Origin of the sequence: Polaribacter sp. MED152 (genome assembly GCF_000152945.2) — a bacterium.
Taxonomy (GTDB): Bacteria; Bacteroidota; Bacteroidia; order Flavobacteriales; family Flavobacteriaceae; genus Polaribacter.
In genome coordinates, this window is the sequence record NC_020830.1 from 2,292,303 (window position 1) to 2,349,973 (window position 57,671).

50 protein-coding genes and 1 tRNA gene (2 of these 51 cut by a window edge) are annotated in these 57,671 nt (G+C 31.1%); 40 read left to right on the forward strand and 11 right to left on the reverse strand.

Going from position 1 to position 57,671, the window contains the following annotated elements; all coding sequences use genetic code 11:
• From MED152_RS10150 to MED152_RS10220, 15 genes are all read left to right on the forward strand, one after another.
• A protein-coding gene (locus MED152_RS10150) for a c-type cytochrome (RefSeq protein WP_015481789.1) crosses the window boundary here: on the forward strand, positions 1-1,283 show its 3' portion. It extends 25 nt beyond the left edge of the window; 1,283 of the gene's 1,308 nt are visible here — the last part of the coding sequence; its start codon lies beyond the left edge, outside the window; the stop codon is at positions 1,281-1,283.
• Between the two features lie 72 nt (positions 1,284-1,355).
• Complete coding sequence (locus MED152_RS10155) at positions 1,356-4,418, forward strand: TAT-variant-translocated molybdopterin oxidoreductase (RefSeq protein WP_015481790.1); 3,063 nt, start codon at positions 1,356-1,358, stop codon at positions 4,416-4,418.
• A gap of 20 nt (positions 4,419-4,438) precedes the next feature.
• A complete protein-coding gene (nrfD, locus tag MED152_RS10160) occupies positions 4,439-5,902 on the forward strand; it encodes an NrfD/PsrC family molybdoenzyme membrane anchor subunit (RefSeq protein ID WP_015481791.1) in 1,464 nt (487 codons plus the stop codon).
• A 2-nt stretch (positions 5,903-5,904) separates the two neighbouring features.
• Positions 5,905-6,432: a DUF3341 domain-containing protein gene (locus MED152_RS10165; RefSeq protein WP_015481792.1), complete on the forward strand. Its 528-nt coding sequence runs from the start codon at positions 5,905-5,907 to the stop codon at positions 6,430-6,432.
• 10 nt (positions 6,433-6,442) lie between these two features.
• A complete protein-coding gene (locus MED152_RS10170) occupies positions 6,443-6,991 on the forward strand; it encodes a cytochrome c (protein ID WP_015481793.1) in 549 nt (182 codons plus the stop codon).
• A gap of 26 nt (positions 6,992-7,017) precedes the next feature.
• Complete coding sequence (locus MED152_RS10175; protein WP_015481794.1) at positions 7,018-8,508, forward strand: quinol:cytochrome C oxidoreductase; 1,491 nt, start codon at positions 7,018-7,020, stop codon at positions 8,506-8,508.
• Positions 8,509-8,542: 34 nt separating this feature from the next.
• Entirely contained in the window at positions 8,543-9,547 is a 1,005-nt protein-coding gene (locus MED152_RS10180; protein ID WP_015481795.1) for a cytochrome c oxidase subunit II, read from the forward strand.
• A gap of 32 nt (positions 9,548-9,579) precedes the next feature.
• Positions 9,580-11,361, forward strand: coding sequence for a cbb3-type cytochrome c oxidase subunit I (locus tag MED152_RS10185; protein WP_015481796.1), 1,782 nt, complete (start codon positions 9,580-9,582; stop codon positions 11,359-11,361).
• Positions 11,362-11,464: 103 nt separating this feature from the next.
• Positions 11,465-12,487, forward strand: coding sequence for a Holliday junction branch migration DNA helicase RuvB (ruvB, locus tag MED152_RS10190; protein ID WP_015481797.1), 1,023 nt, complete (start codon positions 11,465-11,467; stop codon positions 12,485-12,487).
• A 26-nt stretch (positions 12,488-12,513) separates the two neighbouring features.
• The gene (locus tag MED152_RS10195; protein WP_015481798.1) at positions 12,514-14,241 is read left to right on the forward strand and encodes a SulP family inorganic anion transporter; all 1,728 of its coding nucleotides are present in this window, start codon (positions 12,514-12,516) and stop codon (positions 14,239-14,241) included.
• Positions 14,242-14,298: 57 nt separating this feature from the next.
• Entirely contained in the window at positions 14,299-15,705 is a 1,407-nt protein-coding gene (locus MED152_RS10200) for a rhodanese-like domain-containing protein (protein WP_015481799.1), read from the forward strand.
• Between the two features lies 1 nt (position 15,706).
• Positions 15,707-16,075: a rhodanese-like domain-containing protein gene (locus MED152_RS10205; RefSeq protein WP_015481800.1), complete on the forward strand. Its 369-nt coding sequence runs from the start codon at positions 15,707-15,709 to the stop codon at positions 16,073-16,075.
• 119 nt (positions 16,076-16,194) lie between these two features.
• Entirely contained in the window at positions 16,195-19,485 is a 3,291-nt protein-coding gene (locus MED152_RS10210) for a toxin-antitoxin system YwqK family antitoxin (RefSeq protein ID WP_015481801.1), read from the forward strand.
• Positions 19,454-21,391: a DUF3857 domain-containing protein gene (locus tag MED152_RS10215; protein WP_015481802.1), complete on the forward strand. Its 1,938-nt coding sequence runs from the start codon at positions 19,454-19,456 to the stop codon at positions 21,389-21,391. Before MED152_RS10210 ends, MED152_RS10215 begins: the two co-directional genes overlap by 32 nt.
• A gap of 137 nt (positions 21,392-21,528) precedes the next feature.
• Entirely contained in the window at positions 21,529-23,358 is a 1,830-nt protein-coding gene (locus MED152_RS10220; protein WP_015481803.1) for a DUF3857 domain-containing protein, read from the forward strand.
• Positions 23,359-23,425: 67 nt separating this feature from the next.
• On the opposite strand, the gene tsf is transcribed toward MED152_RS10220, so the two are convergent.
• From tsf to rplM, 4 genes are all read right to left on the reverse strand, one after another.
• Positions 23,426-24,397, reverse strand: coding sequence for a translation elongation factor Ts (gene tsf, locus MED152_RS10225; protein WP_015481804.1), 972 nt, complete (start codon positions 24,395-24,397; stop codon positions 23,426-23,428).
• A 26-nt stretch (positions 24,398-24,423) separates the two neighbouring features.
• The gene (rpsB, locus tag MED152_RS10230; protein WP_015481805.1) at positions 24,424-25,284 is read right to left on the reverse strand and encodes a 30S ribosomal protein S2; all 861 of its coding nucleotides are present in this window, start codon (positions 25,282-25,284) and stop codon (positions 24,424-24,426) included.
• Positions 25,285-25,437: 153 nt separating this feature from the next.
• Positions 25,438-25,824: a 30S ribosomal protein S9 gene (gene rpsI, locus MED152_RS10235; protein WP_015481806.1), complete on the reverse strand. Its 387-nt coding sequence runs from the start codon at positions 25,822-25,824 to the stop codon at positions 25,438-25,440.
• Positions 25,824-26,279 carry a 50S ribosomal protein L13 gene (gene rplM, locus MED152_RS10240; protein ID WP_015481807.1) on the reverse strand — a complete coding sequence of 152 codons (456 nt, stop codon included), beginning with the start codon at positions 26,277-26,279 and terminating at the stop codon, positions 25,824-25,826. The genes rpsI and rplM overlap by 1 nt, the downstream gene beginning before the upstream one ends.
• A gap of 238 nt (positions 26,280-26,517) precedes the next feature.
• Between rplM and MED152_RS10245 the strand changes: the two genes are divergently transcribed.
• Positions 26,518-29,142 (forward strand): DUF5916 domain-containing protein, encoded by a 2,625-nt coding sequence (locus MED152_RS10245; RefSeq protein WP_015481808.1) that lies wholly within the window; start codon positions 26,518-26,520, stop codon positions 29,140-29,142.
• A gap of 3 nt (positions 29,143-29,145) precedes the next feature.
• Here MED152_RS10245 and MED152_RS10250 read toward each other — a convergent pair whose 3' ends face one another.
• Both MED152_RS10250 and MED152_RS10255 read right to left on the reverse strand, forming a co-directional pair.
• Entirely contained in the window at positions 29,146-29,451 is a 306-nt protein-coding gene (locus tag MED152_RS10250) for a DUF6370 family protein (RefSeq protein ID WP_015481809.1), read from the reverse strand.
• 22 nt (positions 29,452-29,473) lie between these two features.
• On the reverse strand, positions 29,474-31,159 hold the full coding sequence (locus tag MED152_RS10255) for a glutamine--tRNA ligase/YqeY domain fusion protein (RefSeq protein WP_015481810.1): 1,686 nt from the start codon (positions 31,157-31,159) through the stop codon (positions 29,474-29,476).
• 113 nt (positions 31,160-31,272) lie between these two features.
• Here MED152_RS10255 and MED152_RS13640 point away from each other — a divergent pair, with 113 nt between their 5' ends.
• From MED152_RS13640 to MED152_RS10300, 10 genes are all read left to right on the forward strand, one after another.
• Complete coding sequence (locus MED152_RS13640; RefSeq protein WP_015481811.1) at positions 31,273-31,488, forward strand: zinc ribbon domain-containing protein; 216 nt, start codon at positions 31,273-31,275, stop codon at positions 31,486-31,488.
• A gap of 58 nt (positions 31,489-31,546) precedes the next feature.
• Entirely contained in the window at positions 31,547-31,930 is a 384-nt protein-coding gene (locus MED152_RS10260; protein WP_015481812.1) for a VOC family protein, read from the forward strand.
• Between the two features lie 19 nt (positions 31,931-31,949).
• Positions 31,950-32,375 carry a DUF2452 domain-containing protein gene (locus MED152_RS10265; protein WP_015481813.1) on the forward strand — a complete coding sequence of 142 codons (426 nt, stop codon included), beginning with the start codon at positions 31,950-31,952 and terminating at the stop codon, positions 32,373-32,375.
• On the forward strand, positions 32,376-32,732 hold the full coding sequence (gene folB / locus MED152_RS10270) for a dihydroneopterin aldolase (RefSeq protein ID WP_015481814.1): 357 nt from the start codon (positions 32,376-32,378) through the stop codon (positions 32,730-32,732).
• A gap of 5 nt (positions 32,733-32,737) precedes the next feature.
• Complete coding sequence (locus tag MED152_RS10275; protein WP_015481815.1) at positions 32,738-33,118, forward strand: VOC family protein; 381 nt, start codon at positions 32,738-32,740, stop codon at positions 33,116-33,118.
• Positions 33,119-33,172: 54 nt separating this feature from the next.
• Positions 33,173-33,243, forward strand: a tRNA-Cys gene (locus MED152_RS10280).
• Positions 33,244-33,429: 186 nt separating this feature from the next.
• Positions 33,430-34,836, forward strand: coding sequence for a CotH kinase family protein (locus tag MED152_RS10285; RefSeq protein ID WP_238559139.1), 1,407 nt, complete (start codon positions 33,430-33,432; stop codon positions 34,834-34,836).
• A 99-nt stretch (positions 34,837-34,935) separates the two neighbouring features.
• The gene (locus MED152_RS10290) at positions 34,936-35,778 is read left to right on the forward strand and encodes an MBL fold metallo-hydrolase (protein WP_015481817.1); all 843 of its coding nucleotides are present in this window, start codon (positions 34,936-34,938) and stop codon (positions 35,776-35,778) included.
• Between the two features lie 13 nt (positions 35,779-35,791).
• A complete protein-coding gene (locus tag MED152_RS10295) occupies positions 35,792-37,504 on the forward strand; it encodes a S8 family serine peptidase (protein ID WP_015481818.1) in 1,713 nt (570 codons plus the stop codon).
• A 67-nt stretch (positions 37,505-37,571) separates the two neighbouring features.
• Positions 37,572-39,425 (forward strand): M1 family metallopeptidase, encoded by a 1,854-nt coding sequence (locus MED152_RS10300; protein ID WP_015481819.1) that lies wholly within the window; start codon positions 37,572-37,574, stop codon positions 39,423-39,425.
• Between the two features lie 75 nt (positions 39,426-39,500).
• Here MED152_RS10300 and MED152_RS10305 read toward each other — a convergent pair whose 3' ends face one another.
• The 3 genes from MED152_RS10305 to MED152_RS10315 are packed head-to-tail and all read right to left on the reverse strand — an operon-like array spanning position 39,501 to position 42,234.
• Positions 39,501-40,169, reverse strand: coding sequence for a LysE family translocator (locus tag MED152_RS10305; RefSeq protein ID WP_015481820.1), 669 nt, complete (start codon positions 40,167-40,169; stop codon positions 39,501-39,503).
• A gap of 20 nt (positions 40,170-40,189) precedes the next feature.
• Positions 40,190-41,236, reverse strand: a complete 1,047-nt coding sequence (locus tag MED152_RS10310) for a ferredoxin--NADP reductase (protein ID WP_015481821.1) — start codon at positions 41,234-41,236, stop codon at positions 40,190-40,192.
• A gap of 8 nt (positions 41,237-41,244) precedes the next feature.
• The gene (locus tag MED152_RS10315) at positions 41,245-42,234 is read right to left on the reverse strand and encodes an aspartate-semialdehyde dehydrogenase (RefSeq protein ID WP_015481822.1); all 990 of its coding nucleotides are present in this window, start codon (positions 42,232-42,234) and stop codon (positions 41,245-41,247) included.
• 351 nt (positions 42,235-42,585) lie between these two features.
• Here MED152_RS10315 and MED152_RS10320 point away from each other — a divergent pair, with 351 nt between their 5' ends.
• The 11 genes from MED152_RS10320 (at position 42,586) to MED152_RS10370 (ending at position 53,467) form a co-directional block, all read left to right on the forward strand.
• Complete coding sequence (locus tag MED152_RS10320; RefSeq protein ID WP_015481823.1) at positions 42,586-43,617, forward strand: rhodanese-related sulfurtransferase; 1,032 nt, start codon at positions 42,586-42,588, stop codon at positions 43,615-43,617.
• Positions 43,618-43,974: 357 nt separating this feature from the next.
• Complete coding sequence (locus MED152_RS10325; protein ID WP_015481824.1) at positions 43,975-45,318, forward strand: regulatory iron-sulfur-containing complex subunit RicT; 1,344 nt, start codon at positions 43,975-43,977, stop codon at positions 45,316-45,318.
• A complete protein-coding gene (locus MED152_RS10330) occupies positions 45,290-45,790 on the forward strand; it encodes a gliding motility lipoprotein GldH (RefSeq protein WP_015481825.1) in 501 nt (166 codons plus the stop codon). The genes MED152_RS10325 and MED152_RS10330 overlap by 29 nt, the downstream gene beginning before the upstream one ends.
• Position 45,791: 1 nt before the next feature.
• Positions 45,792-48,059 (forward strand): transglycosylase domain-containing protein, encoded by a 2,268-nt coding sequence (locus MED152_RS10335; RefSeq protein WP_015481826.1) that lies wholly within the window; start codon positions 45,792-45,794, stop codon positions 48,057-48,059.
• A gap of 36 nt (positions 48,060-48,095) precedes the next feature.
• Positions 48,096-48,797, forward strand: a complete 702-nt coding sequence (locus tag MED152_RS10340; RefSeq protein WP_015481827.1) for a CoA transferase subunit A — start codon at positions 48,096-48,098, stop codon at positions 48,795-48,797.
• A 2-nt stretch (positions 48,798-48,799) separates the two neighbouring features.
• A complete protein-coding gene (locus MED152_RS10345) occupies positions 48,800-49,456 on the forward strand; it encodes a CoA transferase subunit B (RefSeq protein WP_015481828.1) in 657 nt (218 codons plus the stop codon).
• Positions 49,457-49,687: a hypothetical protein gene (locus MED152_RS10350; RefSeq protein ID WP_015481829.1), complete on the forward strand. Its 231-nt coding sequence runs from the start codon at positions 49,457-49,459 to the stop codon at positions 49,685-49,687.
• A 34-nt stretch (positions 49,688-49,721) separates the two neighbouring features.
• On the forward strand, positions 49,722-50,483 hold the full coding sequence (locus MED152_RS10355) for an exodeoxyribonuclease III (RefSeq protein WP_015481830.1): 762 nt from the start codon (positions 49,722-49,724) through the stop codon (positions 50,481-50,483).
• Positions 50,484-50,487: 4 nt separating this feature from the next.
• Positions 50,488-51,798, forward strand: a complete 1,311-nt coding sequence (locus MED152_RS10360) for a lytic transglycosylase domain-containing protein (protein ID WP_015481831.1) — start codon at positions 50,488-50,490, stop codon at positions 51,796-51,798.
• 71 nt (positions 51,799-51,869) lie between these two features.
• The gene (locus MED152_RS10365; RefSeq protein ID WP_015481832.1) at positions 51,870-52,850 is read left to right on the forward strand and encodes a DUF4837 family protein; all 981 of its coding nucleotides are present in this window, start codon (positions 51,870-51,872) and stop codon (positions 52,848-52,850) included.
• 119 nt (positions 52,851-52,969) lie between these two features.
• Positions 52,970-53,467, forward strand: a complete 498-nt coding sequence (locus tag MED152_RS10370) for a DUF1761 domain-containing protein (RefSeq protein ID WP_015481833.1) — start codon at positions 52,970-52,972, stop codon at positions 53,465-53,467.
• 70 nt (positions 53,468-53,537) lie between these two features.
• Here the strand turns inward: MED152_RS10370 and trpS are convergent, their stop codons facing one another.
• A complete protein-coding gene (gene trpS / locus MED152_RS10375; protein ID WP_015481834.1) occupies positions 53,538-54,506 on the reverse strand; it encodes a tryptophan--tRNA ligase in 969 nt (322 codons plus the stop codon).
• A 135-nt stretch (positions 54,507-54,641) separates the two neighbouring features.
• On the opposite strand from trpS, the gene MED152_RS10380 reads away from it, so the two are divergent.
• Both MED152_RS10380 and MED152_RS10385 read left to right on the forward strand, forming a co-directional pair.
• Positions 54,642-55,433: a 1-acyl-sn-glycerol-3-phosphate acyltransferase gene (locus tag MED152_RS10380; RefSeq protein ID WP_041383595.1), complete on the forward strand. Its 792-nt coding sequence runs from the start codon at positions 54,642-54,644 to the stop codon at positions 55,431-55,433.
• Positions 55,405-56,043, forward strand: a complete 639-nt coding sequence (locus tag MED152_RS10385; RefSeq protein WP_015481836.1) for a hemolysin III family protein — start codon at positions 55,405-55,407, stop codon at positions 56,041-56,043. Before MED152_RS10380 ends, MED152_RS10385 begins: the two co-directional genes overlap by 29 nt.
• On the opposite strand, the gene MED152_RS10390 is transcribed toward MED152_RS10385, so the two are convergent.
• A complete protein-coding gene (locus MED152_RS10390; protein WP_015481837.1) occupies positions 56,038-56,514 on the reverse strand; it encodes a CYTH domain-containing protein in 477 nt (158 codons plus the stop codon). The two genes, MED152_RS10385 and MED152_RS10390, sit on opposite strands and share 6 nt — an antisense overlap.
• Positions 56,515-56,766: 252 nt before the next feature.
• On the opposite strand from MED152_RS10390, the gene MED152_RS10395 reads away from it, so the two are divergent.
• A protein-coding gene (locus tag MED152_RS10395; RefSeq protein WP_015481838.1) for a hypothetical protein crosses the window boundary here: on the forward strand, positions 56,767-57,671 show its 5' portion. The gene runs 1,426 nt beyond the window's last position; the window shows 905 of its 2,331 coding nt (coding positions 1-905); it begins with the start codon at positions 56,767-56,769; the stop codon falls past the right edge of the window.

Genomic DNA, 57,671 nt, shown 5'->3' on the forward strand with positions numbered 1-57,671 from the left:
AAATAATCAAAGTACTTCTTAAGAGTTTTACAATCATTCTGCTTTTTTCAATTAGCTTATCTTCTTATTCTCAAGAAGTTGATGCTGCTCGTCAAGCAGAGGGTAGAAAACTTTTTAAATCCCTTTGTGCTTCATGTCACAAGTTAGATAGAAAACTTGTTGGGCCAGCTTTAGGTGGTGTAGAAGAGCGTAGAGAGAATGAGTGGTTATTAGCTTGGATTAAGAATAATGCAGAGCTAAGAGCGTCTGGAGATAGACAGGCTATTGCAATTTACGAGGAATATAATGGGTCTCCAATGACGGCTTTTCCTCAGTTGAGTGATGATCAAATCAATAACATTTTGTATTACACTACTGTAGGTGATCCTGTAAAGGCGGATGTTGCAGGTACTGCTGTTGTAGACGCAACTGCAGGTGGAGGTTCAGGTAGTGCTCCTGATTGGATTATTTATTTGTTAGCTGGTGCAATAATTGTTGCTTTCTTAATGATTGCAAGTTTATTAAAGCAGGTTAATGAATTAAAAGGTAACAAGTCTGCGAATAAATCAAACTTAAAAAGAGACTTGTATGAATTGTGGGAAGGTATTAAAGGAAATACATTCTTACATGTTTTAACTACAATCTTTGTTTTGTTGATTGGTGCTTACATTGTTTTTGGTACTTTATTCAAAGTTGGGGTAAACGAAGGTTATATGCCTTTGCAGCCAATTGCATTTTCTCATAAAATTCACTCTGGTGAAAATAAAATAGAATGTCAATACTGTCACTCTTCTGCAAAACATAGTAAACATTCAGGTATTCCTTCTGTAAACGTTTGTATGAATTGTCATAAAAATATTGCTGAAGTGTCTGAAGGAACTGTAGTTGAGTGGGATGGAATGACTTATGGTAAGGCTGAGCTAGATAAGGAAATCGCTAAGATTTACGATGCTGCAGGTTGGGATCCAGATGAGTTAGAATATACAGGAAATACAAAGCCTATTAAATGGGTTAGAATTCATAATTTGCCAGACTTTGCTTACTTTAACCATTCACAACACGTAACTGTAGGTGGTATAGAGTGTCAAAAATGTCATGGGCCTGTTGAGACTTACGATGAAATGCGTCAGTTCTCACCTTTAACTATGGGTTGGTGTATCAATTGTCATAGAGAGACTAATGTAGACTTAAAGGGTACAGAGTATTATGATAATATCCACAAAGAATTAGCAAAAAAGTACAATGTAGATAAGGTTACTATTGCTCAGTTAGGTGGATTAGAATGTGGTAAGTGCCACTATTAATTAAAAAAGAAGAATAGTTTTTGTAATTGGCCTTTAAGCCAAACAAAATCTAAAACTAATAACTATAAGTAAATGGCTTCAAACAAAAAATACTGGAAAAGTGTTGAGGAACTAAAAGGTAGTTCTATTGTTGAAACGTTAAGTAAAAATGAGTTTGTAGATGAAATTGCTACAGATCAGTTTTTAGGTGATAAAGAAACATTAGAGAATAGTTCTACTTCACGTAGAGATTTTTTAAAGTACGTTGGTTTTACAACAGCTGCAGCTTCTTTAGCAGCTTGTGAAGGGCCAGTTAGAAAGTCTATTCCTTATGTAGTTAAACCTAATGATATTATTGCAGGTGTTGCAGACTGGTATGCAACTTCTATGGCTGATGGTTATGACTTTGCAAATGTTTTAGTAAAAACAAGAGAGGGTCGTCCAATTCAAATTATGCCTAATAAAGATGCAAATGGTACAACTACTGCTAGAGTACAGGCAGCTATTTTATCTTTGTATGATGAGAAGTTACGTTTAAAAGAACCAACCAAAGCAGGAGAAGTAATTTCGTGGGCAGATGCAGATAAGGAAATTGGTTTAAAATTACTTAGCTTAAAAAATGAAAATAAACCAGTTGTTTTACTAACTGGTACAATGGCTAGCCCATCAACAGATAAAATTATTTCTGAATTTACAACAGCATATCCAAATATTAAACACGTTGTTTATGATGCAGTTTCAGAAGCGGGTGCTACAGAAGCTATGCTTGCAATGTATGGCAAAAGAGCATTACCAAACTATCATTTAGAAAAGGCAAAAACAATAGTTTCTATTGGTGCAGATTTCTTGAGTGATTTCCATGGAGGTTTCGAAAAAGGATATGTAAATGGTAGAAAGCCAGAATCTGGTCAAATGTCTTACCATGTTCAGTTTGAAAGTAACATGTCTTTAACTGGAGCTAATGCAGATAAAAGAGTGGTGTTAAAGCCATCAGATCAAGTATTCGCTTTATTAAATCTTTATAAAGAAGTAACTGGTAATAATGTTTCTTCTAAAGCAACTCCTGTAGATGCTGAGATTAAGAAAATGGCTCGTGAGTTAAGAATGAATGGTTCTAGATCTGTTGTAATGACAGGTTTAAATGATAAAAATGCACAGCTTATTGCTTTTGCAATAAACGAAGCTTTAAGCAGTGAAATCTTTGATACTAAGAATACATTAAATATTCGTCAAGGAAATGATGCAGAGGTTGCTCAGTTAATTTCAGATATGAAAGCTGGTAGAGTTGCAGGTTTGTTGACGCATAATGTAGATCCTATTTACTCATTAGCAAGCTCTGCTGATTTTGTTGAAGGATTAGCAAAATTAGAGTTGTCTGTAGCTTTATCTACAGAAAATAGTGCAACTGCTGATGCTTCTAATTATGCATTACCTACTCCACACTTTTTAGAGTCTTGGGGAGATACACAATTTGATAGTGTAACTTATGGGTTAATGCAACCAACGATTCAGCCATTATTTAATACACGTCAATTACAAGATACTTTATTAAAATGGTCTGGTAATTCAACAAAATATTACGATTATTTAAAAGCCTTTGCTGCAGATTCTGTATTGAATGGTAGTTCTTGGAATACAGCTTTACATAATGGTTTCTTTAAAAGAGAAGCTTTAGTTGAAGAAGTTGAATTTACAAGCACAGTGTCTGTTGCTAATGCAGCAGCTACATTATCATCTTCAGCGAAAAAAGCAAGTGGTTTTGAATTAAACTTATATACTAAAACTGGTTTAGGTGATGGTAAACAAGCTAACAATCCTTGGTTACAAGAATTCCCTGATCCAATTACTAGAGCTTCTTGGGATAATTATTTAACAATGTCTATTGCTGATGCAAAAGAGTTAGGTTTCTCAAATCCTGTAAAGGATAATGGGGCAATTAATGGTGACTATGCTAAGATTTCTGTAAACGGAAAAGAAGCTGTAGTTCCAGTAATGATTCAGCCAGGTCAAGCTAAAGGATCTATAGGTTTAGCCTTAGGTTTTGGTAAAACGTTTGGTTTAAAAGAAGAAATGCAAGTTGGTGTTAATGCATATCCATTTTATGCAAATAGCAACAATATCCAATATGGAGTAACTATAGAAAAGGTTGGAGGCTATCATGAGTTTGCTTGTACACAAGTACAAAAAACTATTGCAGGTCGTCATGACATATTAAAAGTTGCTTCTTTAAAGGAATATAAAAATGTAGATCCTAAAGATCATCATCATGGATGGAATAAGCCTGCTTATGTTTCTTATGATCATCAAGAAGTAGAGGCGAATACCATTGATTTATGGGATGAGCACAATAGAGATTTAGGTCATCACTTTAACTTATCTATAGATTTAACATCTTGTACAGGTTGTGGTGCATGTGTGGTAGCATGTCATGCAGAAAACAATGTGCCAGTTGTTGGTAAGAGAGAGGTAAGAGTTGGTAGAGATATGCACTGGTTGCGTATTGATAGATATTATTCTTCTACAGTAGAAACTAGAGAAGATGCAAAAGAATTAGGATTAAGTAGAGGAGAAATGTATGAAGCTTTAGAAACTGAAGCTGAAAATCCTGAGGTTACTTTCCAACCAATGATGTGTCAGCATTGTAATCATGCACCTTGTGAAACAGTTTGTCCTGTTGCAGCAACAACTCATGGTCGTCAAGGACAAAATCAAATGACTTATAACAGGTGTGTAGGTACTAGATACTGTGCAAATAACTGTCCTTATAGAGTTCGTAGATTTAACTGGTTTGAATACGCAAACAATAATCAGTTCGATTTTAATATGAACAATGAGTATGGTAAAATGGTATTAAATCCTGATGTTGTAGTTAGAGGTAGGGGAGTTATGGAGAAGTGTTCTATGTGTATTCAAATGACACAAGCAACAATCCTTAAAGCTAAAAAAGAAGGTAGAGCAGTAAATACAGATGAATTTGAAACAGCTTGTTCATCAGCATGTACAACTGGTTCATTAGTTTTTGGTGATGTAAATAATAAAGAAGACAAAGTAGCTGCTTTAGCAAAAGACAAAAGAGCTTACAATGTTTTAGATTACTTACAAACTAAACCTAATGTAATCTATCAAGTGAAAATAAAAAATACAAACGAAGCGTAATTAAATTTAAGATATAGAATATGTCTCATTACGAAGCACCCATAAGGGAACCTTTAGTATTAGGTGATAAGAGTTATCACGATATTACCGAAGACATTGCTAAACCTATAGAAGGTAAAGCAAATAAGAATTGGTACATGGCATTTTATATTTCTTTAGCAGCAATGCTTTGGGGATTTGGATGTATCTTCTATACAGTAGGAACTGGTATTGGAGTTTGGGGATTAAGCAAGAACATTGGATGGGCTTGGGATATTACCAACTTTGTATGGTGGGTAGGTATTGGTCATGCAGGAACGTTAATTTCTGCAGTACTTTTATTATTCCGTCAGAAATGGAGAATGGCGATAAACCGTTCTGCAGAAGCAATGACAATTTTTGCCGTTTTTCAAGCAGGATTATTTCCTATTATTCACATGGGTAGACCATGGAATGCATATTGGGTTTTACCATTACCAAATCAATTTGGATCTTTATGGGTAAACTTTAACTCACCATTATTGTGGGATGTATTCGCAATCTCTACTTATTTATCTGTATCATTAGTTTTCTGGTGGACAGGTTTATTACCTGATTTTGCAATGATTCGTGATAGAGCTGTAAAACCATTCCAAAAGAAAATTTACGCATTATTAAGTTTTGGTTGGTCTGGTAGAGCAAAAGACTGGCAACGTTTTGAAGAAGTGTCATTGGTACTTGCAGGTTTAGCAACACCATTAGTACTTTCTGTACATACAATTGTATCTATGGACTTTGCTACATCTATCAACCCAGGTTGGCACTCTACAATTTTCCCTCCATACTTCGTAGCTGGAGCAATCTTTTCAGGATTTGCAATGGTACAGACTTTACTAGGGATTATGAGAAAGGTAACTAATATGGAAGAATATATTACACGTTTGCACGTAGAGTATATGAACATAGTAATTATCTTAACAGGTGGTATTGTGGCTGTAGCTTATGCTACTGAGTTCTTTATTGCATGGTACACAGGGTCACCTTATGAAAATTATACATATTTATCTGTAGGAGCTGCAACAGGTCCTTATTGGTGGGCATTTTGGTCATTATTAATATTCAATATTTTTATTCCACAGTTATTATGGTTTAAGAAAATAAGAAGAAGTTTTATATGGTCATTCATTATTTCAATTGCCATTAATATTGGTATGTGGTTTGAGCGTTTTGATATTATTGCAATTGTATTAAGTAAAGGTCATTTACCTTCTACTTGGTGGAGATTTGAGCCTACGTTTGTAGATGTAGGTATCTTTATCGGAACTATTGGTTTCTTCTTTGTATTATTCTTATTATATGCAAGAACTTTCCCAGTAATTGCGCAGGCAGAGGTAAAAACAATATTAAAATCTTCTGGTGAGTTTTACAAGAAGAGAAGAGCACAAGGTATTCCAACAAAACCAACTGTTGTTATAGTTGATAAAGAAATTAAGGAAGTTAACCCTGATAACAATAAAACAGAATAATTATGGAATCATCAAAAGTTATTCACGCATTTTACAATGATGATGAAGTTTTGTTAGACGCTGTAAAAGCGGTTAAGTCAGAACACCATCATATAGAAGAAGTATTTTGTCCTTTTCCAGTTCATGGTTTAGACAAAGCAATGGGATTAGCTCCTACAAAGTTGGCTATTACAGCTTTCTTTTATGGAATTACAGGTTTAGCATTCGCTATTTGGATGACAAACTACATGATGATTGAAGATTGGCCACAAGATATTGGTGGAAAGCCAAGTTTTTCTTGGTTCGAAAACATGCCAGCTTTTGTGCCAATTATGTTTGAATTAACTGTATTTTTTGCGGCCCACTTAATGGTAATTACTTTTTACATGAGAAGTAGAATTTGGCCGTTTAAAAAAGCAGAAAATCCAGATCCTAGAACTACAGATGACCATTTTTTGATGGAGATTCCAGTTCATAATAATGAAAGTGAGTTAACGGCATTATTAACAAAAACAGGAGCTGTAGAAATTAATATAGTAGATAAGCACTAATAAAGAAATAATGAAAAGTTTAAAATTATTTATTGCTTTAGTTGTATTTGCAAGTATTATATCTTGTAATGACAAAAGAAAACCTCAGTTAGAGTATATGCCAGACATGTATGTCTCTATACCTTATGATACAGATGATGCAGATGGTTTAAATGGAGAGCCTGTGAATAGTAAACCAGTTGCTGGTACTATTCCAAGAGGTGGTCATCCAGCTTATGATATTCCTGATACAGCAGAAGGTTATGAAAAGGCAAAAACTGAATTGAAGAATCCATTAGAAGCCTCTGAAGCTAACCTAGAAAAAGGTAAAGAATTATATAATATTTACTGTATTTCTTGTCATGGTAAAAAAGGGGATGGAAATGGGTATTTATCACAAGCTGAAAAGTTTGAAGGTATACCAAGTTACAAGGATAGAGATATTACTGCAGGTTCAATTTATCATGTTATTATTCATGGTAAGAACTTAATGGGTTCTCATTCTGGACAGTTAACTTATAACGAACGTTGGCAGATAATTCACTACGTAGAACAATTGCGTGCTGATTTATTAAAATAATTACAAAAAGAAAGAATACGAAAGATATGTATCAATTCTCAGGTAAATTAAAAACACTCTCTATTATTCTAACAGTTGTTGGTTTATTAGGTATTGGATGGAGTTTCTTTACAGCACCAAGTACAATTGAAGATGCAAAAGAAATTATAGCACAACAATCAGGACATGATGATGGTCATGGAATTGCTCATGCAGATGAGCATTCTAATGATCATGCAAATGGTGCACATGGAGATGATCATCATGATAAGGAATTAACAGATAACGATCATAATGCTACTTCAGGAAGTCATACTGGAGAATCTAACATAGATAAAAAAATGAGTGCTCATGGTGCTCATAATGATGATACGCATGCTGAGCATGTTTTACATCAATTACAGAATAAGCCTTGGTCTGCACTTTATGTGTCATTATTCTTTTTCTTAGGGATATCATTATTAGTGTTAGCTTTTTATGCTGCACAAAGAGTTGCACAATCAGGTTGGTCTATTGTTCTTTTTAGAGTGATGGAAGCTGTTACAGCGAATCTAGTGCCAACATCTATTATTATGCTATTGGTTATTTTAGCAGCATCTGTTTTACATGTAAACCATATGTTTCCATGGATGGCAGAAGGTACCTTTGATCCTGCAAGTCCTAACTACGATGCAATTGTAGATGGTAAATCTTGGTGGATGAATGTTCCTGGTTGGACAATTAGAGGTATTGTTTATTTAGCTATTTGGAATGCTTACAGATTTTTTATTAGAAAAAATTCAATTGCAGAAGATACAGCAGATGATAATAACAAGATTTATAAGAAAAACTATAATGCGTCAGTTATCTTTTTATTCTTATTCATGATTACTGAGTCTATGATGTCTTGGGATTGGATTATGGGATTAGATCCTCACTGGTTCTCAACATTGTTTGGCTGGTATGTATTAGCAAGTTTATTAGTAAGTGCTTTAACAGTAGTTGCATTTGTTACAATATATTTAAGGTCTAAAAATGCTATTCCAGGAATCAATGATAGTCATATTCATGATTTAGCTAAATTCATGTTTGGTTTCTCTGTATTCTGGACGTACTTATGGTTTGCACAATTTATGCTTATTTGGTATGCTGATATTCCTGAGGAAACAACTTACTTCGTAGCAAGATTTAATGAATATAAATTGCCATTTTTAGCAATGGTAGTAATGAACTTTGTATTTCCAGTTTTATTATTAATAAATAGTGATTACAAGAGTATTCCTTGGTTCGTAGTTATTGGAGGTATTGTAATTCTAGGAGGACATTACATTGATATTTTTGTAATGATTATGCCAGCTACAGTTGGTCCTTTCTGGTCATTTGGAATTGCTGAATTAAGTGCTGTTTTATTCTTCTTAGGGATATTCATTTATACAGTATTCAGTGCATTTGCGAAAGCAAATCCTATTCCAAAAGGAAATCCTTTCTTAAAAGAGAGTGAGCATTTCCACTATTATAATATTGAACATAGAGGAGAAGGATCAGGAGATCATCATTAATAAATTAAGAATTAAATAAATAAGAAAGATATATATGCTAGCTCTATTTTATATTTTTATAGGTGTTGCAGTAGGTGTAAGTGTTTGGCAAATAACTAGAATTTTAGATTTTAGAGGTGTTATTGCTAACGATGAAGACAATGCTAAACAAGGTAAGAACGCACTTTATTTTATGGTGTTTCTATATGCTATGATGATTTATTGTTTAATTGCAATGAATGTTATTATGTTACCTGAATCTGCTTCTATTGAAGGTGAACATGATGATCGATTATTCAATATCACTTTTTGGTTAATTGGTATAGTACAATTTATAATGCAATTTTTAATTTTCTTCTTTACGTTCAAGTATAGAGGTAATAAAAATAATAAGGCAAAGTTTTATGCTGATAGTCATAAATTAGAGATGATTTGGACAATTATTCCAGCTGTTGTCTTAGTGGTACTAATTGGTTATGGTTTATGGCAATGGAACAATGTTATGGACATTGATGATGATGAAGCAGTTGTTATTGAAGTTTATGCTTATCAGTGGGGTTGGCATGCACGTTATGCAGGGGATGACAATACTTTAGGTACTGGAAATGTAAACTACATTAAAGGTATCAACACAATTGGTGTAGATATGTCTGATATAAACTCTCAAGATGACAAGCAAGTTACAGAATTGTATTTACCAAAAGGTAAAAAGGTGCATTTCAAGTTCCGTTCACAAGACGTACTGCATTCAGCTTATATGCCTCACTTTAGAGCTCAGATGAACTGTGTTCCAGGTATGGTAACTGAGTTTGGCTTTACTCCTAAATATACTACAGAAGAAATGAGAATGCAATCTGAAGTTAGGGAAAAAGTAAAAGGAATTAATAAAATTAGAGCTGCTAAAGGAGAAGATTTATACGAATTTGATTACTTATTACTATGTAATAAAATTTGTGGAACCTCTCACTACAGCATGCAAATGAAAATTACGGTTGTAGAGCAAGAAGAATATGATGCTTGGATTTCAGAGCAACCAACGTTAGCAACAGTTATTAAATAATTAATAAAAAAGATACTACAAATTATATTATTATGTCAGATCACCATCATAAAGAAACATTTGTAACAAAATATATTTTTAGTCAAGATCATAAAATGATTTCTAAGCAATTCCTTGTTACAGGAATGTTTATGGGAATTATTGCAGTATTAATGTCAATGCTATTTCGTTTGCAATTAGCTTGGCCTGATACATCATTTTCCATTATTGAAGCTTTCTTAGGAAGACATCAAACAGATGGAATAATGAGTCCAGATATTTACTTAGCTTTAGTAACAATTCATGGTACTATTATGGTATTCTTTGTACTAACAGCAGGTTTAAGTGGTACATTTTCTAACTTACTAATTCCATTGCAAATTGGAGCTAGAGATATGGCATCAGGATTTTTAAACATGGTGTCTTATTGGTTATTCTTCTTATCTAGTGTTATTATGGTAATTTCACTATTTGTAGAGGCAGGACCAGCTTCAGCAGGATGGACAATTTATCCACCATTAAGTGCATTACCTCAAGCTATTCCTGGTTCAGGAGCTGGTATGACTTTATGGTTGGTGTCTATGGCTATCTTTATTGCTTCTTCTTTAATTGGTGCACTAAACTACATAGTTACTGTACTTAACTTAAGAACAAAAGGAATGAAAATGACAAGATTGCCTTTGACAATTTGGGCTTTCTTTATTACAGCTATTATTGGTGTAGTTTCTTTCCCAGTTTTATTATCAGCAGCTTTATTATTAGTTTTTGATAGAAGCTTTGGAACATCATTCTACTTATCAGACATATTTATATCTGGAGAGGTTTTACACTATCAAGGTGGATCACCAGTATTATTTGAGCACTTATTTTGGTTCTTAGGTCACCCAGAGGTTTATATTGTTTTATTACCAGCATTGGGTATCACATCAGAAATTATATCAACGAACTCTAGAAAACCAATTTTTGGATATAGAGCAATGGTTATGTCAATCATGGCAATTGCATTCTTATCTACAATTGTTTGGGGTCACCATATGTTTATCTCAGGTATGAATCCTTTCTTAGGATCTGTATTTACATTTACAACATTATTAATTGCTATACCATCTGCAGTAAAGGCGTTCAATTACGTTACTACATTATGGAAAGGTAATTTGCAGTTAAATCCTGCAATGCTGTTCTCTATTGGTTTGGTTTCAACATTCGTAACAGGAGGTTTAACAGGATTAGTTTTAGGAGATTCAGCTTTAGATATTAACATTCACGATACTTACTTTGTTGTAGCTCACTTCCATTTAGTAATGGGTGTTTCTGCAATATTTGGTATGTATGCAGGTATTTATCATTGGTTCCCTAAAATGTATGGAAGAATGATGAATAAAACTATGGGCTATTGGCACTTCTGGATTACCATTATTTGTTCTTATGGTGTTTTCTGGCCAATGCACTTTATTGGTTTAGCAGGTTTACCAAGAAGATATTATTCAAACACGGCGTTTCCAATGTTTAACGATTTAGCAGATATCAATGTAGTTATTACAATATTTGCCTTAGTAGGTGGAGCAGCGCAAATTATATTCTTAGCAAATTATTTCATCTCTATTTATAGAGGAGAAAAGGCTACTCAAAACCCTTGGAAATCTAATACATTAGAATGGACAACTCCAGTAGAACATATTCATGGTAACTGGCCAGGTAAATTACCTGAGGTTCATAGATGGGCTTATGACTACAGTAAGAGAGTAGATGCCAATGATGATGATAGTGATTATTTACATGGCCAAGATTATGTGCCACAAACAACACCTTTGTTAGAGGGTGAAGAGCCATCATAATATATATACAATTTTATAAAAAGCCTTTCCAATTTTGGAAAGGCTTTTTTGCTTTGTAACAAAACTTACAAACTGATTTTTTTATTTGCATTATCTTTGTTTTATGAACGAAAACTTGAATCCTGAAAACAGTCATTATTCTAATGAAGAATTAGATGTAGAAAAAAAATTACGTCCACTTTCATTTGATGATTTTACAGGACAAGATCAAGCATTAGAAAATTTAAAAATATTTGTTGAGGCTGCAAACCAAAGAGGAGAAGCATTAGATCATGCTTTGTTTCACGGTCCTCCAGGTTTAGGTAAAACAACGTTAGCACACATTTTAGCTAATGAATTACAAGTTGGTATTAAGGTAACTTCTGGCCCAGTTTTAGACAAGCCAGGAGACTTGGCAGGATTGTTAACCAACTTAGATGAAAGAGATGTGTTGTTTATTGATGAAATCCATAGATTAAGTCCAATTGTAGAGGAATATTTATACTCTGCAATGGAAGATTATAAGATTGATATCATGATCGAATCTGGACCTAATGCAAGAACCGTTCAAATCAATTTAGAACCATTTACTTTAATTGGTGCTACAACTCGTTCAGGATTGCTTACAGCACCAATGAGAGCACGTTTTGGAATTAGTAGTAGACTACATTATTATTCCACAGAACTATTAACTACAATTATTCAAAGAAGTGCATCAATTTTGCAAGTGCCAATATCTATGGAAGCTGCAGTTGAAATTGCAGGTAGAAGTAGAGGAACACCAAGAATTGCAAATGCATTGTTAAGAAGAGTTAGAGATTTTGCTCAGATTAAAGGTGATGGAAAAATCACTATAGAAATTGCAAAATATGCCTTGAAAGCACTGCATGTAGATGCTCATGGATTGGATGAAATGGATAATAAAATATTAGCTACCATCATAGATAAATTTAAAGGTGGTCCTGTAGGTATTAGTACAATTGCGACTGCTGTTTCTGAAAATACAGAAACCATAGAAGAAGTGTATGAACCCTTTTTAATTCAGCAGGGTTTTATAATGAGAACTCCAAGAGGAAGAGAAGTTACAGAATTAGCCTATAAACATTTGGGAAGAACAAAAGGCAGAAATCAAGGAGAATTATTTTAAATAATTGCTATAAGTAGTTTACAATAATGAATATTAAAAAGATAATACCAATTTTAGAATGGTTACCTAACTACAATACATCGCTTTTTAAAGGTGATTTAGTAGCAGGTATTACTGTAGGTATTATACTTATTCCTCAAGGAATTGCATACGCTTTAATTGCTGGTTTACCACCAATTTATGGTTTGTATTGTGCACTTGTTCCTCAAGTTATGTATGCTATTTTTGGTTCATCTAGGCAAGTGGCAATTGGGCCAGTTGCTATGGATTCTTTAATTGTTGCAACAGGTGTTTCTACTTTGGCTTTAGCAGGTTCTGAAAGTTACATTTCAATAGCAATTTTGCTGGCATTAATGGTAGGTACTATTCAATTTATCTTAGGTATTTTTAGCCTAGGCTTTATAGTTAATTTCCTGTCAAAGCCTGTAATAACAGGTTTTACATCAGCAGTTGCTTTAATCATTGGTTTGAATCAGTTTAGAAATTTATTTGGAGTAGACTTTTTTCAAAGTGATCAAATTCAATATATAATAATTGATATTTGGGAGCAGTTTTCAACCTATAATGCACACACTACTATTATTGGTTTATTATCTGTAATAACTATCATCATTTTTAGAAGAATTAATAAGAAAATTCCGAATGCATTAATAGTGGTAGTACTTGGAATTTTAACCATGAAATTCTTTGGGCAATCATTTAATGATGTTGCAATTGTAAAAGAAATCCCATCAGGTTTGCCATTTTTTGGAGTGCCAGAATTTGAAATAGATCAAATTAAAGAACTTTTACCAATAGCGTTAACATTGGTTATGGTTGGCTTCTTAGAAACAATTTCTATAGGTAAGTCATTAGAGGCAAAGCAAGATGAGTATAGAATAAGACCAAATCAAGAATTAATTGCATTAGGTTTAAGTAATATAGCAGGTTCATTTTTTAAAGCATATCCATCAACATCTAGTTTTTCGAGATCTGCAATTAATCAAGAAAGTGGTGCAAAAACAGGAATGGCAGCTTTAATTTCTGTGGTAATGGTAGTTATTACTTTGCTGTTTTTAACACCTTTATTTTACTTTTTGCCAAAAACAGTTTTGGCTGCAATCATTATAGTAGCAGTATTTAACTTAATCAATTTTAAAGAAGCATCTTATTTATGGAATGCTAACAAATTAGATTTTTGGTTAATGATGTCTACCTTTTTAGCAACGCTATTATTAGGTATTGAATATGGTATTGTAGTTGGTGTAGGTTTGTCACTTATCATTCTAATTTATAGAACCTCAAAGCCTTATGTAACTGAATTAGGAAAAGTACCAAATTCAAATTTCTACAGAAATAAAAACAGGTTTGAAGAAGTAATTATTGAAGATGATATTTTAATTTTCAGATTTGATGCCCAATTGTTCTATGCCAATTCAAGCTATTTTAGAGACAATTTAGATGATATGGCTGCCATGAAAGGCGATGCCTTAAAACTAATTGTGTTGGATGCAGAAAGTATAAATAGAGTAGACAGCACAGGTGTAGAAATGCTAAAAGAACGAATTCGTTTTTATCAGAAAAAGGATGTGAAATTCTATTTTGCAGGAGTGAAAGGACCTGTAAGAGATGACTTATTCAAATGCGGAATATTAAATATTATAGACATCAATCACTTTTTTATGCGTGCGAATCAAGCTGTAAAATTTTACAAAACTGGCGATCGTAAACATCAAGAGAAATTTGCTAAATACATACATCAATCATACAAATAAAAATAAAGGATGAACCTTAATATCATCCAAAGAGTAATAACTAAATAATCGTAAAAGATGAAAATAGAACAAATTTATACAGGATGCCTTGCACAAGGTGCGTATTATATAGAAAGTAATGGTGAAGTAGCTATTATAGATCCATTAAGAGAAGTTCAAAACTATATAGATAAAGCACAATCAGACAACGCTAAAATTAAATATATTTTTGAAACTCATTTCCATGCAGATTTCGTAAGTGGCCATGTAACTTTAGCAGAAAAAACAGGAGCAAAAATTGTCTATGGGCCAACTGCAAAAACAAACTTTGATGCTATAATTGCAGAAGACAATCAAGTTTTTCAGTTAGGTGATATTACAATCACAGCTTTACATACTCCAGGTCATACTATGGAGAGTACTTGTTATCTTTTAAAAGATAAAGAGGGTAAAGATCATGCAATATTTAGTGGTGACACTTTATTTTTAGGTGATGTTGGTAGGCCAGATTTAGCACAAAAAGGCGATATTACAGAAGCAGATTTAGCAGGATTTTTATATGATAGTTTAAGAACTAAAGTAATGACTTTGGCAGATGATGTAATTGTGTATCCTGCACATGGAGCTGGTTCTGCTTGTGGTAAAAACCTAAGTAAAGAAACTGTAGGTACAATTGGTAATCAAAAAGAAACCAATTATGCTCTAAGAGCAGATATGACCAAAGAAGAGTTTATTAAAGAAGTTACAGATGGTTTATTACCTCCTCCAGCTTATTTTCCATTAAACGTAAAACTAAATAAAGAAGGTTACAAAGATATAGATGATGTTATAGAAACATCTACAAAGCCTTTATCTGCTAAAGAATTTGAATTTATTGCAAACGAAACTGGAGCAATTATTTTAGATGTTCGTCATCAAACTGAGTTTATAAAAGGTTTTATTCCACAATCTATCTTTATTGGTATTGATGGTGGATTTGCGCCTTGGGTTGGAGCATTAATTAAAGATATAAATCAGCCTATATTATTAGTTTCTCCAGAAGGTAGAGAAGAAGAAGTAATAACAAGATTATCTAGAGTTGGTTTTGATAATGTTCTTGGTTATTTAGATGGTAGTTTCGAAACTTGGCAAAAAGCAGGTAACGAAATTGATACTTTAGAATCAATTTCTGCAGAGACCTTATCTGGTAAAATTGAAAATAATGAACCTGTTTTTGATGTTAGAAAACCTGGTGAATATACAAGTGAACATATAAAAGTTGCAGAAAGTACACCTTTGGATTTTTTAAACGATCATATTACAGAATTTCCTAAAAAAGACAAATTTTACATTCATTGTGCAGGTGGTTACAGATCTGTAATTGCAGCTTCAATTTTGAAAGCAAGAGGTTTTCATAATGTTGTTGATGTTGCAGGTGGTTATGGGGCTATTAAAAAAACAGATATTGACAGAACTGCTGCAGTTTGCCCATCAACATTAAAATAAAATGAAAGCTATAATTAGGTTTTTATTATGTGGTTTACTATTTATAAGTTGTAGTAGTCAAGAAGCAACATCGTCAATTTCTACAAAGGAATTAAAGGTGTTGTTAGCGAAAGATTCTATTCAGCTTTTAGATGTTAGAACTCCAGAAGAAATAAAGCAAGGAGCTATAAAAACTGCCAAATTTGCTAATTATTTTGATGATGATTTTGCAGCGCAAGTTACAAACAAATTTGATTCTCAAAGACCAATTTATCTGTATTGCAGATCTGGGAATAGAAGTCTTAAAGCATCAAAACTTTTAAAAGCGAAAGGTTTTACCGTTGTTAATGTCTTAGGAGGTTACAATAGTTGGAAATTAGAAAATGAGTAGAATATTGTACTAATTGATAATTAGTGAGTTATCTTCTTAAGGATTGCAAAAAGTAAAATTAAAGAGAATAAATATGGCATTAAAGGCTGTTTTTATTCTCTTTTTTTTATTTTAGAAAAATGAAAAGAATACTCCTCCTATTAGTTGTTATAACTAGTTTCAGTTATGCACAAGAAAAAATTGCCTTCGTAGATTATGATCAAATTAAAGAAGAAATATCTCAAAGTTCTTCTGAAGGAAATTATGAAAAAACACTAGAGTTAATCAATAGAATTAATGAAAACGACTCTATTTATTACACCTTATTAACTTCGAAATCTTATTATCTATTACAGTTAAAAAAGAATAAAGAAGCAATTGAAGTAACAAATAAAGGTATTAATGATAATCATAATCATTCAAAAGTCTTTTTTTATGTAAACAAGGGTGTAGCCTTAACAAACTTAGAAAAGTATGATGAAGCTATTAATGCATACAATGAAGGTTTAAAGATGTATCCTAATAATTTCCTTTTAAATTTTAATAAAGGAGTTGTTTTAGAAACTCAAGGTAACTTAAATGATGCTGTGGAATCTTACAAGAAAAGTATCATCATAAATCCTTTAAATAGAAAACCACATCTACAGATAGGAAATATATATTACAAACAAGAAAGATTAACACAAGCTTTAATGTGTTTTAATATGTATTTACTGCTAGAGCCAGATGCAAATGGTGCCTTTGGTGTTTTAAAATCTTTGAACAATGTAGTGGTTTCAGAGAATTCAAATGTTAGAGATGAAGATATAGAATTAAGTGATTCAGATGATTCATATGATGAAATTGATTTGGTGCTTTCTAGCAAAATAGCAATGAATGATAAATATGAAACTGGAAATCCAATTAATATTGCCTTAACCAAACAAAATCATGCTTTGTTAGAAAAGTTAAAAGATTTTGAGGGGGAGGATAATTTTTGGACAGAGAAGTATGTGCCAATGTACAATTGGGTTTCTAAAAACAATTACTTTAATGAATTTATTTACACTTTGGTATATTCTATAGAGAATGAAGAATACAAGAAAATAGTTGAAAAAAATATTAAGAAAATTAAAGAGTTTTTGCCTGCTTTTCAAACTAAGTGGATAGATTTAGTAGCTAAAAACACCATAAAATTTAATGGTAAGGATAAAGAAGTGTATTATGAATATAGTAACAATACAGTTAACGCTATTGGTGAAAAAATTAATGGTGTTTCTGTAGGTAGTTGGCAGTTTTTTAATGAATCTGGTAAAACTATTGCTAAAGGGCAGTTTAACAATGAAGAGAAAAAACAGGGAGATTGGGTTTGGTTCAATTATAAAAATAATGTAAAGGAAACAGCTTCATATGTTAATGGGAATTTAGAAGGTGAAAACTTTATGTATTATGAAAATGGAAGAAAATATATAAACGCCAATTTTAAGAATAATGCATTAGAGGGTGAATACGAATATTTTAATGATAAAGGTGCTTTAATTCAAAGAAAGTATTTTAAAAATGGTGAGTTAGAAGGTGTTTATAAATCTTACTTTCCTGTTGGAGAAGAAATTTTAGAATTTATAGTTCCTTATAAGAATGGCTTAATTGAAGGCGAGGTTCAAGAATTTTATGCCAACAAAGATTTGTATGAGATTTCTAATTATTTAAATGGAGAACTAAATGGTGTTGTAAAACGCTATTATTATGATAATAAAATTTCATCAGAAATTTCTTATTCAAATGGGCAATTAAGTGGCCCTTATAAATCTTATTATACAAATGGGCAAATAAGTGAAGTTGGTCAAAGTGTAGAAGGTTTTTATGATGGAGATTGGAAAACCTATTATTTCGATGGTCAGTTGCAGAGTGAATTTAAATATAATAAGGGTGAATTAGATGATATTTATAAATTCTATGATACAGATGGTAAATTACATTACACATATCAATATAGAAGAGGAGAATTAATTGCCTATTCATTTTTTGATAAAGAAGGTAGTCTTATAAAACAAGGAAGAAAGAAAGGTGGAGAGTTTTATTATGAAGGCTATTCAGCAACTGGCAATAAAATATCAGAAGGTTTATATGACATCTCAGGAGGTAAAATGGGTGAATGGAAATTCTATGATAATAATGGAGTTTTAAATGGTAAAGGAACATTTAAAGAAAATAAAACAAATGGGACTTATTTTACTTATTATAAAAGCGGAATTATTGAATCTGAGAGTACTTATAAAGAAGACCTTTTAGAGGGGTATTATGTGGATTATTATTTAAATAATAAAATGAGATCTCAAGGATGGTACAAAAATAATTTGGCTCATGGTGAGTGGAGGTATTATTATAAAAATGGTACACTAGAATCAATAAACTTTTTTCATAAGGGTCAAATTCATGGCAATCAAGATAATTTTGATGTTGCAGGTAATCTTATTTCAAGAACCACCTATAACTTTGGTGACATAGTTTCTGATATTATTTACGATTCAAAGGGTAAAGTAACTCAAACTATAAATTATCAACCAGAAGAAAATACTTTTCAAGTTCAGTTAATGCATTATAATGGAAAAGTAAAAACGGAAGTAGACTATTTAAATGGGTTAAAACATGGTAAATATGCTTACTACTATTTTAATGGTAATAAAAGAACTTCTGGTGGTTATATTAATGGCAAACAACATGGTCTTTGGACCTGGTATTATGATGATGGTACTATAGAAAGTACCTCTCATTTTCTATTGGGTGAGGTCGATAATAAAACTGCCAGATATTATAAAACTGGTAAATTAGAAGCTATCTATAATTACGAAAATGGTCTAGAGGTAGGTACAGATATGAACTATTATAAAGATGGTAAACTAGAAGTTTCTACAGACTATGTTAATGGTAAAAAACATGGAAAGAAAATTTTATATGATGAGTTTGGAGAACTACAATTAATACGATTTTATAATCATGGTGCATTGGTTGGTTATAGCTATTTAGATAAAAATGGTAAAGAAAAGCCTTTAATTAAAATTAAAAATGAAACTGCTAAAATTAAAGCGTTCTATAAATCTGGTAAGCCTTCAATAATAATGGAATATGTGAATGGTGAAACAGTAAATGAATATAAATCCTATCATTCAAATGGTAAAGTTGAGAGTGAATTGTTTTATAAAAACGATTTAAAAAATGGTGAGGCTAAATACTATTACTCAAATGGAAACAAAAGGTTGAGTATTAATTATTTATTAGATCAGAAAAACGGTAGATTTTTAAGTTATTTTGAGAGTGGAAAATTAAAAAAAGAGCTTAACTATATCAATGATGAATTACATGGTCTTGGAAAATATTTTGATGAAAAGGGAAAATTAACAGCACAAAAAGAATTTTTGAATGGAGAGGTTTTTAAGGTTAAAGAGTTATAATGTATTCTTTTTATTAGTTATATCAACGCTAAATCTTAACGCCCAATATTCAGAAGAATTTGTAAAGTATAGCGACGTTTATCCAGAAGCTAATAGAGTTAGATTACAGCAAAATATAGAAATAAGAATAGAGGAAAATGATGGAAAAATCTCCATTAAACAAAACATTCTAGAAGAAGATTTATTTTTAAATGAATCTGCAACCTATAACTCTAAAAACAGGTTGAGCTTCTCATCTTTTTTCGAGTTAGAGAATATAGAAGCTTCTTCTTTTAACTATAATAATGGTAAATATTCAGAAATCGAGGTTACTAATTTCATAGAGAAAGATGAATTAGATGATTCGTTTTATGATGATTCTAAAACATTAAATTTTATATATCCTAATTTAAAAAAAGGGTCTAAAACAAAACTAACGTATACTCAAATAGTAAAAAACCCACGTTTCTTAAGTACATTTTACCTAGCTGATTATTTTCCTATCATTAATAATAAAATTAAAATTATTGTAGATAATAATATAGGTTTAGACTTTAAGAAGTTTTACACAGACAAGGTTGATTTAACTTATTCAACTAAGAAAAGACGAAAAACTACAGAGCATCTTTGGGAAATAAGAAATACCAAAGATTACGATTTTGAAAATGATGCTCCTAGTTTTAAAAACTTTTTACCACATATTGTTCCACTGATTACTACAGTAGAGTTAGAAGATAAAACTATTTCTATTTTAGGCGATGTAAAAGATTTATATGGCTGGTATTATTCGTTAGTTAAAGATATTAATAAAGATGATTCAAGCCCTGAATTAATTGCTTTAGTAAAAGAGCTTACAAAAGACAAGAAGACAGATTTAGAGAAGGTGAAAGCCATTTATTATTGGACCCAGAAAAACATAAAATATATCGCTTTTGAATATGCTTTGGGAGGTTTTATACCAAGAGAATCTAATGATGTTTTTAGAAAAAAATATGGTGATTGTAAAGATAACTCTAGTATTCTTTATAAAATGCTAGAAATTGCAGGTTTAGATGGTAATTTAACTTGGATTGGTACAAGAAGCATTCCATATACTTATGAGCAAGTGCCAACTCCTGTTGTAGATAATCATATGATTTTAACCTACAATTTTGAAGGTAAAAATTACTTTTTAGATGCTACAGGTAGATATATTAAAATGGGTTTACCCACTTCATTTATTCAAGGTAAGGAAGCTTTAGTATCTTATAAAAATGATTTTAAGATTGTTAACGTACCAATTATAGAAGCAAAGGAGAATATTATTTCAGATGATACTAAACTACAGTTAATAAATGGTCAATTAATAGGTGAAAGCACAACAACACTAAGAGGTTATCCTAAAATAGATATTTACAATAAGTTGGAAAATTTGAACACCAATGCTAAAACTAAAGAGTTTTACAATTTAAATCTTAAAAAAGGTAATAATAAATTTCTTATTACAGATTACAAAGAGATCAATAAATATGACTATGATGAAGCGTTTAGTATTACCTATGATTTTAAAATTGAAAATTATGCAAAAAAATTAGGAGACGAAATTTACATCAACCTTAACTTAAATCAATATGCTTCAGATTATAAGGTTAAGAAAAACAGAAAGCGCCCTTTAGAATATGATTATAAAAGGTTCTATCAAGCTAAAACTACCTTAGAAATTCCCAAAGGTTATGCAGTGGACTATATACCAGAATCAAAAACCTTTAAAAATGATTTGTTAGTGTGTGAAATAAATTACGAAATAATAAATAACACAGTAGTTTATCAGCAAAAATTCACACAAGATTACTTAGTACTAAAATTAGAAGATCAGAAAACCGTTAACGATCTAATTAAAAAAATAGAAAAATTCTACAAAGAAATAATTGTTTTAAAAAAGAAATAAGTACCAAGAAAAGAAAATTATTACTAACCCTATTTATAGTTATTGCACAATTTAGTATCGGTCAAAATGAACCCTTTTATAAAAGTTATGATTGGGAAAAAAGTCCGAATTATAAAGTAGATGAGTCAGAGGAAAATATGGTTTCTTTAAAAGAGAAATTAGTAACAGAATTTTTTTATGATGGAGATAATTTTGTGGAATATTTTTTAGAACATAAAGTACTTTGGTTAAATTCAGATGATGTTATAGAAGACTATAATAAAATTTATTTGCCATTTTCGTCAGATTCAGAACTTCAAATAAACAAAGCTAGAGTTATAGATGTAAAAGGTAAAATAATAGATTTAGATGAATCTAAGATACTTACTGCAGAAGATGAAGAGTCAGGTAGAACATATAAATACTTCGCATTTGAAGGTATCACAAAAGGTAGTTTTATTGAGTTTTTATATGTGGTTAAAAGAAGCCCATTATATATGGGTAAAAGAATTACTGTACAAGCATCATATCCAAAAAGTAATGTTCAATTTGATTTATTTTCACCTAACAATTTAATTTTTGACATAAAAACGTATAATGGGGTACCTAGTATTACTGAAGACACAACAAATGTCAATAAGAATCATTACAAGCTAAGAATTCCTAAAATTGATAAACTAGAAAACGAATATATGTCTGCATATAATGCTTCTAGAGGTTCCTTAATCTATAAATTAGATAAAAACACCGCTAATAATAGCAGTAATATTGTTTCTTATGATAAGGTTTCGCAAAATCTGTACGACTATTATTACAAAGATTATTCTAAAAACACAGTACAGGCAATTAACTCGTTTTTGAAAGAATTAAACATTTCTAGCACTACAGAAGAAGAACAAAAAATAAGGGTTATTGATAATTTTATAAAATCGAATGTTTACTCATCAGACATTTATAGTGAGGATTTAGAAAATTTAGATGAAGTATTAAATAAAAAAGTAGCCAATGAAACAGGAGTGCTAAAGTTGTATTTGGCTTTATTAAGAAGTTTAAATATAAAACACGAACTTGTTTTAACAAGTAATCGAAAAGAGTTAAAGTTTGATAGAAAGTTTGAAGCTAATAATTTTCTAACCGAGTTTTTAATCTACTTTCCAAAACACAAAAAGTACCTTTCTCCAAATGCCAACAATACTAGATATGGCTTTCCAGCTCCTTTTTATACAGATAACTATGGGTTGTTTATTAAAGAGGTTACTGTAGGTGATTTTAAATTTGCCCTTGGTAAAATCAAATATATTAAGCCTGTAAAAGCAGCCATGAATTTGGATACTATGGTTGTGGATGTTAGTTTCGATGATGAAGATTTAACAACTAACAGTATTCATTTTGAAAGGGCTTTTAATGGTTATTATGCTATGAACATACAGCCATTTACTAATTTAATTATAGGTGAAAAAAGGCAAGAATTAATTGACGGAATTTTTGAAAATATCAGTGAGAACATAGAAATCTCAAAAAGTGAAATGATAAATGACTCGCCTAATTTATTTGGTGTAAAACCTATAACTTTTATATCAGATTTTTCAAGTAATGATTTTGTAGAAAAAGCAGGAAGAAAATATCTTTTTAAACTAGGTAAATTAATTGGTGCACAAATGCAGTTATATCAAGAAAAGAAAAGAGTACTTCCTTTAGAGAATGAGTTTCAAAGAAGTTATTTTAGAACAATCAATATAAAAATTCCTGAAGGGTATAAGATTACGAATTTAGATGAAATAAACATTAGCAACGTTTATAATTTAAAGGGCAAAGAGTTATTTTCTTTCAAGTCTTATTATTCTATAGAAGGCAACGTTCTTAAAATTACTGCAGATGAACATTATAGAAAGAATATAGTTGCAGTAGATATTTATGAAGAATATAGAAAGGTTATTAATAGCGCTGCCGATTTTAATAAAATAGTATTGCTTTTAGAGAAAGAATAATGGCAAGTAGAAAAACAAAAAACCTCGCAAATTGCGAGGTTTTTTTATTTGTATTTTAAAATAGAATCTATCCTAAAGTTACTCTTTTAAAAGATGATATTTCAACATCACCATACGTGTTTACGTAGTCCGCAACATTTTTCTTTTCATCTTTAATAAAAGTTTGGTCTAATAAACACTGCTCCATATCTAAAGTAGTATTATCAGCAACGAATCTTTCCATTTTTCCTGGTAAAATTCTATCCCAAATTTGCTCTGGTTTTCCTTCAGCAGCTAATTGTGCTTTTGCATCAGCTTCAGCTTGCGCTAAAACCTCAGGAGTTAATTGAGATCTAGAAATAAATTGAGGTACATTTTTTAATGTTTTACCTAATCTACCTAACTCAATATTATCTTTTTCAATAACTGCAATTCTAGCTTCTGTTTCAGCAGCTACATACGCAGGATCAAAATCTTTGTAAGATAAAGTTGTTGCTCCCATAGATGCTACTTGCATAGCAACGTCTTTCGCTAAAGTTTCAGCATTATCTACAACAGCAGATAAACCTACTAAAGCAGCAATTTTACCAATGTGAGTATAAGCACCAACATAAGCAGCTTTAACTTTTTCAAAAGCAGTAATTTCTAATTTTTCACCAATTACACCAGTTTGTTCAACTAATTTATCAGCAACAGTCATACCACCAAAATCAGCAGCTAAGAAATCTTCTTTGTTGTCATAGTTTAAAGCGATATCTGCGAATTCACCTCCTAAAGCAACAAACTTTTCGTTTTTACCAACAAAGTCAGTTTCACAAGCTAAAACAATGGCAACACCTTCTGTTTTGTCATCGTTTATTCTTGTAACAGCAACACCTTCTGTAGATTCTCTATCAGCTCTTTTTGCTGCAATTTTCTGTCCTTTCTTACGTAAAACGTCAATTGCTTGATCAAAATCACCACCTGCTTCAACTAATGCCTTTTTACAGTCCATCATTCCAGCTCCAGTAGCTTCTCTTAATTTTTTAACATCAGCAGCACTTACTTTTACTGTTCCCATGTTATGTTATAATTTAAAAGTTAAACTTATTTTTTTTCTTCAGCTTTTTCTTCAGCTTTCGCTTCTTTAGCTGTTGTTGTTCCTTCTGTTGTATTTACTACAGCTTCTTCTAAATTAGGCTTCTCAGCTTTTACAGCATCCTTTGCAGGTGCTTTTTCTTTTTTAGGAGCTTTAGTTTCTTTACCTTTTTCTTTGTCTGCTTTTCTTTCAGATAAACCTTCAGCAATTGCATCGGTTACAAAACCTAAAACTTTATCAATAGATTTAGAAGCATCGTCATTGGCAGGAATTACATAATCTACTAATCTTGGATCAGAGTTTGTATCTACCATTGCAAAAATTGGAATATTTAATTTTTGAGCTTCTGCTACAGCAATGTGTTCTTTTTTAATATCGATTACAAATAAAGCACCAGGTAAACGAGTCATATCAGAGATAGAACCTAAATTCTTTTCTAATTTTTCTCTTTGACGATTAATTTGTAATTTTTCTCTTTTTGATAATGCATCAAAAGAACCATCTTGCTTCATTCTATCAATAGAAGCCATTTTCTTAACAGCTTTTCTAATAGTAACAAAGTTAGTTAACATACCACCTGGCCATCTTTCTGTGATGTAAGGCATGTTTACCGCTTTTGCTTTTTCAGCAACGATATCTTTTGCTTGCTTTTTTGTAGCAACAAATAAAATTTTACGTCCAGAGTTAGCAATCTTTTTTAAAGCTTCTGAAGTCTCTTCTATTTTAGCTGCAGTTTTATACAAATCAATGATGTGTACACCATTTCTTTCTGTATAAATATAAGGAGCCATGTTAGGGTTCCATTTTCTAGTTAAGTGTCCAAAATGAACACCACTATCTAGTAATTCTTGAATGTTTATGTTTGCCATCTTTTAAAATGTGTTTACTTTCTGTTTTGAAATCAATAACTAAGTAGTCTTTCGAGTCTTAATTATTTAGATACTAAACTGTTTATATTTATATAATTGTAATAATAACAGTTCTCAAAGAAAATACCTTGCAGAATAAATTCTGCAAAAATATTAACGTTTCGAGAATTGGAATTTTTTACGTGCTTTCTTCTGACCAAATTTCTTACGTTCAACCATTCTTGGGTCTCTCGTTAATAATCCTTCTGGTTTTAAGACAGCTCTATGATCTTCGTTAATAGAAACTAAAGCTCTTGTAATTGCTAAACGAATAGCTTCAGCTTGTCCAGTAACTCCACCACCATAAACATTAACCTTAATATCGTAAGATTCTAAGTTTTCTGTTAACATTAAAGGTTGTTGAACTTTATACTGTAAAGTACCTGTAGTAAAGTAACTTTTATAGTCTTTTTTATTTACAGTGATGTTACCTTTACCTTCTGAAAGATAAATACGAGCAACAGCTGTTTTTCTTCTACCGATTTTGTGTACTATATCCATTATTTGTAATCGTTAAGGTTAATAGCTTTAGGTTCTTGACCTGCGTGTTTGTGCTCACCACCTGCATATACATACAGGTTTCTGTATAAAGCACTACCTAATGTATTTTTAGGTAACATTCCTTTTACTGCTTTCTCGATTAATCTTGTAGGATCTTTCTCGAACATTTCTGTTGCAGTTAACGATCTTTGACCACCTGGATAACCTGTGTGACGAATGTAAGACTTGTCTCTCATCTTGTTTCCAGTTAGTACAATTTTTTCTGCGTTGATAATAACCACGTTATCTCCACAATCTACGTGAGGAGTATAATTTGGTTTGTATTTACCTCTAATTAGCTTAGCTACTTTAGAAGCTAGACGACCCAACGTTTGCCCGTCCGCATCAACTAAAACCCACTCCTTGTTTACGGTAGCTGCGTTTGCTGATACTGTTTTGTAACTTAATGTGTTCATAATTACACTATTAGTTTTTGTTCAATTAATAATATTTGTTTTCCTTAAAAAAGGAGTGCAAATGTAAGGAGATTTATTTGATTGACAAATAGCACTTTAATATATTTTTTGGGAATTCTTTTTTCATTTGTAAATCTTAAAATAATTAACATAAACTTAAGAAAATAGAGAGGTATTTTTGCACTTGAATTCAGGAGTTTTTTTTCATCAGAAATTTTATAAAATTTAAGGCAATTAAATGGGGAAATTTTTACTTTTTTTATCAGTGATAGCAGTTTTTTCAGCAAAGATTAATGCTCAAGATAATTCCACTACTAAAATTCCGAAAAGAATATACACCACCAAAAAACTTATTGAAAAACCAATTATTGATGGTGATGTTTCTGATGCTGCTTGGGATGTTGTAGAATGGTCTACCGACTTTACAGAAAAAGATCCAGATGAAGGCACAGATCCTGCACATCAAACAATGTTTAAAGTTATGTATGATGATAAATATCTTTACGTTGCTTTGCGTGCTTGGGATGCAAACCCTGAATTAATTCAAGAAAGACTTAGTAGAAGAGATGGTTTTGCAGGAGATAGAATTAATGTAATTATTGATAGTTATCATGATAAAAGAACTGCCTTTGTTTTTACAACAACTGCAGCTGGTGTTAAAGGTGAAGAATTTGCCTCTCAAAATGGGGAAAATTGGGATGACAGTTGGAATCCAATATGGTATACAGATGCCAAAGTAGATGATAAAGGATGGACAGCTGAAATGAAAATTCCTTTTAGTCAATTACGATTTGGGAAAGCAAAAGAACAAATTTGGGGTTTTAACGTTAATAGAACCATTTTTAGGCTGCAAGAAAGATCTTTGTGGCAAAGAATTCCTAACGATCAAGCAGGTTTTATAAGTGAAGCAGGTGAATTGCATGGGTTAAAAGATTTAAAGGCGCAAAAGCAATTAGAGATTCAGCCATTTACGGTCATGCAATACGATACTTATCCTCCAGAAGCTGGCAATCCTTTTCGAACAGGAAGCGATTTTAAATTCAATGCAGGTTTAGATGCAAAAATTGGTATTACTAACGATCTTACCTTAGATTTAACTGTTAATCCTGATTTTGGTCAGGTAGAAGCAGATCCAGGAGCAATTGCTTTAGATGGTTTTCAGATATTTTTTAGAGAGCAAAGACCATTTTTTGTAGAAAACAGCAATATTTTCGATTATGAATTTGCTAATGGTAGAGATAATCTTTTCTATAGTAGAAGAATAGGTAGAAATCCTCATAGAAGTGCAAACCTTGCTTTTGGTGAATATGCAAATGAACCACAAAATTCAAGAATATTAGGAGCTGCAAAGTTTTCTGGAAAAACTAGAGATGGCTGGTCTATAGGAGTTTTAGAAAGTGTAACTGGAAATGAGTTTGCAGAGATTCGAGAAGTTAATGGTGGCACAAGAGAAGAAATTGTAGAACCTTTAACCAATTATTTTGTAACCCGAGTTCAGAAAGATTTTAATGAAAGAAACTCTTTTATTGGTGGTATTTTTACAGCTACAAATAGACATTTAGATGGCGATTTTAATGAGTTGCACAAAGCGGCATATTCAGGAGGTATCGATTTTCAGCACAACTGGCACAATAGAGATTATTATTTAGATGGTAATGTAATAATGAGCCATGTTTTAGGAAGTACAGAAGCTATCACTCAAACCCAAACTACATTAAGACATAATTTTCAGAGAGTAGATGCTACTCATGTTTCTGTAGATCCTAATAAAACGTCATTAACTGGTACAGGGGGTAGAATAGAGTTAGGTAAAAACGGAGGTGGAAATTGGAGGTTTAATGGTGGTGCAATTTGGAGGTCTCCAGAGCTAGAGTTAAACGATGTTGGTTTTTTAAGACGAACAGATGAGATTATTCAATTTGGAAACCTTAGTTATTTATGGCAAGTGCCAACAGAAACTTACAGAAATATCAATGCCAGATTTGAGCAAGGTACATTTTATGATTTTCAAGGCAATTTAAATAGAATTCGATTCGAAGTTCAGGGTAATGTTAATTGGATCAACAATTGGTCAACAGAAATTGGTTATGGTTTAAATACTCATTTTTATGATAATTTCTTTTTAAGAGGTGGTCCTAGATTTAGAAGACCAAATACTGGTTTTGCTTATTTATTTTTCAATTCTGATAGGAGCAGAATGTTTAGTTTTACTTTAGGATATTCAAATAGACATAGCCAAGAAGATGTAACCTCTAGAGATCGATTTGTTATCAGAACAAATTATCAGCCTTTCGATGCTTTTAGCATGTCTTTAAATATAGAGTATGCTAATTTATATGATGCTACTCAATATGTTACCGAAACTAATTTTAACACTGATGCAAGATATATTTTAGGAGAAATTCAAAACCAAACATTAACAACTACACTTCGTTTAAATTATAGCTTTACACCAAATATTTCTTTACAATTTTATGGTCAACCTTTTATTTCTAAAGGACGATTTACAGATTTAAATTATGTAGTAAATCCTATTGCAAATAGTATTAATGATAGAATTTCTATTTACGATTCGAATCAAATAAGTACTCAAAATGAGACCTATTTAATTGATGAAAATAGAGATGGAACCACAGATTACAGTTTCGAAAATCCAGATTTTTCTTTTGTACAACTTCAAACTAACTTAGTAGCAAGATGGGAATATATACCAGGTTCAGAGTTGTTTTTTGTTTGGGCAAGAGGATCTGTAGGTAGTGTTGATCCTGCCAATGATTTAGTAGATAGTGTTTCCAATCAAGTTTTTGAAGCGCCAGCTAACGATACTTTTTTAATTAAGGCTACCTATAGATTTGCTAGGTAATTATTAATCTACCATTATTATAGAACTTGCAACAAACCTATCATTTTCTATAACACCTTTAATTTTGGCGGTTCTAACAACGTTGCAAAATCCAGTCTTTTCATCATGGGCATCACCAAAATCATCAATTCCAAAACCATCAACAAAATAAGGTTTGTCTAAAACTTTAACAGCCAAACTACAGCCTTCTTCTGAGTCTAACTCAAACATGCATTGGCCGCAAGCAATAGGTGCTTCTAAAACACTAACTTTTGATTTTTGATTACAAGCTAATAAAGCTATAAAGCTTAAAATGATTATTTTTTTCATAAAACAAATGCAATTTAAATACTTATTTCTTAGTCCAGCTATCTCTTAAACCAACAATTTTGTTAAATACCAAAGCTTCTGGTTTTGAGTCATGATCTACGTTAAAATAACCCAACCTTTGAAATTGAAAACGTTCTCCAATTGCAGCAGTTTGTAAACTTGGCTCTAAGTAGGCATCAATAATTTCTAAAGAGTTAGGATTCAAAAATTCCATAAAATTTTTGTCTTTATGCGAATCAGGTGCTTCATCTAAAAACAAACGATCATAAGCTCTAACTTCTGCTTTAATAGCGTGTTTAACAGAAACCCAATGTAAGGTTCCTTTCACTTTTCGCATACTTTCAGGAGTTCCACTGCCAGATTTTGTTAATGGGTCATAAGTACATTGAATTTCTGTAACATTTCCATTTTCATCCTTAGTGCAGCTATTTGCAGTAATGAAGTAAGCATTTTTTAAACGAACCTCTTTCCCTAATTTTAAACGGAAGAACTTTTTGTTAGCCTCTTCTCTAAAGTCTTCTTTTTCAATATAAATTTCTCTTGAGAAAGGTACTTTTCTACTACCAAAGCCCTCTTCGTAATCATTATAACTTGCGTCTAAAAGTTCCTCTTCTCCTTCAGGATAATTTGTAATAACCACTTTTACTGGGTCTAAAACACCCATTACTCTTTTTGCAGTTTTATTTAAATCTTCTCTAATTTTAAATTCTAAAAGTGCAACATCAATTACGTTTTCACGTTTAGAAACTCCAACTGTTTCTATAAAGCTTCTAATAGCAGCAGGTGTATATCCTCTTCTTCTTAAGCCAGAAATTGTAGGCATTCTAGGGTCATCCCAACCAGAAACAATATTCTCTTCTACTAGTTTTAATAACTTACGCTTACTCATAATAGTATAGCTTAAGTTTAATCTAGAAAACTCACGTTGTTTTGGTGGATTTGGATATTCTGATTCGCTAAATTTATAAACATTTTCTACAAACCAATTGTATAATTCTCTGTGTGGCTTAAATTCTAAAGAACATAAAGAATGAGAAATTTGTTCTATATAATCGCTTTCTCCATGTGTCCAATCATACATAGGGTAAATGCACCAATCTGTACCAGTTCTATGATGAGCTTTGTACATAATTCTATACATTAATGGGTCTCTCATTAACATATTTGGACTAGCCATATCTATTTTAGCACGTAAAACGTGTTCCCCTTCTTTAAATTTACCCTCTTTCATTCCATGAAATAATTCCAAGTTTTCATTTACAGATCTGTTTCTATAAGGGCTGTTTGTACCTTCTTCAGTTGGTGTGCCTTTTTGTATTCTCATTTCTTCAGAAGTTTGAGAATCTACATAAGCCTTACCATCTTTTATTAATAATATTGCCCAATCATATAATTGTTGAAAATAGTCTGAAGAATAACATTCGTTTGCCCAATTGTAACCCAACCAAGCTATATCTTCCTTAATTGCATCTACATATTCTTGTTCTTCTTTGGCAGGATTTGTGTCGTCAAATCTTAAATTTACAGGTGCATTGTATTTTTCACCTAAGCCAAAACTAATACCAATTGCTTTGGTATGACCAATGTGTAAATAGCCATTTGGTTCAGGTGGAAAACGAAAACGTAAATCGTCTTTTGGCATTCCATTAGCCAAATCATCTTCTATAATATGCTCTAAAAAATTCAGTGATTTATTCTCTTCAGACATCCTATATTTATTAAATAAATTGAGCTACAAAATTACATAAAATACTTTTCAGCTATTGAGTATTTGTAACAAAATCGTAAATTAATGCTCTAATAAAATAAACGAGATAAACTATGAGTAATCAAATTAGTAATTATACTTGCCCAAAGTGTAATAATAAGACGTATAAATTAGGTCAAATGAGAGCAACAGGTGGTACATTATCAAAAATTTTTGATATTCAAAACCAGAAATTTACAAGTGTAACTTGTGAGAGATGTACTTATACCGAATTTTATAAAACAAAAACTAGTGCAATTAGCAATGTTTTTGACTTTTTCACGAGCTAGAACCTTCTAATCCGTTGATTTTTATCGTATTTTTGTAATCTTGAAAAAAGTTTTAAAAATGCCTAATTTTTCTTTTGATCATATTGCAATCTCTGTAAAAGATGTAGATGAATCTATTTCATTTTACAAAAAAGTATTTGATTTTAAAGAAATTCCAAATACAGCATCTACATCTAAAACAAGATGGTTGTTACTAGATGATAAAATTCAGTTACATGTTATTCCTAGGCCAGATTTTAAGGTAGTTACCAATAAAGCTGTTCATTTTGCATTATCAACCAAAAATCTAATTTCCTTTTCAGAACACTTGGAGGATTTAAACATTGATTTTTCAGATTGGATTGGCTCTGTAAATAAAGATTATGTTAGAGCAGATGGTGTTTTACAAATCTATTTTCAAGACCCAAATGGATATTGGATTGAAGTTAATAATACAGTATAGAATGTAACCTTTACACTTTATGAAGAAAGAAAGTAAAAAACCAGATTTAGTAGTTTTTAATGAGGAAACTCAACAGTATGATGCTGCTCTAAAGCCTTATGGTACGTCTGCAAGCTCTCCTGTAATTAAACCATTAAATACAGCCAGTTGGAAAAACGATGGTATTCAACGTGTAAACAAACAATTGAAATCTAAGTTTGACGAGGTTAAGAAAGAGTATGAAGCTTTAATGCAAAAGTTTCAGTACAATGATTTAATTTATAATGCCAAATTTAGTTTTGAGCCTATTTTTGGCGAAAATTATCATTTGTACAATAATAAAAATAACGAACCTTTTTTATCAATTATTGCTCCAGAGCAATGTAGCTTTGAATATTTAGGTTCATTTAGATTGAACACAGATAAAATGTGGGAAAAGATAGAAACACCTAATAAAGAAGCATAAATGGGAATTATAAAAGTTAATAATATAAAACTTTATGCTTTTCATGGTTGTCTGGATGAAGAGGCTAAGATAGGTTCTTGGTATAGAGTAGATGTTGAAGTAAAAGCCAATTTAAAGAAATCTTCAAAAACAGATGATTTAGCAGACACAGTAGATTATGTTCATTTAAATCATATCGTTAAGGAAGAAATGCAAATTAGATCTAAATTGTTAGAAGAGGTTGCACAAAGAATTTTAGATCGCTTTTTTACAGAGATAAAAATGCTTAAAAAAGCAACTGTTGCTGTTTCTAAAATTAATCCACCTATTGGCGGAAATGTTGAGGAAGTTGTTATTGTTTTGTCTAAAAAAAGATAAATGCAATGAATCTAAATCAAGTAACAATACCTGCTTTAGATTTAGAAAAAGCGGTTGCGTTTTATCAAACTTTAGGATTAGATTTAATAGTTGATGCACTGCCAAATTATGTAAGATTTATATGTCCAGATGGTAATTCTACTTTTTCTATTCATAAAGTAGAAGAGTTGCCTCAAAATTCTGGAACTTCTATTTACTTTGAGTGTGATGATTTAGATGAAAAAGTAGCAAATTTGCAGGATAAAGGAATCGTTTTTGATGAATTACCAAATGATAAATCTTGGTTATGGCGTGAAGCACGATTAAAAGATACCGCCAACAATCAATTGATTTTATATTATGCAGGAGAGAATAGAGTAAATCCTCCTTGGAAAATCAAAAAGTAAAAAATGCTTGCAAGCTTTGTAAATTTCCGTAAATTTGCAATCCAATAATTAAAAGGTGTCTTGGCCGAGTGGCTAGGCAATGGTTTGCAAAACCATGTACAGCGGTTCGAATCCGCTAGACACCTCAAAAAAAACTCTGATAATTAACTTATCAGAGTTTTTTGTTTTTAGCTATTGTTCTTCTTTCAAATAGAGCTATTGACCAGTTTATCATAGTTAATTAATTATAATACATTAAATTAGCTTTAGCCAAAAGATTATTTTTCATGAATCGACTTTCTATAACATTACTAATTTTATTTAGTTGTATAATGCCATCAATAAGTTTTGCTCAGATTACAAAAGCAAAACTAAATAGTTTTCAAGTTGATCAGCAGCATAAAGTTATTTTGTGGCATGTATCAGATTTAGATTCTATAAAAAATAAAAAATCAATAGGTTTTACAGAAAATTTGAAAATTGAAATACCAATTGACTTAGAATGGAATTATAACAAAGTATATTCTATAACTAACGATGGTTCTGATTATAAACTTTATTTAACTAAGCTTCCTATTATTCAAATTGGTTTTGATGAAAATAAAATTAATAGCAAAAATAAAATTGTTGGTAGTTTCTCTTATTATGAGGGTAATTCTTATCAGCAGTCAATAATTGGTTTAAGACATAGAGGAAATTTATCTTTATCATTCAGTAAAAAATCTTTCGATTTAGAATTTTGGAAAGACAGTTTAGGTAAGAAAAGTAGAAATATTCAATTCAAGAATTTACGATCTGATGATGATTGGATCTTAGATGCCATGTTTAATGAACCTTTACGAATAAGATCTGCAATAGCTACAAATTTATGGAACAGCATCAATACACCTTACTATGCTGATCTAGAACCAGAGGCTAAAAGTGGTTTCAATATTCAGTTTGTAGAAGTATTTAAAAACCAAGAATATTATGGAGTTTATCAATTATCAGAAAGTATAGATAGAAAACAACTGAATCTAAAAAAGAACAAAGAGGCTGAAATTCGTGGCGAATTATTTAAAGCTGATTCTTATAAAGGTGGCCCTAGTTTTGAGAAAATAGTCGAAAAATCAATTTATATAGATCCGAAATGGAATGGTTGGGAAATTAAATATCCTGTAATAAATGATGAATATTATTGGAATAATTTAGTTAGTTTTTCGAATTTAGTTATCAATAGTTCTTCTCAAGAATTTAAAGATAAAATTGAAAGTAAAATCAACATTTCTAACGCTATAGATTATTACATTTTTGTAAATTTAATGGGTGCAACAGATAATATGGGTAAAAATTATTACTTGGCTAGGTATGACAAGAATGAGCCTTACTTTTTTGTTCCTTGGGATTTAGATGGTGTTTGGGGTGTGATACAAGATGGCAAGCCACAATATTTTACGAGCAAAATTGTATTAGAAAACGGACTGCTAAAAAGGTTAATCACCGAAAATCCTAACAATTATAAACAGAAATTAAAAAATCGATGGCAAACATTAAGGGCTAAAGAGTTTTCTAATGAGTTTCTTTTTAAAGAAATAAATGTTCTTTACTCTAAATTTTCGGATGAAAAAATTTATGAAAGAGAGTTTTTAATTTGGCAAAATAAACTTAATAAAACAGCAAATCAAGAGCATTATAATCATTTGCAAAATTGGCTACAGGAAAGACTAGTTTATCTAGATAATTATTTTAGTAATTTATAAATAAAATTGTAGTTGTATTAAACTCAATCTTTAGATTTTTCTTAACGATTAACAATCTTTTTTTTAACATCTTTGTAACAAACTTAAGTTACTAAGAAGATGAAAATTTACCCAATAGAAACAGGGAATTTTAAATTAGATGGTGGTGCAATGTTTGGTGTTGTACCTAAAACTATTTGGCAAAAAACAAATCCTGCAGATTCAAATAATTTAATAGAAATGAGCATGCGTTGCTTGTTAATTGAAGATGGAGATCGATTAATTTTGGTTGATACAGGTCTTGGAAATAAGCAGTCAGATAAATTTTTTGGTTACTATTATTTATTTGGTGATTTTTCTTTAGATACTTCTCTTAAAAATTTAGGATTTCATAAAGATGATATCACAGATATTTTTTTAACTCATTTACATTTTGATCATTGTGGAGGTGTTATTGAAAGAAACAAAGATGGGCTACTAATACCAGCATTTAAGAATGCCAAAGTATGGTCTAATGATAAACATTGGTCTTGGGCAACAGAACCAAATCCAAGAGAAAAAGCATCATTTTTAAAAGAAAATATAAATCCTATTAAAGAAAATGGTCAGTTAGAATTTATACACCGTAATTATCAAGAGCAAATAGGTTTCGATGTTTTATTTATGGATGGTCATACAGAAAAGCAAATGCTGCCTAAACTAACATACCAAGACAAAACCTTGGTTTTTATGGCAGATTTATTACCAACAATTGGTCATATACCTCTACCATATGTTATGGGTTATGACACTAGGCCATTACTTACCATTAAAGAAAAGGCCGACTTTTTAAACCTTGCTGCAGATGAAAATTTCTATCTATTTTTAGAGCACGATGCACATAATGAAATTTGCACTGTAAAGCACACAGAAAAAGGAGTTAGACTTAACACAACACACAAATTTTCAGAAATATTTAGTTAAAAAACATACAGAAATGAGAAATGTAAGAGCGTATTTTTTGAGTGCTTTCATAGCACTTTTTTTGGTAGGCTGTAAAACAACACAAACAGTAGTTGTTCAGCCAAATTTTAATGAAATAAATCCAACTCCAGCAAAAAAAACAGATTTATCTGAAAGTGATTTTCAAATTTGGTCGCATTTAGATATTACTCAAGATTCTATTGCTGGTATGAGTTTAGCTAAAGCTTATCAATTTTTAGAAGGTAAAAAAAGTAAAGAAGTAATTGTTGCAATTGCAGATTCTGGAGTAGATGTAAAACACGAAGATTTAAAAGATGTACTTTGGATAAACCCATCAGAAATTGATAACAATAATATAGATGATGATAAAAATGGTTTTGAAGATGATGTCTTTGGATGGAATTTTCTGGGCAATAAAGCAGGAGATATTGTTACTATAGATCAATTAGAAATTACAAGATTGGTAAAAAAAGGAAAAATAAAATTTGCTAATGTTGATGTAGCAACTTTATCAGAAGAAGTTAAAAAAGAATATGATGCGTATTTAAAGTTGGTAAAAGAATACGATGCTACAATTATTGAAAAGGAAGCAGAAATCAGTAAAATGGAAGATTACCTAATAACATTAGGTTTAATTCAGCAAGATTTTACTGCAGTTAAAGAATTGGCAAAACAAGAAGATTTAACCTTAGAGTTGGTGAATGGTCTAAAAGCGCCGAACTTAAAAACCTTAGTTAAAATTAAAAATGTAGCCAATATTTTACAGCAAGGAATGAGCGAGGAGAACCTACATGAAGAACATGAAAAGGTTGTAGAATATTTAACCGAGATTAAAAAAGCAATGAAAGGTTATGATTTAGAAATGAATTATCGTCAAACTTTAGGCGATGATTTGTATGATATTTCAGATAAGTTTTATGGTAATAATAATGTGTTAGGTACTGCAGATGCAGCTAAACATGGTACTCATGTTGCAGGTATTGTTGCAGCAAATACCACTAATAACATAGGAGCAGTAGGTGTAGCAAATAACGTAAAAATTATGACTGTTAGAATTGTGCCTGATGGAGATGAGCATGACAAAGACGTAGCTTTAGGTATAAAATATGCTGTAGACAATGGAGCAAAAATTATAAATACAAGTTTTGGTAAACGTTTTTCACCAAATAAAGACTGGGTTTACGATGCTATAAAATACGCTGCAGACAATGATGTTTTAATTGTAAATGCAGCTGGTAATGATGGTAAAAATATAGACACTAGAGCATCTTATCCAACAGATTCTAAAGACATGATTACTGAATTTGCAGATAATGTAATAACCATTGGCGCAAGTAGTTTGGCTTACGATAAAAATTTACCAGCAAACTTTTCTAATTACGGTAAAATCAATGTAGATGTTTTTGCACCTGGTGTAGATATTTATTCTTCTGTACCAAATGATAAATACGAGGCTTTAAGTGGTACATCTATGGCAGCACCTTCAACTGCTGGAGTAGCAGCTTTAATAAGAGGATATTATCCTAATTTATCAGCGAAAGAGGTAAAAGAAATTTTAATGAATTCTGGAGTTAAAATTAACTTTAATGTCATTAAACCTGGTTCTCAATCAGAAAGTAATCCAGAAGGTGAATTAGTTCCGTTTTCTGAGCTGTCAGTTTCAGGTAGAATTATAAATGCATACAATGCCTTACAATTGGCAGATTATATATCAAACAAAAAATAATAGCACCAAACAATTAAAGATTGTTGCTATTTTTATACTTTTATAAACACTTAAAAAATCAATTTATATGAGAAAATTATTACTTCTACTGGTATCTGTAGGTATGCTTGTTGCTTGTGCAGAAACTAAAGACGTTCAGTACTCAGAAAACACAAAAAATAAAATGTCTTCGAATGCTAATGGTTATTGGCAACAACAGGTAGATTATACTATGGATATTGATATGGATGTAAACAACTATCAATATAAAGGAACACAAAAATTAGTGTACACAAACAATTCTCCAGACGATTTAGACCGTGTTTTTTATCATTTATATTTTAATGCGTTTCAACCTGGTTCTCAAATGGATGTTCGTTCATTAAACATTGCAGATCCAGACAGAAGGGTAGGAGATAGAATCAGCAAATTAAAACCAAATGAAATTGGTTACATAAAAGTAAATTCTTTAAAACAAGATGGTGCTGAAGTAACTTATGAAACTGTAGGTACAATTCTAGAAGTAAAATTGCAAAAGCCTATTAAAGCCGGAGAAACTGTAACTTTTGATATGGTATTTGATGCGCAAGTGCCAGTGCAAATAAGACGTTCAGGAAGAAATAGTAAAGAAAATGTTGCACTTTCTATGGCTCAATGGTATCCTAAAATGGCTGAGTATGATTTTCAAGGATGGCATACTCCACCATATATAGCACGTGAATTTCATGGTGTTTGGGGAGATTTTGATGTTACCTTGCACATAGATAAAAATTATGTAGTTGGTGGTACTGGTTATTTGCAAAATCCGCAAGAAGTTGGTCATAATTATGCAGATAAAAATCAACCATTAAATTTACCTAAAGGCGATAAATTAACATGGCATTTTAAAGCACCAAATGTACATGATTTTGTTTGGGCTGCAGACCCTGAGTATAATCACGATATTTTAAAAATGCCTTCTGGGCCAACTTTACATTTTTTCTACAAAAAAACTTTAGAAGGTGAATATTTACAAAATTGGAAAAAACTACAACCACAAACTGCAGAGTTAATGGCATATTTTTCTGAGAATGTAGGTAAATATCCTTATGAACAATACTCAGTAATTCAAGGTGGAGATGGAGGTATGGAGTATGCTATGGCTACTTTAATTACAGGTAAGCGTAAATATGGAAGCTTATTTGGTGTTACTGCTCATGAAATGGCTCATACTTGGTTTCAATTTTTATTAGCTTCTAACGAAAGTTTACATCCATGGATGGATGAAGGTTTTACAAGTTACATTTCTAACAAAGCAGAAAACGAAATTTTAAACGAGAATAAAGAAAATCCGCATGCTGGTTCTTATAGAGGCTATAGAACAATTGTAAACAGAGGTTATGAAGAATCTCTTTCTACACATGCAGATAGATATAACACAAACTGGGCATATGGTACTGCAAGTTACTCTAAAGGAAATATTTTCTTATCGCAATTAGAATATGTTATTGGTTCAGAAAATGTGGCTAAAGGTTTAAAAAAGTACTTTAACGATTTTAGTTTTAAACACCCAACTCCAAATGATATCAAACGTTCAATGGAGAAAGTTTCTGGTATACATTTAGACTGGTATTTAAACGAATGGACACAAACTACGCACACTATAGATTATGGAGTTAAATCTGTAAATGGCAAAACCATTACTTTAGAAAGAATTGGTAAAATGCCAATGCCAATAGATTTAGAGGTAGAATACACAGATGGATCTACAGAAAGTTTTAATATTCCTTTACGTATTATGAGAGGTGTTAAGCCTACAACTGCAACTGTTTTAGAAGATTGGGCTTGGGCTATTCCAACATATTCTTTTGATGCAGCAAAAGCTGTAAAATCTGTAACTATTGATAAAAGTGGATTAATGGCAGATGTTAAATTAGATAACAATACCTATCCTGCAAAATAGGTATAATCAGTATATATAATAAAAAAGGTGAAGCTATAAGCTTCACCTTTTTTATTATGTCAACTTGTTTATTTCTTAGGTTAAGAATTCGTTTATTTTTTCTTTAGGAATAAAGCCCATAAGCATTAAATAAATTCCACAAACAATCAATATGATACCCATAACACGTTTTACTCTATAAATTACAGCAGGTGTCATTTTACTTTTTAATTGTTTTGCTAAAACTATTTTACATAAATCTGTAATAAAATATCCTAAAATGATGGTAGCAAAATATAAAAATATTGCATTTTGATTCATTTTTAGGGCAGGTCCAATTACTAATACAGTTCCTAGCCAAAAAGCCAAAACACCAATGTTTATGAAATTTAAAAAGAATCCTTTTACAAATAATTTAAGGTAGTTGTTTTCTACAATAGGCACTTCTATAGATTTGGCAGATTCTAATGCTTGCTTTTTATTTTCTCGATCAAAATAGGTAATTAAGCCATAAATGATAAGTACTAAACCACCAATAAAAAACAATCTAGGATCGTCTTTAATTTTTTCTAATAAAGATCTACTTCCATAATAGCCAATCAATATAAAGCAAATATCGCCCAAAATCACGCCTAAATCTAGAGCAATAGCAGCTCTTGCACCTTTTAAAATACTGGTTTGAATCAGCATAAAAAATACAGGCCCAATCATAAAAGCCATGAAAAAGCCAATAAGTAAAGCGTTTTTAAAGTCGTAAATATCCATATTTTACAAAAATAAGGATTTTAAACGTCATCAAAATCAATAGAAATGGTAGATGTTGTTGGGTGTGCTTGGCATGTTAAAATAAATCCTTCTTCCATTTCACCATCAGTTAAAATAGTGTTCTTAACCATAACAGCTTTACCTTCTGTTACTTTAGCTAAACAAGAACTACAAACTCCACCTTGACAAGAATAAGGAGGATCTAAATCATTACGCAATGTAGCTGCTAAAATATCATCTGTTTGTTGCATGCTAAAGGTAGTTTCTTCATCATCTAACAAAACTGTTATTTTGGTGGTACCCTCTTTTACTTCTTCAAGAGCTTCTTCATCTACAGATACTGTAAATAATTCAAAATGAATATTTTCTGTTGTAAAGTAATTTTCTTTAAGAGTACTAGTAACAGCATTAATCATTTCTTCTGGGCCACATAAATAAGCAGCATCAAAAGTGGTTTCTTTGTACATATTCTTTACAAAGTAATTTGTAACACTTTTATCGATTCTTCCTCTTAACTGGTTTTTTACTTCTTCTCTACTAAAAATATAGTGTAGCTTAAATTGATTTGGATAATTCTCTTTTAATGCATTTAACTCATCGTAAAAAATGGTGTCTGCAACAGATTTATTACCATAAACTAAAGTAAAGTTTGCAGAAGGTTCATTTTCTAAAACCGATTTTACCATAGATAAAATAGGAGTTATACCAGAACCTGCAGCAAATGCAATGTAATTTTTGTTTGCTTCTGGTTTTAGCTCAAATCTACCTTCTGGAGCCGAAATTTCAATGGAATCTCCAGTTTTTAATTCAGTGGTTGCATATTGAGAAAACGTTCCGTTTTCTACAGCTTTAATTGCAACTCTAATTTCGTTACTTTTTGGTGTAGAACAAATGGAATAAGCTCTTCGAACTTCTTCTCCATTAATAATGGTTTGTAATGTTATGTATTGCCCAGAAACAAAATTAAAATCTTGCTTTAATTGTTCAGGTATATCAAATAAAACAGAAACCGCGTTTGCGGTTTCTTGTTTAACTTCTTGTATGTTTACTTTGTGAAAATCTGCCATAAATGTGTTTAAACTAAATTATTTGCAATTAAAAATTCAGCTATTTGAACTGTATTTGTTGCAGCACCTTTTCTTAAGTTATCTGCAACTATCCACAAATTTAAGGTATTTTCTTGAGATTCGTCTCTTCTAATTCGTCCAACAAAAACTTCATCTTTGTCATGAGCATTAATTGGCATTGGGTATACGTTGTTGTCTAAATCATCTTGTACAATAACACCAGGAAAATCATTTAATAATTGACGCACTTCTGCCAAATCAAAATCATTTTCAAACTGCACATTTACAGCTTCTGAATGACCACCAGCTGTAGGAATACGAACTGCAGTTGCAGTTACAGAAAAAGAATCATCTCTTAAAATTTTCTTTGGTTCGTTCACCAACTTCATTTCTTCTTTGGTGTAACCATTGTCTAAGAAAATATCACAATGAGGTAGTGCATTTCTACCAATTTTATGAGGATAAGCCATTTCTCCATCAATTCCAGCCTCTTCATTATCTAATTGTTGTACAGCTTTTACTCCAGTTCCTGAAACAGATTGATAGGTAGAAACTACTAACCGTTTCATTGTATATTTCTCATGTAAAGGTGCTAACGCCATAACCAACTGAATTGTAGAGCAGTTTGGGTTTGCTATAATTTTATCTTCGGCTGTTAGTACATCACCATTAATTTCTGGTACAACTAATTTTTTATCAGCATCCATTCTCCAAGCAGAAGAATTATCAATAACTGTAGTACCCATTTCTGCAAATTTAGGAGCCCATTCTAAAGAGGTGTCTCCACCTGCAGAAAACAAAGCGATGTCTGGTTTTAAATTTACAGCATCTTCTAAGGTTACGATTGTAAATTCTTTACCCTTATAACTTAACTTTTTTCCTGCAGATCTAGCAGAAGCTACAGGTATAAATTCGGTTATAGGTAAATTACGTTCTTCTAATACTTTTAACATCACTGTGCCAACCATACCAGTTGCACCAACTACTGCTACTTTCATTATTTTAAATTTTGTTTCTAAATTCTTTTACAAAGATGAGAACTAAATACATGTTAGCCATTATTTTAATAAATATTTACCAATATATTTACAGATGTTTAAAATTTAACAGATTGTTGTAAAAATTCCTTTTCTATGATTTCTTTAAGGATGAAAATAGGTTGTTATAACTACTTTTAGTAGCGTTAAACAAAAGCATTATAAATATCTGGTGATTTTTCTTAAGATTATATTTATTCTTTATTTTCTGCTTAAACAAAATAGTTTAGAATGCTAAAATTATTGTAATTTTGTCGAGAATTATTTTACGAACACGAACTGAATAATGTTCAGCTTAAAAAAAGGTATAGCATGCAACTGTACAATAAGTTAAGCGCACAAGAACGCGCAGAATTAATTGATAAAGCTGGTAAAGACAGACTTACCATTTCTTTTTATCAATACCACCAAATTAAAAATCCTCAAATCTTAAGAGATAAGTTATTTCTAGAATGGAATGCTCTAGATGTATTAGGTAGAATTTACGTATCCTATGAAGGTATTAATGCTCAACTTTCTGTACCATCAGAAAACTTATACGCATTGAAAGAACAACTAGATAGTATAAGCTTTCTTAAAGACATTCGCCTAAATATTGCTATTGAACAATACAATAAATCGTTTCTAAAACTTAAAGTGAAAGTTAGAAACAAAATTGTAGCAGATGGTCTTAATGATGACACTTTTGATGTTACTAATAAAGGGATACATTTAAACGCGAAAGAATTTAATGAAATGTTGGCAAATCCTGATACAGTGTGTGTAGATATGCGCAATCATTATGAGAGTGAAATTGGTCATTTTGATGGTGCAGTTACTCCAGATGTAGATACGTTTCGTGATTCTTTAGACATTATTGAAGAAGATTTAAAAGACAATAAAGAAGATAAGAATTTATTGATGTATTGTACTGGAGGTATTCGTTGTGAAAAAGCATCTGCTTATTACAAACACAAAGGATTTAAAAACGTTTTTCAGTTAGAAGGTGGTATTATAGAATATACACGTCAAGTAAATGAAGAAGGCATAGAAAATAAATTTATTGGTAAAAACTTCGTGTTCGATCATAGAAGAGCAGAAAAAATTACAGATGATGTTATTGCCAATTGCCATCAATGTGGAAAACCTTGCGATACCCATACAAACTGTGCAAATGAAGCTTGTCATTTGTTGTTTATACAATGTGATGAATGTTCAGAAAAAATGGAAAATACTTGTTCTACAGATTGTCAAGAAATTATTCATTTACCTTACGAAGAACAAAAAGAACTAAGAAAAGGTAAAGGAAACAGTAACAAAATTTTTAAAAAAGGCAGAAGTAAAGTTTTAAAATTTAAAAACTAAATTTCTTTCGAAAATAAATAATAAGGCCTCTTTTATAGAGGTCTTTTTTGTTTTTAAAACGAATTCTAATTAGATGATAGCGAATTCTAAATGGCACAAATTTTAATTGTCAAAACAGATTAATTTAGTGCAAAGAGTAGCAAAGTTTGTAAAAATTAGATCTTAAAAAAAGCTGTTTTTTCATTCTTTAAGAATACGTATATTTACGAAATAGAGAAGATTGGGTGGAAATTATATAGGAGCCTGATTATCAAATTGTGAATCGTACGTTTTTAAGCAAACAAGACTATAATTGATGCTGTTAATTACTTGGTAAAACAGCTTTAGTTTAAAAACGGATTAAAATATATATTTTACATGGCATGTGGAAGTTGTGGTACAACAGAAAATGGGGTACCTAGAGGTTGTAAAAGTAATGGAAATTGTGGGTCAGGTTCTTGTGGTAGTGGAAGTGAAAAGTTAGCTGTTTTTGATTGGCTTTCGAATATGAAATTACCAAGTGGTCAAGAACGTTATAATATTTTTGAAGTACGTTTTAAAAACGGAAGAAAACATTTTTATAAAAATGTAGATAATTTGCCCTTAACCATGGGTGATATTATTGCTGTAGAGGGTTCTCCAGGTCATGATATAGGGACTATTTCATTAGCAGGAGAATTAGTAAAAGTGCAAATGAAAAAGCGTAAAATTACGGAAGATCATGAAGATGTTAAGAAAATTTATAGAAAAGCTACTCAGAGAGATATAGATGTTTGGCAAGCAGCAAGAGCTAAGGAAGAAGAAACCCAAAGAAGAGGTCGAGAAATTTTAGGTAAACTTGGCTTACAGATGAAACTTTCTGATGTAGAGTATCAAGGAGATGGAAATAAAGCCACTTTTTATTACACTGCAGATGCAAGAGTAGATTTTAGACAATTAATTAGAGATTTGGCTGGTGCTTTTTCAATTCGAGTAGAAATGAAACAAGTAGGTGCAAGGCAAGAAGCAGCAAGATTAGGAGGAGTAGGTTCTTGTGGTAGAGAATTATGTTGTTCTACTTGGTTAACAGATTTTAGAAAAGTAACAACATCTGCTGCACGTTATCAGCAATTATCTTTAAACCCTTTAAAATTAGCAGGGCAATGTGGTAAGTTAAAATGTTGTTTAAATTTTGAGTTAGATACTTATTTAGATGCTTTAAAATCGTTTCCAAAACAAGATGTGGTTCTAAAAACAGAAAAAGGAGATGCTGTTTTTGTAAAGATGGATATTTTTAAAAAACATCTTTGGTATACATACAAAGAAGAACGTTTTAAATGGTTTCGTTTAACCCTAGATCAGGTTCAAGAAATTATAGAATTAAATAAAAATAATGAAAAATCTATTTCGTTAGAAGAGTATGAATCTGATGTAGAGATTGTAGAAAAAGTAAGTTTTGAGGATGCAGCTGGGCAAGATAGTTTAACACGTTTTGATACACCTAAACCAAGTAAACGAAGAAGAAACAACAGAAACAAAAGGAAGAAAAAACCGGTTGCTGCAACTGTTGCAAAAACTTCAAATCAAAACAAGAACAATCAACAGAAAAGAAAACCAAAAAACAAACCAAATCAAAATCAACCAAAAGCAGAAGGTGCAAGGCCAAATAAGCCAAGGAGAAATAATAGAAATAGAAAAAACAACAAAAACCAAAATGGGAATAGTGCTAAAGAAAAGTCATAAATTCTTTATTTTATTTCTAATAGCTATTTTGTACAGTTGCAACTCTAATATAGAGTTTACAGAATATAAAACAATGCAAGATAGCAGTTGGAAATCTCAAGAGAAAATCTCATTTATTTTTGATGTATCAGATACTATTCAACCAAAAAACTTGTTTATCAATATCAGAAATAATTACAATTACCCATTTAGTAATTTGTATGTTATTACTGAATTAAAAGCTCCAAATGGAGATAAAGTGATAGACACTTTACAGTATGCTATGACAGATGCTAAAGGGAATTTTTTAGGCGATGGTTTTGCAGATGTAATAGAAAATAAACTCTTTTACAAAGAACAAATAAAATTTGCAAAAGGTGGTGAATATCAATTTAATATTCGACATGCAATGCGTAAAAACGGACAGGTTAACCCTATTTCAAATTTAGAAGGTATACAAGATATTGGTTTCAGTATCGAAAATAATAATTAAAATGGCAGAGAAAAAAACAAGCTTTAAAAAGTTTATCATTTGGTTTTGGGCACTTATCCTTGGTGGTGTTTTAATTTTAGCTGGCTTATTTTTTACAGCTTCTGTTGGTGGTTTTGGAGCGTTACCCACTTTTGAAGAGTTAGAAAATCCGCAAACCAATATAGCTACAGAAGTAATTTCTTCAGATGGTGTTACCATTGGTAAATATGCAACCGAGAATAGAACTCCCGTTCATTTTAATGAGCTACCTCAAAATTTAGTTAATGCTTTAGTTGCTACTGAAGATGAACGTTTTTACGAACATTCAGGTATCGATTTTAGAGGTACAGCAAGAGCTGTTCTAAAACCAGGTAGTGGAGGTGCAAGTACCATATCTCAGCAATTAGCAAAAATGCTGTTTACAGGTAGAGCATCTAGCAATATTTTTAAAAGAGTATTGCAAAAAATGAAAGAATGGGTTGTTGCTACTAAACTAGAAAAACAATATACAAAGCAAGAGATTATTGCAATGTACTTAAATAAATACGACTTTTTAAATCAGGCAGTTGGTATACGTTCTGCAGCAAGAATTTATTTTGGAAAAGAACCAAAAGATTTAGAAATTCAGGAATCTGCAATGTTAGTAGGTATGCTTAAAAACTCCTCTTATTTTAATCCTTTAAGAAGAGAGGCTATTGTAAAACAAAGAAGAAATGTTGTTTTATTACAAATGTCTAAAAACAATTACATTTCTGAAGATGAAAAAATTAAATTGCAGCAATTGCCATTAGATTTAGAATATACTCCAGAAAGCCATGATGAAGGTTATGCAACTTATTTTAGAGCACATTTACAAAAAGTAATGCGCACATGGGTTAGAAATAACCCAAAACCAAATGGTGAAGAATATGATATTTTTAGAGATGGCTTAAAAATATATGTAACTATTGATTCTAGAATGCAAAAGTATGCAGAAGAAGCTGTAAAAGAGCATATGGCTAATCTACAATCGTATTTTTTTAAGGAGCAAGCAAGAAATAGAACTGCACCTTTTTACGATTTAGAAAAAAGTCAAATTAGAAGTATTTATGAAAGAGCTAAAAAGAATTCAAATAGATACAAAAGATTGATTGCAGCAGGCAAACCTGTTAAAGAAATAGATAAGATTTTTAATACTAAAACAGAAATGAAAGTATTCTCTTGGAAAGGTGTTAAAGATACTGTGATGTCGCCAAATGACTCAATTAAATATTACAAACATTTTTTACGATCAGGTTTATTATCAATAGAGCCACAAACAGGTCATATAAAAGCTTGGGTGGGTGGTATCAATAATAAATTTTTTAAGTACGATGCTGTTGCTCAACAAAAAAGACAAGTTGGTTCTACATTTAAACCATTTGTTTATGCAACTGCTATTAACCAATTAAGAATGTCTCCTTGTGATGAGCTGCCAAATATTCGTTACACAATTCCTAAAGGTAAATATGGAATTCCTGAAGCTTGGACACCAGATAATGCTACACAAAATTATGGAGGAATGCTTACGTTAAAAGATGGTTTAGCAGGTTCAGTAAATACAATATCAGCAAATTTAATAGATAAAGTAGCTCCAGAAAATGTGGTACGTTTGGCTAAAGCATCTGGTATTGAAACAGAAATAAAGGCAAATCCTGCAATCGCTTTAGGTGCAGTCGATTTATCTTTATTAGAAATGGTAAGTGCATACTCTACATTTGCAAATAGAGGTTTACGAGTAAAACCAATGATCATTACCAGAATTGAAGATAAAAACGGTACTGTTTTAAAAGATTTTGTGCCAGAAACACAAGAGGTTCTAAGTGAAGAATCTGCCTATGTAATTTTAAATTTATTAGAAGGGGTAACCCAATCAGGTTCAGGTGTTCGTTTAAGATCTTCATGGTCTTCAGGTGGTGGTGCTGTAACTGGTTTTCCTTACGGATTTAAAAATGCAATTGCAGGTAAAACAGGTACAACCCAAAATCAGTCAGATGGTTGGTTTATGGGAATTGTACCAAATTTAGCAACAGGTGTTTGGACAGGTGGAGAAGATAGAGCAACTCATTTTGCGGGTATTGCAAAAGGGCAAGGTGCAACAATGGCATTACCAACTTGGGCTTTATTTATGCAAAAATGTTATGCAGATAAATCTTTAAATATTTCTAAAGAAGATTTTGAAAAACCAGAAGAATTAAGCATAAATATCAATTGCGATAAAAAAGAGGAGGAAAATATAGATACAGTTCCTAGAGGAGATACAGATTTTTAAATTCTATCTTTTTAAAAATCATTAAATTTTAAAAGAATGATAAACAAAAAAGTAAATAGTGTTCAAGAAGCTTTAAGTGGCGTAAAAGATGGTATGACTCTTATGCTAGGTGGTTTTGGACTTTGTGGAATTCCTGAAAATGCTATTTCAGAATTAGTAAAATTAGATGTTAGAGATGTTACATGCATTTCTAACAATGCAGGTGTAGATGATTTTGGTTTGGGTTTATTATTACAGAATAAGCAAATCAAAAAAATGATATCATCTTACGTTGGTGAAAATGATGAGTTTGAACGCCAAATGTTATCAGGTGAATTAGAAGTAGAATTAACACCACAAGGTACTTTAGCTGAGAAATGTAGAGCAGCACAAGCAGGTTTTCCTGCATTTTACACGCCTGCAGGTTTTGGCACAGAAGTAGCAGAAGGTAAAGAAACTAGAGAGTTTGATGGTAAAATGTATGTTTTAGAACCAGCTTTTAAAGCAGATTTTGCCTTTGTAAAAGCTTGGAAAGGTGATGCTGCAGGTAATTTAGTTTTTAAAGGAACTTCAAGAAATTTTAATCCAAATATGTGTGGTGCAGCAACGATTACTGTTGTTGAGGTAGAAGAGTTAGTAGAAGTAGGTGAGTTAGATCCTAATCATATTCATATTCCAGGAATTTTTGTACAAAGAATTTTTGAAGGCACCAATTATGAGAAAAGGATTGAGCAAAGAACTGTAAGACAAAAACAATAAGTATGGCTTTAGATAAAAATGGAATCGCTAAAAGAATTGCACAAGAAGTGCAAGATGGTTTTTATGTAAACCTAGGTATTGGTATACCAACTTTGGTAGCTAATTACGTAAGAGAAGATATAGAGGTTGAGTTTCAATCTGAGAATGGTGTTTTAGGTATGGGGCCTTTTCCTTTTGAAGGTGAAGAAGATGCAGACATTATAAATGCTGGGAAGCAAACCATAACAACAATGCCTGGAGCAAGTTTTTTCGATTCTGCAACTAGCTTTGCCATGATTCGTGGTAAGCATGTAGATTTAACCATTTTAGGAGCAATGGAAGTTGCAGAAAATGGAGATATTGCTAACTGGAAAATTCCAGGAAAAATGGTAAAAGGTATGGGTGGAGCTATGGATTTAGTGGCATCTGCAGAAAATATTATTGTGGCAATGATGCATACCAATAAAAGAGGCGAATCAAAAATATTAAAGCAATGTTCTTTACCATTAACAGGGGTAGGTTGTGTAACAAAAGTGGTTACCAATTTAGCAGTTTTAGAAGTAAAAGACAATGCATTTCACTTGTTAGAAAGAGCTCCAGGAGTTTCTGTTGAAGAAATTCAAAAAGCAACAGAAGGTACTTTAGTGGTTAAAGGTGATATTCCTGAAATGAGTTTGTAAATGAAAAATTTAAAATATATTATTCCTTTCCTTTTCCCAATTCTAATTATTGTTTTTGGCCTAATTATTTATAAGATTTTAGAATATGAGCCTAATATTTATACAATTCTGATTAATGTAGGAGGTGCTTATATTTTATCTCCTAAATTTAAAACTGTAGAAAAACAGCATGGTGTAGAAGAGCAAATGAAGTGGTTGTTTTTTAAAAAAGTAATTAATAAAAAAGTATAAGAATTGTCCTGTTAAAGGAAATTAATAGCACTGAATGAAAATTATCTCATATAACGTAAACGGAATTAGAGCTGCCTTAAAAAAAGGATTTTCAGATTGGTTGAAAGCCGCAAATCCAGATGTAATTTGTATTCAAGAAACTAAAGCGCACAAAGAACAATTAGATTTATCGTTGTTCGAAGATGCTGGTTATCCTTACCATTATTGGTTTTCTGCACAAAAAAAAGGGTATTCTTCAGTAGCAATTTTGTGTAAAGAAAAACCAAATCATATTGAGTATGGTACAGGAATAGAATCTATGGATTTTGAAGGTAGAAACCTAAGAGTAGATTTTGATGATGTATCAATCATGAGTTTGTATTTACCTTCTGGAACTAACGCATTACGCTTGGATTACAAGTTTAATTATATGGATGAGTTTCAAGAATACATTACTAATCTAAGAAAAGAAATTCCGAATTTGGTCATTTGTGGGGATTATAATATTTGTCACGAAGAGATAGATATTCATAACCCAAAAATGAAGGGTGTATCTGGGTTTTTACCAGAAGAAAGAACTTGGATTGGCAATTTTATCAACAGTGGGTTTATAGACAGTTTTCGTTATTTAAATAAAGAACTACAACAATATTCTTGGTGGAGTTACAGAGCAAACGCAAGAGCAAACAATAAAGGTTGGAGGCTAGATTATGCAATGGTTTCTGAACCTTTAAAAGATAAAATAAGCAGAGCATACATTTTACCAGAAGCAAAACATTCAGATCATTGCCCAATAGCATTAGAACTAGACATTTAAATTTATGAGGTTTCTTTTATCCTTTTTACTTATCAGTATTTCAACCTTTGCACAACAGGAAATAGATACACTACCAATTGTTAAAATTGATACTATTAGCAATACAAATATAAAGCTAGCAGATATTAAAAATGATGACTTGTTTTCTGATGACGACTTGAAAATGATTGATAGTTTATTGGTAGGTCATAAATTCAATTCACCTTTAATAGACACTTTAGAATATGTAATTGATGATAAAGATATTATTGGCAATACTAAAAAAGCAGTTACTACAGATTTGCTTAAGCAACGTCTATCTCATTTAAACGATCAAACACCATTTGATTTGGCTTACAATCCTGCTTTAGAAAAAGTAATCAATAGTTATCTTTTATATAGAGGAAAATATTATCCAGCATTGATGGCAAAAGCCAAATATTACTTTCCAATGTTTGAGCAATATTTAGATCAATATGATATTCCTTTAGAAATGAAATACCTTTCTATTGTAGAATCTGCTCTAAGACCAAAGGCAAGATCTGGAGTTGGAGCCTCTGGTTTATGGCAGTTTATGTATGGTACAGGAAAACAGTTCGATTTAAAGGTGAGTTCTTATGTAGATGAAAGGTATGATCCTGTTAAAGCAACAATTGCAGCCTGTAAATATCTAAGTCAATTATATAATGTTTTTGGAGATTGGGATTTAGCACTTGCAGCTTATAATTCTGGTCCAGGTAATGTTTCTAAAGCTATAAAACGATCTGGAGGTTTTAAAAATTATTGGAATATAAGGCCCTATTTACCAAGAGAAACTGCAGGTTATGTGCCTGCATTTTATGCTACTATGTATATTTTTGAACATGCTAATGATCACAATATATACTCTGAGTTACCAAAGTTTTTCGAATTTCAAACAGATACAGTTCGCGTAAAAAGAACAGTTTCTTTTGATCAAATTTCAGAAACAATAAATGTTGATGAAGAGGTGCTTACATTTTTAAACCCTTCTTATAAGCTAGATATTATTCCGTTTATTAAGGATAGAAATTATGCTTTAAGGTTGCCAAGCAGTAAAATTATCGATTTTCTAGACAAAGAAAAACAGCTTTATGCATTAGCTGATGAAGACGATGCTAAAAGAGAAAAACCTTTGCCTAAGTATTTCGAAATGGATAAACGCATTCGTTACAAAGTAAAAAGTGGCGATTATTTAGGTAAAATTGCAAATAAATTCGGAGTGCGAGTAAGTAGTATAAAACGCTGGAATAGTTTAAAAACAAGTAACCTTAAAATTGGTCAGCGTTTATATATTTATCCAAAACGTTTAAGATAATAAGAATTAAATTTCAATTTGGAATAGTCTTTGAGGACATACAATTGAATCAAATTTTATAAAAGAAAACCATGAAAAAAATATTTTCAGTATTTGTATTATCCATTTTATTAGTTTCCTGTGTTGGTAATGATAAAATGATTTTAAAAGAATCTATTGGTAGAATTAACAAGGTAATGGTTGTTGCTAAAATTAGTGATTGGACAGGAGATGTTGGCCAAGAGGTAAGAAATTCTTTTGGAGAATTAATGGTAGGTTTACCACAAGCAGAACCAATTTTATCTGTTTCTCAAGTAGCACCTAGTGGTTTTAGTTCTATGATGAAAGCTAGTAGAAATATATTAGTGATATCTGAAGGAGAAAAATCTAACTTTTCTGTTAAACGAAATGTTTACGCTAAACCGCAAACCATTATTTATGTTCAGGGTAAAGATGATAAAGAAATCATAGAAATTCTTCAAAACAGAAAAGAAGAAATTAGAAAAACCTTCTTAGATTCAGATATTGCATTTACACAAGGTATCTTCAAAAAAGATGCTTCAAAGCAAAAATACAAGACCTTAGAACAATTGGGCCTTTCAATGACAATTCCTAATAAATTTAATACAGTAGATGATACAGGAGAATTCTTATGGCTTCGTAATCATTTAACAAGTGGTATTGCTAAAACCGGTAGTAATAATATTTTGGTGTATTCTGTGCCTTTAGTAGATAAAACAACAGTTGCAGACAGTATAGTTTCGGTTAGAAATGCAATAGGTAAAAAATACATACCAGGTTCAGACCCAGAAAAAATGTATATGATTACAGAAGAAGCCTACACTCCTTTTACTTTTGATGCAACTATAGATGGTAAAAAAGCCTATGAAACAAGAGGAAAATGGGAGGTAAAAAATGATTTTATGGCAGGTCCTTTTTTGAATTATACAGTATTAGATGAAGCTAACAATAGATTAATTGTGGTCGAAGGGTTTACCTATGCACCTTCTGTGAATAAAAGAGCCTTTGTTTTCGAGTTAGAAGCTATTGCAAAATCTTTAAAAATAAATTAAGGGAATTCTACAAAATACATAAAGGCCTCAGAAGTGATTCTGAGGCCTTTTTTTGTAAATAACTAATTATCAAATTGGTATTTGTTATATTTGAATATCAACCAAAAAACTATTTTATCATGGAAATGAATTTCTACATCTTTTTTTTAGCAGCCTTAGTCCCAATGATTATTGGCTTTGTATGGTATGGTCCTCTTTTTGGAAAAGCCTGGATGAACCAAATGGGTTTTACAGAAGAGTCTTTAAAAGACACAAACATGGTTAAAACTTTACTCATTTCTTATGTTTTAAGCCTTTTAATTGCGTTTGCATTAATGCCAATGGTTATACATCAAATGGGTGTTTATTCTACTTTAGCAGGTGAGCCAGGATTTGCAGAGCAAACAGGTGAGGCTTATTCGTATTTCGAAAATTTTGTAGCTACTTATAGCGATCGATTTAGAACCTTTAAACACGGAGCTTTTCATGGAGTTTTGTTTGGCTTCTTCTTAATAATGCCGATTTTAGGAATCATTGCTGTTTTTGAGAAAAAATCTTTTAAATATGTGGCTATTAATGCAGGATATTGGATAGTTACACTTGCAGTTATGGGTGGTATTATTTGTCAGTGGATGTAATTCTTAACCCTAAAATAAAAATAAAAAAGCCGCTAAAAGCGGCTTTTTCTATATTGTATTTACAATTAGTTTAATATCCTATTTTGGCACGAACTCTTTGTAAAACTTCATTAGCTGTTTCAGTTGCTTTTTCAGCTCCTAATTTTAAGGCTTCATCAATTTCATGCTGATTGTTCATGTAATGATGATAACGTTCTCTTATTGTTGCAAATTTCTCTACAATTACCTCATATAAAGCTTGTTTTGCATGACCATAACCATAATTTCCACCTTCATAATTTGCTCTCATTTCTGTAATTTGAGTATCAGTAGCTAACAGTTTATATAGCGCAAAAACATTATCAGTATCTGGATTTTTAGGTTCTTCTAAAGGTGTACTATCTGTCTTAATACCCATAATTTGTTTTCTTAATTTTTTATCAGTTAAAAAAATGTTGATGGTATTCTCTCTAGATTTACTCATTTTTTCGCCATCAGTTCCAGGAACTAATTTGGTGTTCTCTTGTATTTTTGCTTTTGGCGCTACTAAAGTTTCACCCACTACATGGTTAAATCTGTTTGCAACATCTCTAGTCATTTCTAAATGTTGCAATTGATCTTTACCTACAGGTACAATTTCTGCGTCATACAATAAAATATCTGCAGCCATTAACATCGGGTAAGTAAATAAACCAGAATTTACATCAGACAAACGATCTGCTTTGTCTTTAAAACTATGAGCCAAGGTTAGTCTTTGATAAGGAAAATAACAACTCAAATACCAACTTAGTTCAGTTACTTGAGGTATATCACTCTGTCTGTAAAATACTGTTTTATTAATGTCTAAACCACAAGCAAGCCAAGTTGCAGCAGTGCTGTAGGTGTTTTCTCTTAGCTGTTTACCATCTTTAATTTGAGTTAAAGAATGCATATCTGCTATAAAAAGAAAAGCTTCGTTTTTAGGATCATTAGCCATTTCTATAGCTGGTAAAATTGCTCCTAATAAATTACCTAAATGTGGTGTTCCTGTACTTTGTACTCCTGTTAAAATTCTAGACATTTATTTAATTTTAAAATCGAAAATTAATTTTAGAAGGCAAAAATAAGGTTTTGAGTACAAAAAATATCAAAGAAAAGAAATTAGTATTTTTGCCATAGTTTTAAATGTTTAAAACTACTTATTAACCTTGCTACTTTGAAATTTATTAAAATTCCGTTTTTATTTATTTGGCGCATTTGGTTCTACCTACTTTTAATAGTTACCATTTTAATTATGGTACCATTTATGCTGGTATTAACGGCTAAGGAATCTTATTATCCTATTTTTTGGAAAATGGTAAGATTATGGTCTTTTATCTTGATTTATGGAATGGGTTTTCGACTTAAGGTAGATAGAGAAATGAAAATTGAAAGAGACAAAAGTTATATGTTTTGTCCTAATCATGGCTCATTGATGGATCCTTTTGTAATGATCGCACTTAGTAAAAACCCTATTGTTTTTATAGGAAAGAAAGAGTTGGTTAAAATTCCAATTTTTGGATTTTTCTATAAGAGAGTTGTGATTATGGTAGATAGAAGCAGCCCAAAAAGTAGAAAAAGGGTTTTTAAAATGGCAAAAGAAAAACTTAGAAATGGTACAAGCATGGCTATTTTTCCTGAAGGTTTGGTGCCTGCAGAAAACGTAATTTTAGCACCTTTTAAAGATGGTGCTTTTAGTTTAGCAATAGAATTTGAAATGCCAATTGTGCCCCAAGTATACTATGATTGCAAACGACTTTTTTCTTGGGATTTTTTTAAAGGTGGCCCAGGACTTTTTAGAATTCATCAGCATAGTTTTATTGAGACTAAAAACTTAGAATTAAGTGATGTTGATCAACTTAAAAAGCAGACCTTTGATTTAATTTATCAAGATTTGATAAATGATAAAAAGTATATGAAAGATACTAACAGACCTAATAATGAGCGAGAGTTTAAATCACCTTTATAGCACAAAAGAAGAGAAATTAAATATTTTTTCTCATGGCCTAGGCTTGGTTCTAAGTGTTGTAGCTTTTCCCTTTTTGGTATATAAATCTTTTGATTTTACTGGTTTTTGGCAACCCTTAAGTTTTATTATTTACGGTTTAAGTATGATTGTATTGTATGCAGCATCAACTTTTTATCATGCAGCAAAAGAGCCTAAAAAAAGAAGAAAATTAAATATTTTCGATCATGCAGCCATTTATGTATTAATTGCTGGCAGTTACTCACCTTTTTGTTTGGTTGGTTTGAATTCAGATTTAGGTTGGTATATGTTTTTGTTTGTGTGGCTTTTTGCACTAACAGGTATTATTTTGAAATTGTTTTTTACAGGTAGATTTGATAAAGTTTCTACTGCAATGTACTTGCTTATGGGTTGGCAAGTTATGTTTTTTATAAAACCGCTTATGGAGAGTATTTCTTCTGAAAACTTTTATTATTTGCTAGCTGGTGGTGTTTTTTATTCTATTGGAGCTGTTTTGTATTCGATTAAGAGAATGCCTTACAATCATGCAATTTTTCACGTTTTTGTGTTGTTAGGTAGCTTTTCTCACTTCTTAGGTATTTATAATTTATAATTTCCAAGATGTAAAAGGTTTTTTACTAATATAAGAGTTGTAATATCTAATATCGCCTGTAACTTCTTTACCTAACCAATTAGGTTTTAAAAATTTTTCTTGCTCCGAATTTAGCTCTATTTCAGCCAAAACTAAACCATTATTGGCTCCTTTAAATTCATCTACTTCAAAAGTGAAATGCTCATTTTTTATCAAAAAGCGAGTCTTGTCTATTATATAGGGTTCACATAAAAGCAGCAACTGTTCAGCTTCTTTTTTATCAATTTCTTTCTCCCATTCAAACCTTGTGGTACCTGTAGCATTAGATTTGCCTTTAATGGTTAGGAAAGCTTTATCATCTTGAATACGAACTCTTACTGTTCTGCTTTTATCGGTATTTAAATAACCTTGCTTTATTTTTTTTGTGAGGTATGCTTGCTGTTTATAATCGTTGTTTTTTACCAAAAACTTTCTTTCTATTTCTAAAGCCATAAAATATGCTACTTCTTATTTTTATATACACCAAAAACATAGTCTGATGCATGGTTTTTTAAAAAATTATCTTCTAATTGAAAAAGCACTACCTGTTTGAACTATTTTAAAATAGGTGTCTATAAAGTCATCTAAAGTAATAAGTGCCATTAATTGTTATTTAAGACAATATCAATATATTTAAGCACTAATGTACTTATTTATTACGTTAGTTTACAGTATTTAAAATATATTTGAACTCTAATATGAATTATGAAGAAATCAATTTTTATATTTTTTTCCTTTTTATCTTTTATAACTTTTTCTCAAATAGATTACAGCAATTCTTGGGAAGATTTTTATTCTTACAACAACGTAAAAGATTTTGTAAAAGTAGATAATATAATTTATGCATTAGTAGATAATGCAGTATTTACCTTTAATGAAAGTACATTAGAAACCGAAAAATTTTCTTCTATTCAAGGTTTGTCTGGCGAAACTACATCTGCTATATTTTACAGTACAGTCTACAAAAGATTGGTTGTTGGTTATGAGAATGGCTTAGTTGAAGTGATTGATGAAAATGGAGAAATTACGATATCTTCTGATATTACCAACTTTAATCAGACTGGCTTTAAAAGTATAAACCATATAGCTGAGTTCGAAAACACATTATACCTAGCAACCCCATTTGCTATAGTAGAATATAACCTAGAAAAATTAGAGTTTGGTGATACTTTTTTCATTGGAAACAATTCTACTTCTTTAGTAATTAATGAAACTTTAGTGTTAGATAATACTATTTATGCTGTAACTGAAGATGGTATATTTAAAGCAGATGCAACAAGTAATTTGTTGATAGATTTTAATAGTTGGCAACAGAGCTTTCCAAACAGAGAGTTTAGTAGAATTGTAAGTTTTGATGATGCTATTTATGTGGCAGAAAAAAATACTTTATACCAACTAGTAAATAATAATTTAACCGAAATAAGACGTTTTTCGGAACCAATTGTCAATTTAAATTCGTCTGATTCTAATCTAATTATTACTCTAAATAATCAGGCAATAGTATTTGATTCAAGCTTAAATGTTCAGCAAGAAATTAACACTACAACAGATTTTAATTTTACGCTTTCTAATGCTTTGTTTGTAAATAACACGATTTATTTAGCCACGAA

Bases quoted from the DNA above. Each gene is read 5' to 3' on its own strand.
- trpS (WP_015481834.1), bottom strand. From the start codon at position 54,506: ATGTCTAGAATTTTAACAGGAGTACAAAGTACAGGAACACCACATTTA.
- folB (WP_015481814.1), top strand. From the start codon at position 32,376: ATGGGAATTATAAAAGTTAATAATATAAAACTTTATGCTTTTCATGGT.
- MED152_RS10255 (WP_015481810.1), bottom strand. From the start codon at position 31,159: ATGTCTGAAGAGAATAAATCACTGAATTTTTTAGAGCATATTATAGAA.
- MED152_RS10265 (WP_015481813.1), top strand. From the start codon at position 31,950: ATGAAGAAAGAAAGTAAAAAACCAGATTTAGTAGTTTTTAATGAGGAA.
- MED152_RS10315 (WP_015481822.1), bottom strand. From the start codon at position 42,234: ATGAAAGTAGCAGTAGTTGGTGCAACTGGTATGGTTGGCACAGTGATG.
- MED152_RS10385 (WP_015481836.1), top strand. From the start codon at position 55,405: ATGAGCGAGAGTTTAAATCACCTTTATAGCACAAAAGAAGAGAAATTA.
- MED152_RS10310 (WP_015481821.1), bottom strand. From the start codon at position 41,236: ATGGCAGATTTTCACAAAGTAAACATACAAGAAGTTAAACAAGAAACC.
- MED152_RS10285 (WP_238559139.1), top strand. From the start codon at position 33,430: ATGCCATCAATAAGTTTTGCTCAGATTACAAAAGCAAAACTAAATAGT.
- MED152_RS10180 (WP_015481795.1), top strand. From the start codon at position 8,543: ATGCTAGCTCTATTTTATATTTTTATAGGTGTTGCAGTAGGTGTAAGT.
- MED152_RS10290 (WP_015481817.1), top strand. From the start codon at position 34,936: ATGAAAATTTACCCAATAGAAACAGGGAATTTTAAATTAGATGGTGGT.
- MED152_RS10155 (WP_015481790.1), top strand. From the start codon at position 1,356: ATGGCTTCAAACAAAAAATACTGGAAAAGTGTTGAGGAACTAAAAGGT.
- MED152_RS10340 (WP_015481827.1), top strand. From the start codon at position 48,096: ATGATAAACAAAAAAGTAAATAGTGTTCAAGAAGCTTTAAGTGGCGTA.
- rplM (WP_015481807.1), bottom strand. From the start codon at position 26,279: ATGAACACATTAAGTTACAAAACAGTATCAGCAAACGCAGCTACCGTA.
- MED152_RS10320 (WP_015481823.1), top strand. From the start codon at position 42,586: ATGCAACTGTACAATAAGTTAAGCGCACAAGAACGCGCAGAATTAATT.
- MED152_RS10360 (WP_015481831.1), top strand. From the start codon at position 50,488: ATGAGGTTTCTTTTATCCTTTTTACTTATCAGTATTTCAACCTTTGCA.
- MED152_RS10210 (WP_015481801.1), top strand. From the start codon at position 16,195: ATGAAAAGAATACTCCTCCTATTAGTTGTTATAACTAGTTTCAGTTAT.
- MED152_RS10170 (WP_015481793.1), top strand. From the start codon at position 6,443: ATGAAAAGTTTAAAATTATTTATTGCTTTAGTTGTATTTGCAAGTATT.
- MED152_RS10295 (WP_015481818.1), top strand. From the start codon at position 35,792: ATGAGAAATGTAAGAGCGTATTTTTTGAGTGCTTTCATAGCACTTTTT.
- MED152_RS10245 (WP_015481808.1), top strand. From the start codon at position 26,518: ATGGGGAAATTTTTACTTTTTTTATCAGTGATAGCAGTTTTTTCAGCA.
- MED152_RS10305 (WP_015481820.1), bottom strand. From the start codon at position 40,169: ATGGATATTTACGACTTTAAAAACGCTTTACTTATTGGCTTTTTCATG.
- tsf (WP_015481804.1), bottom strand. From the start codon at position 24,397: ATGGGAACAGTAAAAGTAAGTGCTGCTGATGTTAAAAAATTAAGAGAA.
- MED152_RS10250 (WP_015481809.1), bottom strand. From the start codon at position 29,451: ATGAAAAAAATAATCATTTTAAGCTTTATAGCTTTATTAGCTTGTAAT.
- MED152_RS10335 (WP_015481826.1), top strand. From the start codon at position 45,792: ATGGCAGAGAAAAAAACAAGCTTTAAAAAGTTTATCATTTGGTTTTGG.
- MED152_RS13640 (WP_015481811.1), top strand. From the start codon at position 31,273: ATGAGTAATCAAATTAGTAATTATACTTGCCCAAAGTGTAATAATAAG.
- nrfD (WP_015481791.1), top strand. From the start codon at position 4,439: ATGTCTCATTACGAAGCACCCATAAGGGAACCTTTAGTATTAGGTGAT.
- ruvB (WP_015481797.1), top strand. From the start codon at position 11,465: ATGAACGAAAACTTGAATCCTGAAAACAGTCATTATTCTAATGAAGAA.
- MED152_RS10350 (WP_015481829.1), top strand. From the start codon at position 49,457: ATGAAAAATTTAAAATATATTATTCCTTTCCTTTTCCCAATTCTAATT.
- MED152_RS10370 (WP_015481833.1), top strand. From the start codon at position 52,970: ATGGAAATGAATTTCTACATCTTTTTTTTAGCAGCCTTAGTCCCAATG.
- MED152_RS10185 (WP_015481796.1), top strand. From the start codon at position 9,580: ATGTCAGATCACCATCATAAAGAAACATTTGTAACAAAATATATTTTT.
- MED152_RS10355 (WP_015481830.1), top strand. From the start codon at position 49,722: ATGAAAATTATCTCATATAACGTAAACGGAATTAGAGCTGCCTTAAAA.
- MED152_RS10330 (WP_015481825.1), top strand. From the start codon at position 45,290: ATGGGAATAGTGCTAAAGAAAAGTCATAAATTCTTTATTTTATTTCTA.
- MED152_RS10195 (WP_015481798.1), top strand. From the start codon at position 12,514: ATGAATATTAAAAAGATAATACCAATTTTAGAATGGTTACCTAACTAC.
- MED152_RS10345 (WP_015481828.1), top strand. From the start codon at position 48,800: ATGGCTTTAGATAAAAATGGAATCGCTAAAAGAATTGCACAAGAAGTG.
- MED152_RS10220 (WP_015481803.1), top strand. From the start codon at position 21,529: ATGGTTTCTTTAAAAGAGAAATTAGTAACAGAATTTTTTTATGATGGA.
- MED152_RS10260 (WP_015481812.1), top strand. From the start codon at position 31,547: ATGCCTAATTTTTCTTTTGATCATATTGCAATCTCTGTAAAAGATGTA.
- MED152_RS10365 (WP_015481832.1), top strand. From the start codon at position 51,870: ATGAAAAAAATATTTTCAGTATTTGTATTATCCATTTTATTAGTTTCC.
- rpsB (WP_015481805.1), bottom strand. From the start codon at position 25,284: ATGGCAAACATAAACATTCAAGAATTACTAGATAGTGGTGTTCATTTT.
- MED152_RS10175 (WP_015481794.1), top strand. From the start codon at position 7,018: ATGTATCAATTCTCAGGTAAATTAAAAACACTCTCTATTATTCTAACA.
- MED152_RS10275 (WP_015481815.1), top strand. From the start codon at position 32,738: ATGAATCTAAATCAAGTAACAATACCTGCTTTAGATTTAGAAAAAGCG.
- MED152_RS10205 (WP_015481800.1), top strand. From the start codon at position 15,707: ATGAAAGCTATAATTAGGTTTTTATTATGTGGTTTACTATTTATAAGT.
- MED152_RS10390 (WP_015481837.1), bottom strand. From the start codon at position 56,514: ATGGCTTTAGAAATAGAAAGAAAGTTTTTGGTAAAAAACAACGATTAT.
- MED152_RS10300 (WP_015481819.1), top strand. From the start codon at position 37,572: ATGAGAAAATTATTACTTCTACTGGTATCTGTAGGTATGCTTGTTGCT.
- MED152_RS10325 (WP_015481824.1), top strand. From the start codon at position 43,975: ATGGCATGTGGAAGTTGTGGTACAACAGAAAATGGGGTACCTAGAGGT.
- rpsI (WP_015481806.1), bottom strand. From the start codon at position 25,824: ATGGATATAGTACACAAAATCGGTAGAAGAAAAACAGCTGTTGCTCGT.
- MED152_RS10165 (WP_015481792.1), top strand. From the start codon at position 5,905: ATGGAATCATCAAAAGTTATTCACGCATTTTACAATGATGATGAAGTT.
- MED152_RS10200 (WP_015481799.1), top strand. From the start codon at position 14,299: ATGAAAATAGAACAAATTTATACAGGATGCCTTGCACAAGGTGCGTAT.
- MED152_RS10215 (WP_015481802.1), top strand. From the start codon at position 19,454: ATGGAGAGGTTTTTAAGGTTAAAGAGTTATAATGTATTCTTTTTATTA.